The following is a 56203-nucleotide window of genomic DNA, read 5'->3' as shown; positions in this document are numbered from 1 at the left end:
AGGAAAATCCCGAGGATGCTGTAAGATAAATCCTGAGTGGGATATGAAAAAAGATATACGGAGGAAAACAAATGCGTATAGTATTTATGGGAACACCGGATTTCGCAGTCGGTAGCCTGCAGGCGCTGTGCGAAAGCGGTAAGCATGAAATTCTGGCGGTAGTAACTCAACCGGACCGTCCGAAGGGACGCGGCAACAAGCTGCTGCAGACACCTGTTAAGGAATATGCGCTGGAGCAGGGATTGACTGTTTACCAGCCGCAAAAGGTAAAAACCCCTGAATTTGTTGAGCTGCTGCACGAGCTGCAGCCGGAGCTGATTGTCGTAGCTGCCTTCGGCCAGTTCTTGAGCAAGGAAATTCTGGAGCTGCCGAAATACGGCTGCATCAACGTACACGCTTCGCTGCTGCCGAAGTATCGCGGTGCGGCGCCGATTCAGTATACCATCATCAAGGGCGAAAAGGAATCGGGCGTAACAATTATGCAGATGGATATCGGTATGGATACCGGCGCTATGCTGGACAAGGTAGTAGTGCCTATTGCAGAAAATACCACGATGGGCGAGCTGCATGACGCTCTGCGTGAGCAAGGTGCGGCGCTGCTGCTGCAGGTTATCGACAAGATTGCGGCAGGTACTGCCGTTGCGGAACCGCAGGATAACGAGCAGGCTACCTATGCAACGCTTTTGGACCGCAGCATGGAGCATATTGACTGGAGCAAAACGGCGCAGGAGGTACACAACCTTATCCGCGGCTTTAACCCTGCACCTAGCACCTTTACCAAGCTGCCGAACGGCAAGAGCCTGAAAATCTGGGGCAGCAAAATGACCGGCAAAAGCAGCACTGCTGCTGCCGGTACCGTTATCGAAACTGGCAAGCACAGCTTCTTTGTTGCTTGCGGTGAGGGCGTACTGGAAATCACCGAGGTACAGCCCGAATCCAAAAAACGTATGCCGGCGCAGGTTTTCCTGAACGGCCGCGGCGTACAGGAGGGCGACCTGCTTGCCTGAAGCAGGCTGTGATTTGAAGGAGTAATCTTTTAATGAACGAAGATAGTGTATTTAAGCCCAAAAAACGTATATTTATGGCTCTGACCTCCATCAGCGCCGTATTAGGTGCGTTGATGTTTTATGTTGTCTGGAAGGTAACCTTTCCGGGACTTTATGAAATCAGCCGGTTTCTGCCGATAATTTTCGGCTTTTTCGGCGTACTTATAGTGTTGGCGATGCTCAGCGGCGTTCTGGGAATTGTTATGGCGCTGTTGGGAATACCGGTACTTAAGATTTTGTATTTTTGGGCGTGGAAGGCAATTAATATTCTTTTCCCCTTTGCGGTAGTACTGGGACGCTTGTTCAACATTCCCCGTGACCGCATCGAGCAGTCCTTTATCGAGGTCAGCAATAATCTGGTACTGCAGCATAAGGTGAAGGTGCCTGCCAATCGAATTATGATTTTAACACCGCATTGTATCCAGCTGGATACCTGCGTACATAAGATAACCCGTAACGTAGAAAACTGCCGTCAGTGCGGACGCTGCAGTGTAGGCGCTATGCTGGGGTTGGCGCACAAATATGGCTGCCATTTTGCCGTAGCTACCGGCGGTACCCTGGCAAGGCAGATGGTTAAGCAGGCAAGGCCAAAGGCTATTGTGGCCGTAGCCTGCGAGCGTGATCTGACCAGCGGCATTCAGGACGTGTTCCCGCTGCCGGTGTTGGGCGTTTTAAACGAGCGTCCCTTTGGTCCCTGCTTTAATACGCGGGTAGATATTGATAAGCTGGAAGCAGCAATTTTAGCATTTATGGAAGATGATGAGGAAGAAACAAAGCATGCGGAAGGAACAAAAAGCAAATTATCCTGAGAGCGCTCGCGGAGCAGCGGCGCTTTTGGTGCGTATGGTGCTGGAGGACGGCGCTTATACGAATATCGCGCTGAACCAGTATCTGCGTGGCAGCAGACTTAGCGACCTTGACAGAAGGCTGGCAACGGAGCTGGTCTACGGCACTGTAAAGGCCAGCGGTACGCTGGACTGGTATCTGGCGCAGTGCGTCAGCCGTCCGCTGGATAAGGTGGCCGGTGATATTTTAGCGATACTGCGCATCAGCACCTATCAGCTGCTGTATATGACGCGCATTCCTGCGTCGGCGGCAGTAAACGAGGCTGTGAAGCTGGCACGCTCGGTGAGCCATGAGGGCAGCGCCAAGTTTGTCAACGGCGTTCTGCGTGGTCTGCTGCGCAAGCAGGAGGCAGGTGCGTTCGTCCTGCCCGATGCCGAAAAGCAGGATGCCGATTATCTGTCGCTGAAATATTACCATCCGCGCTGGCTGGTGAAACGCTGGCTGGGACCGTGGGGACGCGGCGGCACCGAACGCCTGCTGGCATTTGATAACACGGCTGCGCCGGTGTGCCTGCGTGCCAATACGCTGGTGACTACGCGCGACAAGCTGGTGGCGGATTTGACGGAAATGGGTGCGCAGGTGCGTGCTTCCGAATGGAGTCTCTACGGAATTGTGGCAGAGCATCTGCCGTCGCTGCATACACTTTTGGCGGCACTGCCGCAGCATTTTTACATTCAGGACGAAAGCTCTATGCTGGTAGCGCCGGTGCTGGCGCCGCAGCCCGGAATGCGCGTGCTGGATATGTGCAGCGCTCCCGGCGGCAAGGCAACACACGTGGCACAGCTTATGCAGGATAAGGGCGAGGTTATCGCCTGCGATATCCACGAGCACAAGCTGGAGCTGATTGCCGAAAACGCTGCCCGTCTGGGTATGAAGAGCGTCAAAGCACTGCAGAACGATGCTCTGCAGCTGCGCAGCGAATGGCTGGGCGCGTTTGACAGAGTTTTGGTTGATGCACCCTGCTCCGGTTTGGGTGTACTGCGCCGCCGTGCGGAAGCACGCTGGCGCAAGCAGCGCAAGGATTTGAAGCTGTTCCCGCCGCTGCAGCTGGCAATTTTAAAGAATGCCGCACAGTACGTGAAGGATGGCGGTACCATGGTTTACAGCACCTGCACGATTGAGCAGAGTGAAAACCATTATCTGGTAGAAGAGTTTTTAACGCAGCATCCCGAATGGCAGCGTGTGGAATTTACGCATCCGCTGACGGGTGAGCAGGTACAGGAGCTGCAGCTTCTGCCGCAGAATGACGGCATCGACGGCTTTTATATCTGTAAGCTGATGAAAAAGCAGTAATATAGAGGTAAGAGAATGCAAGATATTTTTGCTTTACCAATAGAAGAATTACAAGAATTATTTGTGGCGGCAGGTCTGAAAAAGTTCCGTGCCAAGCAGGTGTTTCAATGGCTGTACCAAAAGTCGGTCTTTGATTTTGCCTCTATGCACAACCTGAGCAAGGCTGATATTGCCGTGCTGCAGGAAAAATTTACCGTGCTGCCGCGCAGTCTGAAAATTTTGCGTGAGCAGAATTCCTCCGACGGCATGACGAGCAAGCTGCTTTTGGGCTTGCCGGACGGAAATTCGGTAGAAACGGTTCTGATGCACCATGATTACGGCTACAGCGTGTGCGTTTCCAGCCAGGTCGGCTGCGATATGCACTGCGCCTTCTGCGCCAGCGGCCTGAAGGGCGCTGTACGCAACCTGACGGCAGCAGAAATCGTGGCTCAGGTTTATCTGTTCAACGAGCGCCTGCGTGAGCAGGGCGCGATGGTGAGCAGAGTGGTGGTTATGGGCAGCGGTGAGCCGATGCTGAACTTTGACAGCGTTTTGCAGGCGCTGGACTTTTTGCACCGCGAGGACACCTGCAACATGAGCTACCGCAACATGACGCTTTCCACCTGCGGCATTATTCCGGGCATCAAACGCCTGGAGGAGCAGGGCAAGCCGATAAATCTGGCAATTTCACTGCACGCGGTAAAAAACGAGCTGCGTACGGCGCTGATGCCTGTCAACAAGGGCTATCCCTTTGTAGATGTGCTGACTGCTGCCGAAAGCTACAGCAAGGCCAGCGGCAGGCAGATAACATATGAATATATTCTTTTGAAGGGAAAAAATGACAGTCCGCAGGACGCGGAGCTTTTGAGCAATTACCTGCGCTATAAGCAGGCATCCGTTAATCTGATACCGGCTAACCCGGTACCGGAGCAAGGCTTTGAGCGTCCGTCCAAGGCGGCAGTAGAACGCTTTTTGCGTATCCTGCAGAAAAACAGGATTAACGCTACCGTTCGTAAGGAGATGGGGAAGGATATTGATGCAGCCTGCGGTCAGCTGCGGGCTAAATTTGCCAAGGAACAGGAGCAAAAATAATGCAGGTAATCAGCAGAACCCATGTGGGCCTGGTCAGAGAGAATAATGAAGATGCGCTGCTGGTGCGCGAGCCGTATCTTTTTGCCGTTGCCGACGGCATGGGAGGCTATGCGGCAGGCGAAATCGCCAGCAGGTCTACTATCAAAGCCTTTGAGGCTGCAACACACAGCCTGCGCCATGAGCAGGAGGAACAGAATATCCGTAAGGTTATGTTGGAGGCCTTTGATAAGGCTAATATACATGTCTTTAAAATGGCAGTAAGCAACGAAAGCTATTCCGGTATGGGAACAACGATGACGGCGCTTTATCTGCCGGGCGATGGCCACGGCTACTGCTGCCATGTAGGCGACAGCAGACTGTATCTGTTCCGCGACGGCAAGCTGGAGCAGCTGACACATGACCATACTCTGGTAGCAGATTTGCTTGAGCAGGGAAAAATCACGGAGGAGGAAGCCTTTGTACATCCGCAGCGCCATATTTTGCTGCAAGCCCTGGGGGTAGAGGAAACAGTGCAGGCTGACTTCTTCAGCTTTAGCCTGCAGGAGTGTGACAGACTGCTGCTTTGCAGCGACGGTCTGTCGGATATGCTGCGTGCAGCTGAAATCAGTCAGCTTATAGGCTGCAGTGATTTGGAGCAGGCTGCTGACAAACTGCTGGAGCAAAGCCTGGACAACGGCGGACGCGATAATGTGTCCCTGATTCTGATTGATTTAACTACGCAGGGGGAGGAAAGCTGTAATGGATAAAAATGGCAAGACCATCTTGAACGGACGCTATGAGATTATTCGTCCGATTGGCTATGGCGGTATGGCCGAAGTCTTTTTGGCCCACGACCAGCTTTTAGACCGTAATGTGGCTGTAAAAATGCTGCGCGACCAGTTCTTGGAGGATAACGAGCTGCTGGAGCAGTTCCGTAGAGAAGCAAAATCCGCAGCCAGGCTGGTGCATCCGTATATCATCAATATTTATGATGTTGTGTCGGAAGGCAACAATCAGTATATAGTTATGGAATATGTTGACGGTGTGACGCTGAAGGAATACATGCAGGAGCACAAGCTGAGCCTGAACACGGTATTGGAAATTGCTGTGCGACTTGCCGATGCACTGCAGCATGCTCACAGCCATAACATTATTCACTGTGACATCAAGCCGCAGAATATTTTGATTGATAAAAATATGAATCCTAAAATCGCTGATTTCGGTATCGCCAAAATGGTCACAAACCAGACAATGGTTTATTCCAAATCGGTGATGGGTTCAGTGCATTATATTTCGCCGGAGCAGGCTTGTGGTGGCAAGATTACTGCCAGCAGCGATGTCTATTCCTTGGGCATAGTGCTCTTCGAAATGCTTACGGGTGAGGTTCCTTACGTTGGTACTACGGCTGTTTCTGTTGCTATGATGCATGTAGAAAAGCCTGTGCCGCAACTGAAGGACTACATGGATAATGTTCCCGAGGGCATGCAGGAGATTATGAACAAGGCGCTGGCGAAGCGCTGTGAGGACAGATACGCTAACGCCGGACAGATGCGACGTGATCTGCTGAACCTGAAGATGAAGCTCTTTCCGTTCAGCAGCGAGGACTATCATCAGGAGCTGGGCGCGGTGAAGTCCAACGGCAATGTTGTCGATAGCCCTGATGACGGTGCTACGGTGATTATGAAGCCGGTGCGCAGTGAGCTGCCGCTGAAGCAGGTAACTCCGGCTGTAACACAAGAGCCGGAAAAAATTCAGGAAAAGCAGGAGGCAATGCCTTCCGAAAAAACAGGGGATGAAAAACCGGTGGTTAAGAAAAAGCTGAATTATACCAAACTGATAGTAATGATTACTGCTGCGGTAGTAGCAATTTCGCTGGTAGCGCACTTTATCTTCAACCGCAATCTGGCGGAGATCGAGGTGCCTAACGTTACCAATATGACGGTAGTTGAAGCACAGAAGCTGCTGGAGGAAAAACAGTTTAAGGTTGAGCTGGAGGAAAAATACGGCGATCCTGATAAGTTTAAGCCCGGTACTGTTATGGAGCAGTCTCCAAAGGCCGGCGAAAAACGTAAGCAGGGCAGCCTTATTATCCTGACCATCTGCAAGGGTGCGGAGCTGAAGGCTGTGCCTGATGTTACAGGCATGTCGCTCTCAAAGGCGGAGCAGCAGCTGGCGGATGCAGGCTTTAAGGTCGGCAAGGTGACGCGCAAGCATGTGGACGGCGGCAAAATCGGCGCTGTTCTCAGCCAGTCTCCTAAGGGCTTGGACAAGGCTCCTAAGGGAACTGGCATCGACCTGGTAATTAACGAAGGCGATAAGCCGGTACCGGATATTATCGGCAAATCCATTGATGAAGCTAAGGGCATGCTGGAGCAGGCAGGCCTGAAGCTGGGCGAAATCAAAAAGGTTCAGGATGCCAGTGCCAAGAAGAATGTTGTTTTGGCCTGCAACCCGGGTGTAGGCAGTAACCTTAACGATGGCGCGGCCGTAGCGATTACGGTGGCTGCCGGTGGCGAGAAGAAGAGCGCCTACGTTGACTTTGTCGTACCGAGCGGCAAGCCTGCCAACGTGCGTATTGTACTGACGGATGATAACGGCACGGCAACACTGTACAGCGGTACACAAAACGGCAGCGTGCGTCTGCGTCAGAAGGTGGAATATGCTGGCAATGCCAAGGTTCAGTTCATCTGTGACGGCAAGCTCATATCTGAAAGGAATCTGTAAACATGGCAGAGCTGCAGGGAAGAGTCCTAAAAAATTATAACGGCTATTATTACCTTAAGGTTGAGGGCGAAAGCGAGCCATATACCTGCAAGGTAAAGGGAAAAATGAAGAAAAACCGTTTTTCGCTGGCAACAGGCGATATTGCCGGCTTTGAGGTAAGTAGCAGCGAAAAGCGCGAGGGGATGATTACCGGCGTGCTGCCGCGCAGAAATTTTCTGCCGCGTCCTACGCTGGCTAATCTGGATTTGTTTGTGGCAGCCTTTGCCTGTGCTGCGCCGGACTTCAGCTTCCTGCTGGCAGATAAGCTGCTGGCGTTGGCAGAGCTGGCGAAAATTCCTGCAATCTTGGTGCTCAATAAAGAGGATAACGCTCCTGCGGGCCTGATTGAGCAGGTGAAGGCAGTTTATGAGCCTATCGGCTACGAGGTTTATACTCTGTCGGCGCAGAACGGCACCGGCGTGGAGGCTTTGCGAGAGCGACTGCGTGGTAAAATCTGCGCCTTTGGCGGACCTTCGGGCGTAGGCAAATCTTCTACAATTAATGCTATCGACAGCAGCGTGGACCTGCGCACGGGCGAGGTTAGCGTAAAAATCGGCCGCGGCAAGCATACTACACGCTATGCACAGCTGCTGCCATTCGACGAAGGCTATATTGCGGACACTCCGGGCTTCGGCAATCTGCTGCTGGAGGGACTGACATCTGAAATGGTGCTGGCCTCCTTCCGTGAGTTTGCCGATTATGAGGCAGGCTGCAGGTTCTGTCCCTGCACGCATACGCACGAGCCTGTCTGCGGTGTAAAGGATGCTGTGGCTGCAGGAAGGATTTCTGCCAGCCGTTATGAATCATATTTGACAATGTTAGCAGAGGTAAAACTCCTGCAAGAGAAAGAGGGAAGAAAATGATGATTAAAGTTGCTCCATCAATTTTATCTGCCGATTTTGCATATCTGGCGGACGAAATCAAAAAAATTGAAGCTGCCGGTGCCGACTGGGTACACATCGATGTAATGGACGGCCAGTTTGTACCTAACCTGACCTTTGGTGCTCCTGTAGTGAAAAAAATCCGTAAGGTAACCGACCTGTTTTTCGACTGCCATCTGATGGTAGAAAATCCGGAAAAATACATTGCCGACTTTAAGGCTGCCGGTGCAGACCAGATTGTTGTACACGTTGAAACCACCAAGCACCTGCACCGCTGCATCCAGCAGATCAAGGCTGAGGGCATGAAGGCTGGCGTTGCACTGAACCCTGTTACCAGCCTGAGTACGGTAGAAGAAATTCTGCCTTACGTTGACATGGTACTGCTGATGACCGTAAACCCCGGCTTTGGCGGCCAAAGCTTTATTGAAGGCGTAGTGCCGAAGATTGAGCGCCTGCATGCGATGATTACCGAGCGTGGCCTGAACGTAGATATTCAGGTTGACGGCGGCGTTAATGCCGAAACCTCCAAGCTGGTGAAGGCTGCCGGTGCCAACGTATTGGTAGCAGGCTCCTATGTTTATGGCGCTGAGGATACTGCTGCTGCTATTGCCAGCCTGAAATAGTATTCAGTGATTAGTGAACAGTAAATAGTGTTCGGAGAATAAGAAAAACCGTCCTTTCCCGTTGTCTGCGGATGCAGACAGGGAAGGACGGTTTTGTTTTTAGCGTTATTTTTTTTCGGAATCGTTGGCTTTTTGCCAAATGTACCACACTGCGAGCGAGCGCCAGGGACGCCAGCTTTCTGTTAGTGTATTGATTTTGCCGCGTTTAGGAATTTCGCTAAGATTGAGCATTTTTTGCAGCTCCTTTTTGAAGATGAAGTCAGCGCTGGGAACAACGTCCGTGCGGCACAGAGCCAGCAGCAGAAACATTTCAATGGTCCATTGACCGAGACCGCGGATTTGCATCAGCTGTTTGGTAATCTGGCTGTCGGTCATATCATCGAACTTATCCATGGTTACGCTGCCATTGATGACTGCTTCAGCAAAGCTGCGCACGTAATCTATTTTTTGCTTTACAAGACCGATTTCGAGCAGAGCATCAATCGGGGTTGCCAGTACTGCCTGCGGTGTAATGGGATTGCCGGTGAGGGCTTCCAGCTTTTTCATCAGCTCCTGACTGACATTTGGCGGCAGCTGTTGGGCAATTATACCGGTTAATAATGTAGTAAAATAAACCTCTTTAGATTTTGGGGTTAACGGACATGGCGAATAACGTGTAACTAATGGGGCGAGCTCTGGAACGTTTTCACGCAGATAGCGGTCACCAATAGACCAATCTGGGGCTTGGCACATAAGCATCCTCCTTTATGTTTACTTTATTACAATATTATAATACGAAATTAACGGTTAGACAAACGAAAAAAATGCGAAATAATAGCAATAAAAGACGTTTTCTATGAACGAAGCCGTTCAGAAATGTTTTTTCTTTGAATCATGAAGAAAAATAAAAGCAGACGACAAGACAGATTAATATTTGCACTTTTTTCAGTAAAGCTGTATAATTAATCTGGTTGACAATCTATATTTGTAATTAAAATGTAAGGAGACGATGAAATGTCTGAAGTCAGAGTAAGATTTGCTCCCAGTCCTACTGGGTATTTACATATTGGTGGTGCGCGTACTGCGCTGTTTAACTGGCTGTTTGCCCGCAAAATGGGCGGCAAGCTGATTCTGCGTATCGAGGATACCGATATTGAACGTCTGAAAGAGGATTCCGTGAGCCAAATCCTTACCAGCCTGAAATGGTTGGGCATCAACTGGGATGAAGGCCCGGAGGCCGGCGGCGAATACGGTCCTTACTATCAGTCCGAGCGCTTTGATATTTACAAAAAATATGCTCAGCAGCTGCTGGACGAAGGCAAAGCATACTACTGCTTCTGCACTACCGAGGATCTGGCTGCACAACGTGAAAAACAACGCGCTGCTAAGCAACCGTTCCGCTATGCACGTACCTGCCGCGATATTCCGGCAGAAGAGGCTAAAGCACGTATCGCTGCAGGCGAACCGTATTCTATCCGTATCAAGATTCCTGCCGAGGGCAGCATCACCGTGCATGACCTGATTCATGGCGAAGTTACCTTTAACATGGACCAGTTCGACGATTTCGTAATTGTAAAATCTAACGGTATTCCTACCTATAACTTTGCTGTTTGTGTCGATGACCATCTGATGGGCATGACTCACGTACTGCGCGCTGAGGAGCATCTTTCCAACACTCCGAAGCAGCTGCTGGTTTACGAAGCACTGGGCTGGGAGCCGCCTAAGTTCGGTCATATGCCGATGATTCTGGCTATGGACCGTTCCAAGCTGAGCAAACGCCACGGTGCAACCTCCGTTGAAGAATTCCGCAGCCAAGGCTACCTGCCGGAAGCTATCATCAACTATCTGACTCTGCTTGGCTGGGGCCCTGGCGATGAGCGCGAAATCTTCACTCTGGAAGAAACCGTTAAGCTGTTTGAGCTGGAGCAGATGAGCAAAAAGGCTGCTATTTACGACACCAAAAAGCTCACCTGGATGAACGGCCAATATCTGTCCGAGCTGCCGCTGGCAAAAATTCTGCCGGATGCTAAGCCTTTCTTCGTGAAAGATGGCCTGGTAACCGAAGAATGGTTCAACGATGCTGCCAACGAAGCATACTTTGAAAAGCTCGTAGACGTTGTACGTGTACGTGTTAAAACTCTGCAGGAGGTTGCTGATGCCTCCACCTACTTCTTCAAGGATGTTGAAGAGTATGATGAAAAGGGTGTGGCTAAGCACTTCAAGGCAGAAAATATTCCTGTACTGGAGCAATGTATTGCAGCAATTAAGGCTGATGATGTTTATGACCTGGCTTCTACCGAAGCAGCTTATAACAAGATTGCTGCTGATAATGGCCTGGCTCTGGGCAAGGTTATCCATCCAACTCGTCTGGCTCTGACCGGACGCACTGTAAGCCCCGGTATGTTTGATGTTATGGTGCTGCTGGGCAAGGAAAGAACCCTGGCGCGTCTGGAAAAGGCTGTTGAATACATTAAAAGTTTATGATTGTAAAATAGCGATTAGCGGCTAATTTTAGCGCGATTGCTTTGATTAAGCAGGAGGGCATTCTTCCTGCTTAATTTTTACAGGGCATATTGCAGCTTAATATGTCCCGGGAAATGTTTTTTGGAAAGGAGCTGCAGGCTATGAAAATCCTGTTGACAACATTATTATGCTTGTGCTTATCGCTGCCGGTATTGGCAGACCAGCAGACCACGGTGCTGACTGAACAGACCTCTGTCGGCAAGGCTACGGCAACGCTGCCCTATATTGACGGCAGTAATTCAGCAGAGCTGGAAAAACAGGCCAACGCTTTGGTGCGTGACGCTGCAGCTAAGCTGGTAAAAGAGGTTGGCGGTCAGGGAAGCGTGACCTATAAGGTGATGCTGAACCGTCCGAGCCTGGTGAGCCTTTTGCTGGAAGCAGATAATGGCGGACGCAAGGCGTGCACCGGTTTAAATCTTGATTTGACCACCGGCAAGGAGTTCGAGGTTACGGATTTCTTTGTTGATAATGATAACGTAAAGGCTGCTTTGGGCAATTATGATAATGTGCTCTTCGGCGAAGAGGGCTTGTTTGTGCGCAGCAAGAAGAACGCAGCCTACAGCAGCTTTGTGCCCTACAGGGATGTAGTTACCTCTCTGCGCATCGGCGAAGCGGGACGCTTGCTGCAGCTGGCGAAAATTACCGATAAGGCTGCAGGCAAAACACTGCGTCTGCCTGCAAGCGGACTGATGGCGCTGAAGCTGGACAGCAATCCTTCCACCGGCTACGGCTGGCAATTTGCCTGCAGCTCACCGGCAGTAAGCAGGGTAGGCAGTTCGTTTACTATTCCGCGCAGTGAAGAGGAAAGAGTTGGCGCACCCGGCATTGAAATTCTGGTGCTGGCGGTTACCAAGCCAGGCACCTATAATATCCGCATGGATTACAAGCGCTCTTGGGAAAAGCTGAGCCTGCAAAGCTTTAACTTTACCGTTATCGCAGAATAAGCTAGAGGATGTGTTTATGGAAAAAGCATCAGTTTCTGTAAAAATATATAATAGTACCTATGCATTAACGACCTCTGCCTCCGAAGAGCAGGTACTGAAAATAGCAGCAGAGGTAGACAGAAGAATGCAGGAGCTGGCAGAAAGCAAAAAGCTGCTGCAGACGGATAAGCTGGCTATTTGGACTGCGCTTGACCTGGCGGCTGAAAGATTGGAGCTGCAGGAAAAATGTGCTGCCTTGAAGCAGGAGATGCAGGAAAAGTGTACTGCGATGGAGCAGGAGCTGCAGCAAAAGTGCGTAGCAGCAGAGCAGCAATTGCAGGAGCAATATACTGCAATGGAACAGCAGATGCAGCAAAGAAATGCTGCCCTGGTACAGGAGCTGCAAGAGCTGCAGGCCAGATATGAAAGACTGCAGGCAGCAGTGCGTGAAAGGTAGATAACATATGGAGAAGAAAACAATAGAACTGCTTGCTCCCGCAGGCAGCTGGGAAGCCTTGGAGGCAGCGGTAAACGCCGGCGCCGATGCTGTATATATGGGCGGTAAAGCCTTTGGCGCACGTGCCTATGCTAGCAATTTTGATGAAGAGGAAATGGCGAAGGCGGTGTACTTTGCTCACATGCACCATGTACGCCTGTATATTACCGTCAATACTTTGGTTGATGACAGCGAGCTGGAGGCTTTATCCGCTTACCTGTTGTTCTTGAATAACGTAGGCGTAGACGGACTCATTGTGCAGGATTTGGGTGTCATCCGCCTGGCACAGAAAATTGTACCGGAGCTGCCGCTGCATGCCAGCACGCAGATGAGCATTACCAACAGCAGCGGTGTAGACTTCGCTATGGGCGCAGGCATGGAGCGCAGCGTATTGGCGCGTGAGCTGAGCCTGAAGGAAATCGGCGCAGCCTGCAGCCGCGGCAGTGAGATTGAAACCTTTATTCACGGTGCTTTGTGCGTATGCTACAGCGGTCAATGCCTGATGAGCAGCCTTATCGGCGGCCGCAGCGGCAACCGCGGACGCTGTGCCCAGCCTTGCCGTCTGCCGTATAAGCTGCTCAACGCGAAGGATGAGGATATGCTGCAGGGCAAGGATGCAGGTCAGTATCTGCTGAGCCCCAAGGATATGAATACCTTGAGCATTTTGCCGCAGCTGATTGACGCAGGAGTTGTGTCCTATAAAATCGAAGGACGCATGAAGCGCCCCGAATATGTTGCGGTAGTAGTAGATGCTTACCGCCGTGCGATTGACAGCTATCTTGCCGGTGACTACAATGTGCCGGAGGAGGATTTGGCGAATATAGAGCAAATCTTCAACCGTGACTTTACCACCGCTTATCTGGAGCGTCGTCCCGGACGCACGATGATGAGCGACCGCCGTCCCAACAACCGCGGCGTGCTTATCGGTCGTGTAGCGAAGCTGGATAAAAACCGTAATAAGGCAGTTATCAAGCTGGATAAGGAGCTGCATCTGGGCGATGGCTTGGAGTTCTGGGTAAGCGTGGGTGGACGCGTGGGTACCACTGTTACGGATATGCTGTGCGGCGGCAACAGTGTGCAGAGCGCTGCTCCCGGCCAGCAGGTAACGATTGATGTGCCTAACGGCGTACGCTTGAATGACCGCGTTTTCCGTACGCTCGACAGCAGACTGATGAGCTATGCGCAGCAGTTCTTCGGACCGGACGCTAAAAAACGTATTCCGGTAGATGCTGTTGTTACTGCGCGCTTAGGCGAGCCTATGACCGTTACGCTGACGGATGATGAAGGCAATGTCGGCTACGGTGAAACCGATTTTATTGTCGAGGCAGCACGCAAGCGTGCGCTGGACGAGGCCGGTGTGCGCAAGCAGCTGGACCGCTTGGGTACGACAGAATATTTTCTGAACAGCCTGCTCTTTGAGCATGATGAAAATGTTATGGTGCCGATGAGCGAAATGAACGAAGCACGCCGTATGGCGTGCGAAGCACTGGACGCTGCGCGTTTGAGTGCTTTCGCTCCTGCGCGCACAGCGGTGCACAGCTTCAGCGAGCAATTAGTGCCGCAGGCACATAAGGCTAAACAGCATGAAACCGTTCTGGTAGTGCATTGCGACAGCGTTGAGAAGGTCAATGCTGCGCTGCAGGCAGGTGCGGAGCGTATTCTCTTCGGCGGTGACTGCTTCAACCATCAGCTGCCGTCCGAGGCTGATTATGCCAAGGCTGCCAAGCTGGTGCGCAAGGCAGGCCGTCAGCTGGCCTTTGCTACACCGCGTATCATCAAGGAAGCACAGCTGGCATATTTCGATAAGCTCTTCAAATTGTGGGAAGAGCTGCAGCCGGATTTTGTTTATATCAACAACAACGGTTTGTGGCCCTTGGCAAAGAAGTACGTCGGACTCAACCTGGTGGCAGACATGTCTTTGAACATCTTCAACAGCCAGACGCTGCAGTTCTGGCAAGAGCAGGGCGCTGCAGGTGCAGTGCTCAGCCCCGAGCTGACTATGGCGCAGGTTGAGCATCTTGTGAGCGTCAGCCCGCTGCCGTTGGAGTGCATGATTCAGGGACGTTTGGAAATGATGGTTTCCGAATACTGCGTAGGTGGCAGCTTCCTGGGTGCGTTGGATAAGGGTGCCTGCCAGTTTAACTGTGCAGAGCCTTTGTTCCTGGGCGACCGTAAGGATGCACGCTTCCCGATTGTTACGGACCAGTTCTGCCGCATGCATATTCTGAATGCACATGAGCTTTCGATGACTGCCAATGTGCAGCATATGGCGGAAGCAGGCGTAGCGGCGCTGAGAATTGACGGCCGTGATTACGATGCAGCACGCTTGGGCGAGCTTGTGGCGCTGTACCGTAAGATTATCGGCGGAGCGGTGGAGGCACCGGAAAATCTGCCGGGTACTACAAGAGGCCACTATTTCAGAGGCGTAATGTAAAAGTAAATATAAGCTGAATCCCCTGTCGGCAGTTGTCGACAGGGGATTTTTGACGCTTGTAAGCTTTAATAGTGATATGTGTGCGATATAGTTGTTTTCAAAGGCTTCGTTATAAGAGCTATGGATAATTTTCAGGCTGGTGCAATTATTTTGGCCAGAAAAAACTTTGCAGCATCTTTTCGTTTATGCCTGATTTATGATATAATACTAAAGTTATAGAGAAAAAAGACCATAAGGTCAGAAGATAAATTTTAGAGGAAAAGAGGAATGTGAAATGACAAATGGATTTGCAGCCTTAAAGGTTTGTGCGCACACTGTAGAGCAGCTCCAGAAAATGGGCATCAAAAAGCCGATGCCGGTACAGGAGCAGGCTATCCCGGCGCTGTTTGCCGGACGTGACGTAATTGCCCGTGCGCAGACGGGTACAGGCAAGACACTGGCTTTCCTGGTGCCGTTGGCAGAAAAAATCGATACTGCCAAAAGCTATGTGCAGGCTCTGGTAATTACGCCGACACGCGAGCTGGCACAGCAGATTGCCACCGAAATGAAAAAAATTCTTGGCGAGAGCGATATTAAGGTGCTGGCTGTTACCGGCGGACGTGATTTCGAAACGCAAAAATATAAGCTGGAGGGACGCAGCCATGTGCTGATCGGTACTCCCGGACGCCTGCTGGACCATATCCGCAAGGGTAATACCGATCTTGGCGGTGTACGCTACCTGGTACTGGATGAGGTAGACGAAATGCTGCAGCAGGGCTTTATGGATGAAGCGCTGGAGCTGATTGCTATGACAGCGCCGGAGCATCAGACGATGCTTTGCTCCGCAACTCTGTCGGAAGAGGTGCGCAAGCTGGGACGCAAGCTGACGAAGAACTGCGCGCTGATTGATATCAATCCTGACCAGGCTACCGTTGAAAAAATCAAGCAAATTTGCCTGAAAACAACCGACGAATATAAGAACAAGGCTGTGGCAGCACTCATTGACCGCCTGAACCCGTATCTGATGATTGTTTTCTGCATGAGCAAGGAGCGCACCAAGGAGCTGGGCGACTGGCTAGGCATGCAGGGCTATAATGTTGACGTCCTGCATGGCGAAATGTCTCCTGCCAAACGCAAAACTGTTATGAAGGCCTTTCGTGATGCCAAAATCCAGATTCTGGTTGCCAGTGACCTGGCTGCCCGCGGATTGGACGTTGAAGGCGTAACCCATGTTGTGAACTATGATATTCCGCATGATGTTGATTGGTATGTTCACCGCATCGGCCGTACCGGACGCGCAGGCAATGAGGGCGAAGCAATTACGCTTTATACTGCCGACGAGGTTAAATGGCTGCGCAATATTGAAAATAAACTGGGTATTATGATGGAGCGCCAAAACCTGGAGGGCGGAGTTGTGGCACGCCGCGTTGCTGTGGCTGCCAAAAAGAAAAAGCCCGCAGGACCTAAGCGCGGACGCAATGCTGTCGCTGATAAGCGCAAGGCTCCTAAAACAGGCAGCAACCGCCGTCAAGGTGTGAAAAAAAAGTAAGTTCGTTCTGTGCTGCTTGCAAAAGCTAGTCTTTTGTGATATATTGAACATAGAAAGACAACCGCCCACAGAGGTGGGTTGCCTGAAGTAACTGGTTTAGAAAAATCCGCTCCGCTACTGGGCAAAGTTTTGGGGGCGGTTTTTCTATGCACGCATTATTTACAAAATTATCTCCAACTCTTGACAAACAGCGCTGTATTTTATATACTAACAGTTAAGCTAAGAAGAAGAGTAGTAATCTGCAAACTCAGCGAGCCGTGACAGTGCAAGGCGGCAAATGCAGATGAAGGCGCTTTGGAGCTGTAATAGTATATTGATTGAGGCGGGCTGCAGATAATTGCAGTCAAGCAGGGTGGAACCGCGGAGTCCGAGCTGTATGCACTCCGTCCCTGTAACATTTAAGTTACGGGGACGCGGGTGCTTTTTTGTTTTTTCGGACAAAGCTGCTGCCATTGCCGTCTTTGTAACAAATATAGGAGGTAAAACATGGATTTTCAGACAATTATTTTGAAGCTGCAAAAATTCTGGGCAGGCCAAAACTGCATTATGGCACAGCCCTATGACATCGAAAAAGGCGCAGGCACAATGAACCCGTCTACCTTTTTACGCGTACTCGGACCTGAGCCCTGGCGTGTGGCTTACGTAGAGCCTTCCCGTCGTCCGGCAGACGGCCGTTACGGTGATAACCCGAACCGTCTGTTCCAGCATCATCAGTTCCAGGTTATCGTAAAGCCCTCTCCGGAAAACATTCAGGAGCTGTACCTGCAGAGCTTGGCTGAGCTTGGCATTCATCAGGAGGAGCATGATATCCGCTTTGTAGAGGATAACTGGGAATCCCCGACTCTGGGCGCTTGGGGCCTTGGCTGGGAGGTTTGGCTGGATGGTATGGAAATCACCCAGTTCACCTACTTCCAACAGGTAGGCAGCATTGACGTTAAGCCTGTAACTGTTGAAATCACGTACGGCCTGGAGCGTCTGGCTATGTACATCCAGGGCGTAGAAAACGTATTCGATATCCAATGGGTTGGCGACATCACCTACGGTGACGTTTTCCATACCAACGAGGTAGAGCAATCCTTCTACAACTTCCAGGTAGCAGACACCGCGCTGCTGTTTGACCTGTTCGACAAATATGAAGCAGAAGCTAAGCGCGTTATCGAGCTTGGTTACATCCGTCCTGCTTATGATTACGTTCTGAAATGCTCCCATGCCTTCAACCTGCTGGATTCCCGCGGAGCAATCAGCGTAAGTGAACGTACTGCCTACATCGGCCGTGTACGTGCGATGGCCCGCCTGTGTGCAAAGGCTTATGTAGCACAACGTGAAGAAATGGGCTTCCCGCTGCTCAAGAAAGGGGAGAATAAATAATGGAAAAATTACTTTTTGAAATCGGTACAGAAGAGATTCCTGCGAAATTTATGCCTGCCATTCTGGCACAATTAAAGGATTTGGCAGAAAAGAAAATGACTGAGCTGCGCATTCCCTTCGAAGCAGTTAAAACCTATGGCACTCCCCGTCGTATGACCTTCATTGCCAGCGGTGTTGCCGAGGCTCAGGAGGACAGCACTGTTGAGGCTAAAGGTCCTTCCGCAAAAATCGCTTTCGTAAGCGGCGCACCTTCCAAGGCTGCTATCGGCTTTGCCCGCGGTCAGGGCGTAGACGTAAAAGAGCTCGTTGTCCGCGATGATTATGTATATGCTGTTAAGCATCTGGCAGGCCAACCGGTTAAGGATTTGCTGCCGGGCCTGCTGAGTGATATTCTCACCAGCCTGAACTTCCCGAAAAACATGCGTTGGGCAGATCATGAATTCAAATTCGTCCGTCCGATTCGTTGGCTGGTTGCACTGTTCGGCGATGAAGTTATCCCTGTTGAAATCACCGGCGTAAAATCCGGCAAATTCAGCCGCGGTCACCGCTTCCTGCGTCCTTCCGCTCTGGATAACGCTAAAGCTCATGAGTCCATCGGCGATGCTGCCAAGGCTCTGTTCGACACCGTAAAGAGCAAGGCTAAGAACGCTGTAGCTTCCGCTGCTATCGGCACCATCGGCGCTGTAGAAATCCCCGATGCTGATTCCTATGAAAAGGTTATGTATGACAACTATGTAATGGTTGATCAGGATGCTCGCCGTGAGCTGATTCGTCAACAGGTTACTGACCTGGCAATTGCCGAAGGCGGTCATGCCGAAATCAACGAGGACCTGCTGGAGGAAGTAAACTATCTGGTAGAATGGCCGACTGCTCTGTGCGGCAAATTCGAAGAAAAATTCCTTGCTCTGCCGAAGGAATGCATCATCACCCCGATGCGCGAGCATCAGCGTTACTTCCCGGTACTGGCAGAGGACGGCTCCCTGCTGAACAAGTTCATCACCGTCCGCAACGGCGGCAAGGAGCATCTGGAAATTGTTGCTCACGGTAACGAGCGCGTACTGCGTGCACGTCTGAGCGATGCTGAATTCTTCTTCAATGAAGATAGAAAACAAACTTTGGCTGACCGTCTGGAAAAACTCAAAACTGTTTCCTTCCAGGAAGGCCTGGGCAATATGAACGATAAGAGCAAACGTCTGGTACAGGCTGTTGATATGCTTGCTATGGCTATCAATGCCAAGGTTGATAAAGAAAAGCTGGAGCGTACTGCGCTGCTGTGCAAATGCGACCTGGTAACCGGCATGGTTATCGAATTCACTGAGCTGCAGGGCGTTATGGGCCGCGAATATGCTAAGCTCGACGGTGAAGCACCTGAGGTTGCACTGGGTATTTACGAGCATTATCTGCCGCGCTTTGCCGGTGACGAGCTGCCGACTACCGATATCGGCCGTCTGACTGGTATTGCCGACAAGCTGGACAACATCTGCGCTACCTTCAGCCGCGGTCTGGCTCCGACCGGCTCTCAGGATCCGTACGCACTGCGCCGTCAGGCTTTGGGCATCATCAACATTTTGCTGGACGGAAACTACCATGTATCTCTGTACAAGGTTATCGCCGGTGCTCTGTACCTGCTGAATATCCCGGCAGAGGACACCAAAAAGCTCGTACCGCAGATTGCTGAGTTCATGAAACAGCGCCTGCGCAACATGCTGATGGATCAGGGCATCCGTTATGACGTAGTTGACGCAGTTCTGGCTGACCAGATGAACGACGATTTCACCGATCTTGTTGCCCGTGCTAAGGCTCTGAACAGCTTTGTTGCTTCCGCAGAGGCTCCGGCATTGATTCAGGCTGCAACCCGTGTTGCTAACCTGTGCAAGAAGATTGAAGAGGAATCCGCTATCAACCCGCAGCTCTTCGCTGTAGAGGCTGAAGGCGCTCTGCACAATGCTGCTATGGCAGCCAGCAAGGAAGTGCTGGTTGCAGCAACCAAGTATGACTATGCTGCAGTTCTGGCTGAAGCAGTTAAGCTGGTTGACCCGATCAACAAATTCTTCGAAAACGTTATGGTTATGGACGAGGACGTTCGCGTGAAGAACAACCGTCTGGCACTCTTGGCAGCAGTTAAGGATATTACCCATGCTGTAGGTGACCTGAGCGTTATTGTACAATAATAAAAACTAAGGAGATTAGTCTAATGGAACAATTTAATGCAGAAGCAAAAGCACTTGTAGAAATGCAGAACGAATACGTTTTGCTCACCGGCAAAAACCCCAGCGAAATGTGCCACGATGATTTCATCCGCGCAGAAGAGCTGAACGTACAGATTAAGGACGCAACCAAGGTTATGGCTGCGCTGGCAATCGAATTTGCCGGCTACAAAAAAGACGAAAAGGGCCTGTGGGTAGAAAAATAATTCTCCCGCTGTGCTTTTTAACAGCCTTTGGGGCTTAAGACCATAAGCCTCGCGTGATTGTTTTTGTAATTTAACCGGTCTCGGATATGCTATTACGTATAGCTGTCTGAGGCCGGTTTTATTTTTAGCTTTTTGAGTAATAAAAAAGTATCGGAGCCCCTGACCGTTATCGGTCGGGACTCCGACACTGAGAAAAGAAGTGTTTTATGAATGTAAGGCGACAGATGTTACAGCTTTGCCGTCCACAATCCGTGCAGGTTGCAATAAGCATAAGCGGCGAGCGGAGCTGCATCACCGGCAAGAGCGAAAACAGCCTCCGGCTTGTCACCGGGCTTTAAGATATAGCGCTGACCGCCATGAGTTGTCTGCAGATAAATCCATTGGATGTAGTGCTTTTCAATCATGGGATGCTCCACGCTGCCTACAGTTACACGCACCGTGCTGCCGTCAACTGTGATAACCGGCACATGCTTTTCCTGCGCTGCGTCCTCGGTGTTGGCAACAAGCTCCTGCATCGGCTTACCGCAGCAGACAAGCTCACCGCCGCCGTCCTGAATCAGGCCGACGATATTACCGCAAATACTGCATTTCAAAAATTTTACTGCCATTGTGCATCGCTCCTTTCGCAAAATAAAACCTTTATAGACCCGGAAACTCAATGTCCCTAACTTAATTATAGCTTATGTTATATGCAAAGTATATAGCTTTGCGAAAAATGTTGCACACTTATCACAATTACAGGAAAAGGAAAAATACAGTGTTGGGAGACGTAAGCCGGTTGTTGCGTCTGTATAAAGCATTATCTTGCCGCGCTGCTGTTCCTTTGCAGGCCATGTTTGTGATATAATTATAGATATATATAATAAACGGTAAAGGTTGGGTGGATTTGTATGAAGCAGATAATTCCTGTAAAACAGGGTGATAATATTACATTAACGATTAATGGTCTCGGCAGCAGCGGCGAGGGCGTAGGCAAGTACGAGGGCTTTACGGTTTTCGTTAAGGGCGCGCTGCCGGAGGAAGAGGTACGCGTAACTATTACGCTGGTGAAGAAAAGCTACGCTGTAGGTGCGCTGGAGGAGATTGTCAAAGCATCTGCCGAGCGTGTGGAGCCTGCGTGCCCGGTGTATAAGGAATGCGGCGGCTGCCAGCTGCAGCATTTGAGCTACAAGGGACAGCTGGCGTGCAAGCGTCAGCAGGTGCAGGATGCACTCACCCGCATCGGACATCTGGACTTAGAGGCATTGCCGGTGTTGGGGGCGGCGGAGCCGTGGAGCTACCGCAACAAGATGCAGTTCCCGGCGGCAGCGGACGCCGAAGGCGTGCTGCAGATAGGCTGTTATGCGACGGCAACACACAGCGTTGTAGATACGGATGCCTGCATGATTTCCAAGGAAGCGAACAATGCGATTATGAAAACGGTACGCACCTGGATGCAGCATTATAACATCAGCGCTTATGACGAAAAGACAGGCAAGGGACTCGTGCGCCATATTATGGGACGCGTGGGCGTGCACAGCGGCGAGGTGATGGCGGTTATCATTACCTCCGGCTATGACATTCCGCATCGCGGCGTGCTGATTGAATGGCTGAAGCGTCATGTTCCGGGACTGGTGAGCGTGGTGCAGAACATCAACAAAAAACAGACGAACGTGGTCATGGGCAGCAAAACACGCGTGCTGTACGGAGCGGAATCGATTAAGGATAGCTTGGGCAGTCTGAGCTTTCATATTTCCGCGCAGGCCTTCTTTCAGGTGAACAGCGAGCAGGCCGAAAAGCTGTATAATAAGGCGCTGGAGTTTGCGGCGCTGAGCGGTAAGGAAACCGTGGTGGACGTTTACTGTGGTACCGGTACGATTTCCCTGTATCTGGCGCGCCATGCCAAGCAGGTTTATGGCATCGAGATTGTGGCGCCTGCGATTGAAAATGCCAAGAAAAATGCCGAAGAGAATAAATGCGCTAATGCGGAATTTATCTGCGGTGATGCGGCGATAGAGCTGCCAAAGCTGTTGGCCGGCGGTGTGCGTCCGGACGTGGTTGTGGTAGATCCTCCGCGTGCAGGCTGCGAACAGAAGGTGCTGGCGGCGATTGCTGAGGTGCAGCCTGAGCGCGTTGTGTATGTGTCCTGCAATCCGGCATCCTTGGCGCGTGATTTGGCGTTTATGGAGCAGCACGGGTATAAGGCGATTGTGGCACAGCCGGTGGATATGTTCCCGATGACGAGCCATGTTGAGTCAGTAGTATTGATGACTAAGGTACAGAAGTAAATATAAAAAAGGCTTAAAATAAAGCATTTTCGGGTATTCGATAACTTCATGCGAGTTGTACGGATGCCCGATTTTTACTTTGTAGGAACATAACAAGTGCAGAAATCAGAGGTTTGAGTTGACAGATGGCAATGTAGTCCATTACGGATACATTGAGAAATTCATCGAGTCCCTAGGTGAGAAATATAACATCCGTGAAATTGCCTATGACCGTTGGAATGCTGTGCAGATGGTACAAATTCCTGTGCATATTGAATTGGGGAACATTTCAATGCGATTTGTTAAGAAAATGTTCCCTAATTCATATTGAATGTTAGGGAGCATTATGCTATTATAATTATACGATTTGTTCCCCAAAGGAGGAAATGCTATGGCAGTACAATATCAAGATATACAGGAATTACTAAGAAGTCGAGCCGACCTTCATGTAAGACTGAATCTGATGCCTTATGATGGGACACCTGAAATCAAAGAGCGTGGAGATGGAAAATATCTCTATGTCAGAAAGCGTGTGGCAGGTAAACAGACATCGACTTATGTAGGCATATATACAGAAGAATTATATAATCTGCTTCTTCGTAACGCGAGAGAAGCCAGAGAAATCAGAAAAGAACTTCGTGGTATAGAAAAGCAACTTGCTGCCGCCGGATATTCGGAAGATGAACTTTCTGCTGATGTGATAAACAATATTGCATTTGCACGAGCAAATATGAAAATGAATATCTATGATCAGGCTGTTTTGGAGGGTGTTGCTACATCATTCCCACAGACAGAAGAAATCATAGAAAACGGAAAAGTATCTGGTATGACAGCTACTGATGTTCAAAAGATTTTGAACTTAAAACACGCATGGGAGTTTATCCTCGACCGTGATGTGGTTGCCAGTCTTTCCGACTACTATATGCTCAGTCACATTGCAAGGCTTGTTAATGAAGGTTTCTTTGCCGAGGGTGGCCGTATTCGTGGCGTGCCAGTCACGATTGGTGGTTCATCCTATGTTCCGCCGTTGCCTAATGAGTTGGAAGTAAAAGACAGGATCCGCGAGATTGCCGAAGAAAATAATGAGGCTATCAATGTTGCTATCAAACTGTGTTTGTATTGTATGAAAACACAAATATTCCTGGATGGTAATAAACGAGCATCTGTAATTTTCGCAAATCATTATCTGATTGCACACGGTGGCGGTTTTCTGGTAATTCCCGAAAAGGAAGTGCCGCAGTTCAAGCAGTTGCTTGTAAAATATTATGAGGGTGAAGATATTTCTGTTATCGCCACTTTCTTGAAAGAACGCTGTTGGAAAACAATGTAAATCAAATAAGAATCCTATCTTGGGGAGCATACTCTGTTATTTGTGATGAAATTTGCTCCCCATATTAGGCGGATTGAAAGAGGGTTTAATGCCTGTCACACCACACATTCTTATGACGCAAGGAAGATGTAGTGAAGATGCCGATAAGTATTTTCTTTCACATATTTCAGATGATGCGGTAATGAAATAATTAGAACCAATGCTAATGAGTTTGTAATTCATTTTGACACGGTTCAGTCAAGTGAAAGCACGTATATATATTCCCGCAAACGGCTCAAACACGAAAAAGGCTATGGAATTGTTCCCATAAACGGCAAAACAGCCAAGAAATTCAGCCTATCGTATCGTTTCATGTGGAAACTGTATGTTTATTGTCAAGAAAAGATAAATAAAAGCTGAAAAGTGGCGTATTTCTGGGCTTTTTATAAGGTTGGTATCATCGTAAGAAGCCTTGCGAAAAGCTCGGTTTTATTATATGGAAACATATCTACTTTTCGGTTTGGCTGGAGAAAAATTAGTAACCGGAGAATAGCGGTAGGGTTTAGGCTGTGGATTAGATGTCAGAGATTGTGGCACTAGAATTGTTGTCAGAGCCGACCGCAGTTTAAGCCACTCGATACTAAGGAGCAGACTTGACAGTGGAATAGATGACAGAAAAATTACTGTATAAGTGGAGGATAAAAGATGAGTAAGAATGCACAAATATTGTTAGAAAATTTAATTGAACAGGAATTTCAAAACAATGATAACTATAGCAGCATATCAGATTATTTTGAATTCTTTTCAGCTAGTCAAATATTGAAAAATCAAGGATTAAGTGACGATGAAGTAGATAATGGTATCGTGGGAAAAGGATTGGATGGAGGATGCGATTCGATTTATTTGTTTTTGAATAATTTACTTATTACTCCAGATGTTGTTGAGCATATATCTGCTCCAAAAGATTCTATTCTGGAAATGATAATTATCCAGTCAAAAAAAACTACTTCGTTTGGAGAAGATGCTGTGATGAAGTGGAAAACTATCTCCGGCAATCTTCTGGATTTATCCAAAACTATAACCGCTTTTACGACAAGATATAACACTGATGTTTTGGAAGCGTTTACTACGTTTAGAAATACATATACACGTTTGATAACTAGTAGGGTAAAATTGAAATTCAGATTTTATTACGCAACATTAGCCTCCGAATTACATCCTAATGTAATTCAGCAGGCAGAAGAATTGAAAGATAATATAAGAGGATTATTCCCGAATGCAGTTGTAGATGTAACATTTGTTGATTCTGATACTCTGTTTGATATGTACAATGCGGTGATAGAAAACAGGGTAAATCTTAGGTTTGCGGATATCCCAATTTCGCCAAATCAAAAAAATTATGTTGCATTGGTTGATTTGAAAAGTTATTTTAATTTTATAGTAGATAATGAAGGTAATGTGAGAAAGAGTTTTTTCGATTCTAATGTGCGTGATTATCAAGGAAAAAATAATGTAAATAGTAGTATATCTGAAACCCTGCATAGAACTGATAATAATGATTTTTGGTGGTTGAATAATGGAGTTACAGTACTGGCATCAGAAGCTACATTGGTAAATAACAGAGAGCTACAAATCGTTAATCCTGAAATTGTTAATGGATTGCAAACGTCAATGGAGATATATAATTATTTTTCCGAAAATAGAGAAGCATTAGAGTCTGAAAAACGTTCCGTATTGCTAAGAATAATTGTTCCTGATAATGAAGAATCAAGAGATCAAATTATTTTTGCAACAAATAATCAGACCAATATTCCAAAAGCAACCTTACGGGTTACTGATCCTATACATCTTCAAATTGAAATGTATTTTAAGAGTAGAGGATTATTTTACGATAGAAGAAAAAATTACTATAAAAATCAAGGACGTAAGCCAGCAGAGATGGTTGGTGTATCTTTTCTTGCACAGTGCCTAATAACGATTTTCTTGAAAAAGCCAGATTATGCAAGAGCAAGGCCATCAACATTGCTGAATGATGAAAAAACATATAACGAGTTATACAAGAAGAATAATGATTTAGAGGTATTTTATAGGGTTGCTGTGCTCGGCAAAAAAATCCAGAAAAATGTAAGAAGCGTTTCTGATTATTCCCCGGCAGAAAAAAGCGATATTTTATATTATGTGCTATATGCGGTTATTGCAGATGTATTGAATAAGAAAAATATTACTCCGTCTGATATTAAGGACTTGGATATGGACTCTGTAACGGATGCAATAATTGAAAATATTAGAAATAGAGTATATGAAATATATAAGCAGCACGGAGGAAATGGACGTGTGGCTAAAAGTGCAGAATTTATACAGTATATAGATAATATGTTAAACGAATAAAATCAAATAACCATCCCGGACATCACGGTCAGGATGGGTTCGTGCGTCTATAGAGTTATGCACCCACATCAATGCTGACGGTCATATGCGTCGGTAATATCTTTGCCGGCGATGAGGGCGAAGCGATTCTGAAAGAGGGTTTGGTTGACATGATTGCCGTTGGACGGGGATTTCTGCTAGTCCCGGCGTGAGCAAGAAAAGCACTCGCAGGAGAAACGCCCAATCAATGTCTGCGCTGCAAAAGCTTATGTGGTATATGGATGGAGCGCTATGCCCTGCAGGAAAATTGTAAGGAACATATTTCTGTTTGCAGATCCTTGTTGTTTTATATAAGTTAATATCAACAATTCAAGTAAATGGCCTTAGTTAGATGGAACTTGAAAATAACTAATGTAGTAAATAAATCTATCGTATGCGCTCAAGCCATGTGGAGTGCGTTATCCTGCTCACTAGGAGCTGAGCGACGCGGTGAGCAGCTGGTGCGCACCATGTGATAGCCGTCCAAGAATGCGCATTGAAACATTTTGGAATGATTTGACTTCAACATAAGGAAAACCCGAAGCAGCACGGTATACTGCTTCGGGTTTTTTTACTGTTTGGCCTTATATGCTTCACCCCATGCCCACATGGAGTCCAGAATGGGTTTCAGGCTTTTACCAAGCTCTGTCAGCGAATACTCCACTCTCGGCGGTACTTCTGCGTAAACCTCACGGTGAATAAGCCCATTTTCCTCCATTGCCCGGAGTTGGGCGGTCAAGACCTTCTGAGACACATTGCCTACGGACTTTTTCAGTTCGCCGAACCGCTTTGTTCCCGGCATCAGGTCACGCAGGATCAGCACCTTCCACTTGTCCCCGATCAGGGTTAATGTAGTTTCAACTGGGCAGGCGGGCAAAGGCTTTGCTTTTGCTTCAATCATTTCAATCCCTCCAAAAAAAATTTTTGGAAGCGCCGAAACGCTGGAAAACCCAGTGACGGCGCAATCGTTTCTTTCTGGTAACTACCTGTTAGTTTCTATTTGGTAACTACGGCACAATATTGTGCTTACTTTACAAATTGGGGCTACGGTATTATTATAACGCCAGAGGCAAACGAAAGCAAGCCCAATCACCAAGGAGGTAACTACTATGAACAAAGTCGTTGAATTTCTGAATGCCAACCCTGTGCAGTATCTTGCTACCGTCGGTCGTGACGGAAAAGCCAAGTGCCGTCCATTCATGTTCTGTTTCGAGCAGGATGGCAAGCTCTGGTTCTGCACTAACAACACCAAGGATGTCTATCAGGATATGCAGGCCAACCCCTATGTGGAAGTGTCCGTCTCCAGCCCCAGCTACGCCTGGATTCGGCTGCATGGCAAGGCGGTGTTTGAGAACAATATGGAAGTTAAGGAAGGCTGCATGAACAATCCGATTGTCAAGGGCCAGTACCAGACTGCCGACAATCCTATCTTTGAGGTGTTCTATCTGGCGGATGCCCACGGCGTGATCGCCGACTTCTCCGGCAACCCTCCCTACGAGTTCTAAGGAAATAGGACAAATCCTGTGGGGCTGTTTCAAATCCAAGCATATCCTCAAGATAGGAGCATTATGAACCGCACCATGCTTACCTATAAACAGCTCACGCCGGTTCTGAAAGGATGTTGATGTTATGACAAAGCAAGATTACTTAAAACTGCTGGTGGAAAATATCCATTCCACTATCATTGCCACTATCGGAGCAGACGGGCATCCGCAGACTCGTGTAATCGACATGATGCTGTATGACAAGCAGGGCGTGTATTTTCTTACTGCAAGGGGCAAGGCATTCTATGCCCAGCTCATGGAGCAAGGATACATCGCTCTGTCTGCCACCAAGGACAAAACCTCGATTTCCCTGCGGGGTAAGATTAAAAACATCGGCAGCGAGAAGCTGGATGAGATTTTCAAGAAAAACACTTATATGCAGTCCATCTATCCTGGTGATACCCGCAGTGCGTTAGAGGTGTTCTGCCTGTACGAAGTGGACGGCGAGTATTTTGACATTAGCGATCCGGCGCACATCGTTCGGGACAGCTTCACCATTGGCAAAGCGGCACACGAAGCACCGGGTTACTATGTGGGCGAAGGCTGCATCGGCTGCAAGCTGTGCTATGCCCTCTGCCCGCAGAAGTGCATCGACATCACAAAGAAACCGGTGGTTATTGACCAGCACCATTGCTTGCACTGCGGGCGATGTGAGGAAACCTGCCCTAAGCAGGTTATCGAAAAGAGGGTTTGACTATGAACTGGAGCGAAAAAAGGCTGTTTCTCATACAATCTCTGCTGAACGAACGCCCCTTCTGCCAGAAGCAGATGATTCCGACCGACTCGGAACGGCAGAAGATTTTACTGCGCGGTCTGATGAATGTCCGCAGAGCTTATCCGATTGGTGCGGAGTTCCTGCAGGTGCAGGACGCCTATCTGCAAGACGAAACCGCAGCAAAGGGTATCACCGATGCTGCAGACTTGACACCAGTGCAGCCAGAGCTGTATCTCTGGCAGGGTGATATTACCACTCTCAAGTGCGATGCCATCGTCAATGCGGCAAACTCCGGCATGACCGGCTGCTATATTCCGAACCACCGCTGCATCGACAACGCCATTCACACCTATGCGGGTGTAGAGCTGCGCCTAGCCTGCGCGGAACTGATGGAACAGCAGGGCTATCCTGAACCCACCGGTCAAGCAAAAATCACGCCTGCGTTCAATCTGCCCTGCCGCTATGTGCTGCATACGGTCGGTCCGCTCATCAGCGGTCGAGTAACTAAAGAGGACAAAGAACGGTTGGCTTCCTGCTATCGCTCCTGTCTGGAGCTGGCGGCAGAGAATGGCTTGGAAAGCGTAGCGTTTTGCTGCATTTCCACAGGGGAGTTTCATTTTCCAAACGATCTGGCGGCAGAAATTGCAGTCCGGACGGTCAAAGAATTTATCAAAAAGCAAACCAGTGTCAAGAAGGTGATCTTCAATGTTTTCAAGGATTTGGACAAAGCCATCTACGAAAAGCTGCTCCGAGCAGATTCAGCGGCTGAAAGCTGTATTGCAGGACTGTGACGTCGTGGTTATCGGTGCCGGAGCCGGTCTTTCTGCCTCTGCCGGATTTGTTTACACCGGCGAACGGTTGGAAAAATACTTTTCCGACTTTGCGGCAAAGTACGGTATCCAAGATATGTATTCCGGCGGCTTTTATCCGTTTGCCACGCCGGAGGAGCATTGGGCGTATTGGAGCCGATACATCTACATCAACCGCTATATGGATGCCCCCAAACCGGTCTACGATGACCTTTTGAAGCTGGTGCAGGACAAAGATTATTTTGTCATCACCACGAACGTTGACCACTGCTTTCAGAAGGCTGGATTCGACAAGAAGCGGCTGTTTTACACGCAGGGCGATTATGGCCTGTTCCAGTGCAGTAAGCCGTGCTGTCAGGAAACCTTTGAGAACGAAGCCGTGATCCTCGAAATGGTCAAACGGCAGGAGGACATGAAAATCCCGACAGAGCTACTGCCAGTCTGCCTATACTGCGGAAAGCCGATGACCATGAACCTGCGGTCAGACAATAAGTTTATTGAGGATGAAGGCTGGCACAGAGCAGCGGAGCGGTATAAGAATTTTCTCCGTACCCGTGAAGGCGGAAAAATCCTCTTTCTGGAGTTGGGCGTTGGCTACAACACCCCCGTCATCATCAAGTATCCCTTCTGGCAGATGACAATGAAGAATACAGGCGCTACTTACGCCTGTATCAACCAAGGTCAGGCAGTTTGCCCGCAGGGACTCAATCGGCAGGCAATCTGTATCAATGCAGATATTGGACAGGTTTTACAGAGCCTGTCCGATGCTGTAATTCAATAAAAGGAAGCAGTTCTACCACGCGCGTATCGTGTGATAGAGCTGCTTCATTTTATGTGGCTTTAGCCAGTGAAGAGCTATCGAGGTTCTTTTCAAAAAAATGAGATAGTGCTTCACAAAGAACTACCCGCTATGCAGGTGCGCATTGATTATGTGCTTCACCAGAAGCAGACGGAACAGATTCTGTTGAGTATAATAAACACGTAACCTCGAATGACTACATGGTTTCATCAGTACACAGGGATGCCAGTGTCGGAAGGTCTGTAACGGTCAATTTGCCGCGGGCGGTGGATAGAATTCCTCTGTTTCTCAAGTCGGTCAGCTCTCGCGTGATCTGCACACGGCTCATACCGAGAATATCTGCAATGTATTCCTGTGTCATCTCAATAACCGGTCCGGAATTGGATGGTTGATTCATGGTCAGCAAATACAGGAGATTGCAGAGCTTTACCTGAGAGGAATTAAACTCTTGGTGGATAGTTTCAAAGAGAAAGCGGTTGACATACATCGAATACCAGTTGACAACACTCTCAGCCAGTGATGTATTTTCTTCAAACATCGCTTTGAACTGCGGCACAGTAAACTCCAGTACCTTAATTTCAGAGAGTGCAACGGTTGTCAGAGACTGCTCAATGCGAAAGTCATTTGTGTGATATCCTGGAAAAAGCGTCCCCGGTCCATGAAAGCTGATGATTTTCCGTCTGCCGCTTTCGTGTTCAGAAAAATGAACGGAGGCACCGGATGCATAGTATTGGACACGATCATACGGCTGTCCGGGATTCCAGAGGTAATCACCTTTCTGAAATGTTCGCTCTGTATGAGGTTGGGAAAGAAAGTATTCATAAAAGATGCGGAAGTCATCTGCAAAATAATATCGTGGTTTCAACATGGAAATCACCTCGCACTCGGAAAAGTTTGAAGATATTATACCACGAGATGATGAACATTTCCATGCGAGGTTGTTAAGAACAGGAGGATGAAGGTAGTCCGCATAGGCATGGAATATCTGCATTGCTGGCAGATTAATTTATCCGTGGGGTAACGGAAAGTGGGCACACTGGTTTTCGTTTCGATGCTGTTTTTGAATGTGTGCATCCCTGCTTTAGGTTATGCTGCGGGCAATGAGCCGAAAGCGGTAAAGCGAAAAGACAGCGTCTGCTATTTAAAATAAATACGTTTTGGAAATGAGGAAAAGAGAATGCAGTATAAAGTAAAGGTCACAGTTTTGGACAAAAAATTATACCCGGAATTACAGCAGGAATACTGTGCTGTCCCGGACAGCGGGAAATGTCCTTGTTACTATGTGGGTGATGAGTTTCTGTTTTACCGCAACGATGAGAGGGACGACTTCTGGCACATGGGTGCGGGAACGCTTGTGAAATCCGGCCAACCGGATGATGGCTGTTTACAGTCACCGGGAACGATGCATTGCGGAACAAAAGGGGTTCCGTTCTGCTCTGAGGCGTGGGATGCTATCAGCCGTTACATTTATACGGCTCTGCAAGGTGGAAGCATTATGCATGGCTGGACAAAAGATGATAAGGTTATGATTGCTTGTTGCAACGATGGCACAAGGCCGGTCATCTTCAAAATAGAAAGAATGGATTGTGAATGATGCCAATGTAATTTGGGGGAATTTCAATAATCTATAAAAATCCGCTGCAATTTTCATCTTAATGTACGATGAAAGTTACAGCGGATTTTGTTTTCTGGGGGAGGGTACAATATACATGATATGTAGGTATCAGAAATAGAAATGAAACAGGTTTACGAAGCACCGGAAAAGTTGAGAACGGTGCTGACCTCATCGCTGCTATCAAGGGCGAAATTAACACCCTCAACAACGAAGCTAAGAAGCACCGCACGGCAGGAGAGCAGAGCGCGACAAAGCTGAAAAGCATCTTGGAGGCTGTTGGTTTGGACGATGGTGACGATGTGGTAGACAAAGCCAAGGGACTTAAGACTACATTAGACCAATTTGCCCAGGGCGGCAAAAAGCCTGATGAGGTCGCAAAGCAGATTACTGACTTAACCGCACAGGTTGGCAAGGTCACTAAGCAGCTGGCTGAGATGACCGAGACCGCCAAGGCTGAAAAGACCAAGCGTCTTGACGGCATGAAGATGGCTAAGGCTGTTGAACTGCTGACCAAGGGCAACGCTGCGAGCCCGCAGAACATGGCTAAGCTGCTGGAAGGCAGTATCGTTGTCAAAGACGATGAAAGCCTTGCCTATACCGGTACTGATGGTAAAGAAATCAGCCTGGAAGATGGTGTTAACGGCTGGCTGAAGGAGAACAGCTGGGCAGTTAAGGCCAACGGTGCAGGCGGTGGCGGCAGCAATGGCTGTGGCAGCGGTTCTGATGATCCGTTCCTCAGTGGCTTTAATTCTTAATGACGAAAGAGAGGATTGTTTATTATGACTATTAACTATGCAGATAAGTACAGCGCAAAAATTGACGAGCGCTTCAAGACCGGCGCGCTGACCGCTCCGGCAATTAACAACGATTATGATTTCACCGGTGTGCAGACTGTAAAGGTTTACTCTATCCCTACCGCCGGCATGAATGACTACACTTCTACCGGCGCAAACCGTTATGGTACCCCGGCAGAGCTGGAGGATTCCGTTCAGGAGCTGACCTTGACTAAGGACCGTTCCTTCACCTTCACCATCGACAAGAGCAACTATCAGGATACCGGCATGCTGAAAGAAGCTGGTGCAGCCTTACAGCGTCAGATTGATGAGGTAATTATTCCGGAGCTGGATATTTATCGTCTTGCACAAATCGCTGCAGGCGCTAAGAACAGCGCAACCGCTGCAGTCACCAAGGCCAACGCTTACAGCGCCTTCCTCGACGGCACCGAGAAGCTGACCGACGAGAAAGCGCCTTTAGGCAATCGTATTGCTTATGTGGCTGCGTCTTACTGCAAGCTGCTGAAGCAGGACGAATCCTTCATCAAGGCTTCTGACCTGGCACAAGATATGCTGGTAAAAGGTCAGGTTGGCATGGTAGACGGCATTCCTATTATCGTTGTTCCTGCATCTTATATGCCGGCGAAAACCGCGTTTATCATTACCAATCCTATCGCCTGCTGTGCTCCTGTTAAGCTGGCAGATTATAAGATTCATGACAACCCGCCCGGTATCAACGGCTGGTTGGTTGAAGGCCGTGTGCGCTATGATGCATTCGTTCTGGAAAATAAGAAAGGTGCTATCTACGTACATAAGACTGCTGCAGAATAATGAAAAGCGTAGAGATTACGCGCGAATTTGATAAGCTGGTGCGTGCTTTCGAGGCCGCACCGGTCCAAACGCGCGACATGGTACGCAGACAGGTGAAGATGGCTGTCAGAGATGTCAGGGAATATGCGCGCGATCATCATCGTTTCGTTACCCGAAGCGGTATGACTGAAAAAAGCATCATGAGCCTGGCTAAAGACAACCAAGGTACAGTTATGCTTACAAACAATATAGCGCGATGGCAGCATGAAGGTACTAAGCCCTATGTGATTGTACCACGCAGTAAAAAGGTGCTACGCTTTGCCATAAACAAGGAATTTGTCTTCAGCAAGCGTGTGCGTCACCCTGCTCACTAGGAGCTGAGCGACGCGGTGAGCAGTTGGTGCGCACTATGTGTTAGCCGTCCAGGAATGCGAGCGTGAGCGAAGTATGATTGGGGACGGCGAACCACTGAAACTGTGGTGCTGCTAAACCGCATGAATACGGCATTTTAAGGGTTTCAGAGGGGCGAAAAATGCGTGTACGTACACCATCCGTACACCAATATCTTTTGCAACTTTATAGAAGGAGCCTTGCGTAAGCTGGTAGCTTTAGGAAAGCTTAAGCGTGAGGGTTGTGGCAAAAGCACGTATTATCTGAGGATGAGGTGATTTTTTCCTTGTTACTTGTGTCTTTCCCTAAAAATAGCACTAAATTAATGGAAAGACTAATTAACCTACATCACTTTACGAGATAAAATAAAAGATTCCAGCATTTTACCCAGTTTGGGCAGTGCTGGAATCTTATTTTTATTTCCATACTTTTGCGTGTTATACGCTGAGAGTTATGCCAAGATGTATTGTCGCTTAGGATGGTTTTTGATATATGCGATTAGCTAAAACCAGTAATTCTTCATTTTCTTAAACATCGGTGTACAAGGGGTACAAACAAGATAAAATAGAAATGAGGGGCGATAGAGCAGAAATTTCAGATTTTCCACTCTATCTGAACACGGTCGCTGGTGGCCTTGATCGTAGAGATCAAACCATCGGCGGCTTTTCTTTTGTCGTCAAAATCTATGCTGTCCCAGTTGTCGAGATAATAGGATAACTTCTTTATCTGCTAGGGAGATATGATTTCAACGCTCAATTCAGCGATTGCCTTTGAAATGGTCTGGCGTCGGGTGTCCAGTTCTTCAATTTTTTTGTTAGCGTAGGCAAGCAAGGTCGCATTGGCTCCGGTCAGCGTATCAAGCAGCTTTTCAATTTCTGACTCCACCTGTGCCAGCTCCACTTGATAGGCGGTCAGTTTCGGATTGACTTTTTCCTCTCTGCCGTGGAGTATCTGAAAGTCTTTGAACTTTTCCTGCATGGCCGAGAAAATGAATTGCTCAAATTCTTCTTTGCGGATTTTCCCGCAGCCCGGACAGCCTTTGTTTTCCGTCCGTTTGGTACAGCGGAAATATCCGGTGCTGTTTGGTACATGGGTGGCTTTCAGAGCATACCCACAATGCCCGCATTTGATTTTTCCGGCCAGCCAAGTATTTTTCGGTTTCCGTCCCTGCTGGAAGGTGGGATTTGCCATAAGTTTTTTCCGGCATTTAAGCCATGTGTCAGAGGAAATGAGTGCTTCGTGGGGAGCGATAACAAGTATCTGGTCTTTTAAGCACCTGTCCTTGTCCTCCTTCACATCCCGCCCCTGATAGAGATAGCAGCCGTTTGTTTCGGCAAAGTCGGAAGCGTCATTGACAATCGCTGCGCCCTGGCTCTTGAAAAATTCGTACAGCTCCAAATCGGCCTGTGCGTAAACGGGGTTTCTTAAAAGCTGGGAAAGAAATGTACGGAACATGGATTTGCCATAAATTTTTATGTCATGTTCCTCGAAGTATCGGGTAATATCTCCGAAGGAGGTTTCCGGTTCAGCGTACATTTCAAACATCAGCCGAACATGGTCGGCGGCTACGGGGTCGGCAACCATTTTCTTTGTGCGGATACCCTCTACCACAGTAGGCTCTAACTGATAACCGTATGGTGCCTGTCCGCTCATGTGAAAGCCTTTCAGGCATCGTGAATAGTAGGCGTCTGTGACACGCTTCTGAATTGTCTCACGTTCAAGCTGGGCGAATACAATGCAGATATTCAGCATGGCCCGGCCCATCGGGGTCGAAGTATCAAACTTTTCTGTGGATGATACAAACTCCACATCATACTCTTGAAACAGCTCCATCATCGTTGCAAAGTCCAGAATAGAGCGGCTTATACGGTCCAGTTTATACACGATGACCCGCCTGACATTTCCCTTGCGGATCTCGCCCAGCAGCTTTTGAAACTCCGGCCTGTCCGTATTTTTACCGGAATAGCCTTTGTCCTTGAATACCCGGCAGCTCCCACCTTTCAATTCATACTTGCAAAAGTCGATCTGACTTTCAATGCTGATACTGTCCTTGCGGTCTACTGACTGTCTTGCGTAAATACAATCTTCTCTGATAAATTCCATATTGGGCTCCTTTCCTTGTTGGAATGGAGCTACCAACCTTACAACTATATTATACCATCAGCAGCCCCGGACAACAATGTTGCGAATGATTAGGGAAATCTGTCTCCATATTTGCGGAACACCTCATAAAGACAACGCTCAATTTCTTTTTTGCGCTGTGCTTTCTCCTTCGGGGGAAGTACCGGCGTGAGGCTTTCCAGCACAATGATCTTCCCTTGAAATGCGACAGACTTTGTTTCTCGTTCATAAGTGACAGCTTGCGTCATTGAAAACCTCCTTTGCGAAAGTGCGTGTATATGCCTGCCTTTCCCACTTGTCCCGTGGGGAAATGTCAAAAGACGGCACCCAGCAGGTGCCGCCCTTTGAGCTTTCTCCACTTCGGGTCGATGTGACCTGAGGTCAGTAAGGACTGGAATGGTACTTTTCTTTGGCGTCCTCCACGCTGTTGAGGTCAAATACTTCATAAAGCTGCCCCAAAACATGCCGTATATCTTTCTTTGAAAATCCGCAGTCCTCCATTGCCATAATGACATAACCACGGCAGGCGTCATTGCTCCATTCGTCCGGTTCCAAGCCGGGGATCATTCCAAACGCATTTCCCATAAAGTGCTCCTTTTTTGAAAAGATGGGGAGCCACGCCGGATCGGTTGGCCTATCATCAGACAGCATTGCCGGGGACTCCCCATAGGTTTTCACTTCATTTCAGACACATCGGACGGACATAGGCTTCATGCCCCATAGTATTTCAACTCTCCCCATTCTGATGGCAAGGCGTTCTCATTGCCTGCGACGGCTCACGGCTTGCAAGGCCGCTTCAACGCTCGGACTGTGACTAAACGCAAGTATCCGGGTTCTGCGCCTGTTCCGGTGGAGCCAGCCTTGCCCCACCTATGGCATGAACCTGTTCGCTCGCTCAGTTTTACAAAGACTGCATTCTCTGAAATCCGAGGTCATGGCGGGTCTGTCACACAGCGCGTTCCCCTTCGTATCCGGGTGTCTTTTTATTCAATTTTCAATCTGCATGAGGCTTGTCTGAACCTCGGGCCATTGTGACCCGAGGTGTTTTACCTCTCATAAGCCATTTCATTTTCCGGTCTAAATCGGTACGCCTTACAAAAAAATTTTCAAAATTTTTTCTAAGCGTCGCAGACCTCGCTCGATTGCAACACGAACCACTTTTTCATGGACGCCCTCTGCCCGGGCAATGTCCTGTTTGGTCATGCCGAGAATGAAATGAGCATAAATCCGTTTTGCCTGTTTGTCCGGCAGATTGGCAATCGCTGCGTGAAGTTCCTGCATGGTCACTTTCCGCTCATACAGTTCATGGGGAGATAAGGCAACAAAGACAGCTTCATGCTCCAGCCCGTCATCCCGATCAAGGGAATAGTAGGCTTTGTGGCGGTATGTACGCAGCCGGTAGGCAGCCTCTTTACAATCAAACTCTTTGAACATTTCTGCAACTTCTTCCGATACTTCCATGAAGCAATCCGATGTATAGAATGGGTAATAGTCCCGCAAATTGATAATAGCCATATTGACCTCCGTTTCGATTGTTGGTTGACGAGTGACCGAAACGAAGGCGGCGGGGAGCGGCACCGGGGAATGACTTCGGGCCAACATGACCCGAAGCAGCCCCATAAGAACACAAAAGCGCCCGGGCGGCATGAAGCCACACGAACGCATGAAGTTACATATTCATTTAAGTACCGCCTGATTTCACATTCATAACCAGAATGTCCCGGAGGGGGAGCTACGCTTTTTTTAGCTGGTGCAGGTCATGGGTACTGTGAAAAAAAGCAAAAATGGACACGGCAATACCTCCTGGACACCGCTGTATCCTTAAAAAAGGGCGACTTTAACACACCCTTCGTATTCTCATTTTTCAAAAAGAAAACGGCGGCTTGAAATATGTTATTTCAAAACCGCCGTAAGGCTACTGTATTTTGTTTTGGCGCATGAATATCCAGCCGCCGAAACAACGGTTTTTTTAATTCCGTTGCGGTGGCTACTCTTTCATCGTTCTCTACCCATTTTGGAATTAGAAGTAATTAAGCGTTTCCGTTCTTTTACTTTCACGACAGTTTCTAATTCCTTTATGACATCTTTGGCAATCCAAATTTGAACTTTGTTTCCGCTGGCTAATAAATCGTAAGCAGTCAAAAGAACTTTTTCGGCATATTCAAAGTCTGTTTTTCCTATTTCTCTTAGCGCCCATGAAACAGCTTTCTTTATATGGTCATGTTCATAACAAGAATTTTCGTATACCAATTTCAAATAGATGTCAAGAGTTTCCTTTGTCATGCTTTTATCATGTATAGTAGACGCAGCAATTAAAACAAACGAAGCCCGTTTCTTATAGATATGGTCAGCAGCTATCCAATTAAAAATAAAGTCCTCATAGTAATCTAATTTTATAATTAAATTCTTACATAAATGATCGCACAAGTCCCATGATAAAACTTCTGACATAAGTGTGTCAATTTGGTCGTAAGATAAACATTTATAATCGAATATTAGCACTGCAAGCAAACGAGCCTCGTGGTAATGGGTATTCCATAATTCAAAGGCCAATTCATTAGATTTATCCAGCTTTTTTGCAAATTTCCGCAGTGTAGATGGTGATACACCAATGCAAAATTTTTCTGGTATCCCCATTTTTATAACATTTTCTTTATATTTTTCTGAAGCCTCAGATTTTAGATAATCAATAATTTCTTTGCTATTCATAATTACCTTTCAGTTTTCTCGCCAAATCTTTAACATATCTTGCCTGTTGCTTTTTCAAATAGGCCTTAACAAATGGTTTCATTAAAACTTTTTTTGCAGTTACATCCTCAGTAAAATCAATTTCTGTTTTTTCGCCCTTTTGAGTAAAAATTCCAATTCAATGACCTTTTATATTGCTATTTTCCACGTCAAACTCCCATCGCTTGTATGGTTCAAAAAGGGTAATTGTAAATGTAGTGGCGTAGCCATTTTTTGTATATTCTATAAACTGTTTGTCACTTATAATTTCAGTTTTACTTAAATCAGTACGCCATATATAATTTTTTACATCAGTTATAACATTCCAAACTGTCTGAACATCATTTTCAAAAACAGCTTTAATATTTGATCTTGCCATAAATTACTTCTTCTCGTTTCGGATAGATAACCAGTATTCATACTCAGCATTTTCCGGATCAGCCTGTATATAGCGTTCAATATCTGGAGCATTTCCATATTCAAATCCAGAGAATGGGAGCCACTCAGTAATGACACGGCGTTCTAAGTCTTGCAAAGATACATTTGTTCCTTTCCCCGAGAAAATTGCCCATTTTGACGCAGGAATAATTAACTTCTCAAATTCAAATTTTGCTGTTTCAGATGTTGCAACTGCAATATAGTATTTCCATGTCTCATAATCCCCGCAAACACTTATCCACAGCAAATCACAAACTCCGCCTTTGTCTAAGGAATTAAGTTTTGCAAGAGTACCATCCTGTACAGTGTTATCCCAAAACTGTGGAACAGTACAAAAATTTTTTTCCAGAGATTTATCCAATAACATAGAGACACCTGCTACTTCAAAAGCAGATCGTTCCTCAATCCGATAAGTTAGTTCTTCTGTTCCTGTGATAGTCAGCTTGAAACTAATTGGAGGGTATGTTTTTAATAATGTTCCCTTTTTTCTTGCCTCAGAGGGGGTAATCCCGTGGAGACATTGAAATGCTCGGCTAAATGCCGTTGGGGAAGAATAGCCATATTTCAAAGCAACATCTATGACTCGCTCTCCTTTTTGAATATCCGCCACAGCTAACGACAATTTTCTTCTGCGTATGTATTCGGATAAAGGAACATTATTCATAAAGGCAAACATTCTCTGAAATTGATAAGTAGAGCAACAAAGCATTTTTGCCAGTTCGTCATACTCTATGGTTCCTGTCAGATGATCTTCGATATATCTAATCGCAATATTAAGCTGTTTTACCCAATCCAAATTTATTTCCTCCCTTATCATAGCGAATATAATTGCTATTTTCCTCTCAATGTTTGCACAAAAATGAGAGATGAATTGCTATAAGAAAATTATAATTCACTTATTTGGTCCGGGCAAGTCAATCTGAACGAATAGATGAAATTAAATACTACTAGATGTAAAATTTCATTACATTCTCATAATCTAACACGAAATGTAGAATGATATAGGATGATATGAGAATGAACCAAAATGAAAGAAGGTTTGACTTTCACGGCCTCGGGCTGGCACTCAAAAGAGCCAGAGAAGAAAAGGGCTGGACACAAGCCTATGTTGCGGAATTAGTAGACCGTGACTCCCGTACCATTATGAATATTGAGAACAAAGGCCAATATCCCAGCTTCGACCTTTTTGTTAAACTCATTACTATGTTTGACATTTCAGTTGACCAGTTTATTCATGCGGACGGAGGGGCGCAGACAAGTTCTTGCAGAAAACACATTGATGTGCTCCTAAACTCTATGAATGAAAAAGAGCTTGTCGTGATAGAAGCCACAGCCGAGGGAATTAAGAAAGCCAGAGAAACGGAGGTTCCAGAATAAGGGCCTCTGTTTTTTTGCGCCATTTTTGGGGCTGCCGCTAAGTGGCAAGCAATGCCTCTGTGGCCACAAGTGGCACAAAGGCGGCTTGTTGGGGATCGCCCCAAACCCGTATCTTCGGGACAACATGGCCCGAAGTGTCAGCGTCGCTTTGCTCCTTATTTTCATAACTTTAACGCTCCTTTTCCTGCTTTCGTCCCGGCCCGGTGTAGCCCATCAGAGTGTCAATGTTCGCCTTGATCGTGACGATCTCCTGCATATCCCGTCGTGCCTTCTGGTATTCTCCATAGAGCTGTTTTTTCTTTGCTGTGAGCTTGCGGCCTTCCTCCTTCAGCACATCCATTTTAGGGAGCTTCGCCCCGCCCAGCAGAGAGCGCATTTCCGCTTGTGCAGCCCGGTACAGTTCAAGGTCGGCCTCATGCTCCGCAAGGAATTTTCGGCTGTACTTCGTCGCCTTATACTGCTCAAAGACTGGACGGGTTTTGGCATACTGAACCGTTGCGGCCTTTAGCCCGGCATTGGTTTTCATGGCCTGTTCCGTCTGCTTGATCTGCTCGGAAATGGCATGAAAACGGTCTGCTGCCTCGGTGGCTTTCTGTGCCAACTGCTCATAATCGGTCAGGCCATTGTCCTGTATATAGGCGAGGGCGGCGGCCATCTGCTTGATGTTGAACACCTTCGCCCACCGCTCATAGCCCGGCCCCTTACCGGCAGCCAGCTTCGCTTGAATATCCACCGCCAGACTGATTTTCCGTTCCGAGTGCCCGGGGCGTTTTTCTTTGCCCTCAATGGCGGCCAGAACATCTTGCAAGTCGTAGCTGTCCCCCAGCGTGGAGGCACGCAGACGGGTGAAGCGTTCCTGCCCTTGCCCGGTCAGCCGGAAACTGATACCGCCGCCCCGAACCGTCTTGACCTCATACCCGGCCCGCTTCATCAAATTGAGAAATTCGTCCAGATCAGCGGGGCGTTCCGCCAGCGCAGTATCAATAGCAAGGCGCAGTCGGTCCTGATAGGAAAGCGGCCCTTTCCGGTCTTTCTGCCACTCCCCATAGTTCCGATACTTGCTCTTGCTCCGGGGCTTCGGGTTCTCCACGATGGACAGCCCGTTTTCAAGGCACAGCCTGTCAGAGAGCCGCCGAAGGGCGAAGCTGGAGCCCCAAAAATTTCGGAATTTCCGGGTGCAGTCAAGGGTGGTGGAGTTGTAATAAATGTGACAATGGATGTGCTGCTTATCGGTGTGCGTGGTAACGATAAAAGCGTGCCGCCCCTTTGTCCAGCACATAGCCAGCTCATAGCCGATACGGTTCGCCTCCTTCGGGGTGATCTCGCCCGGATAGAAGGATTGTCGTATCTGATAGCACAGCACATTATTTTCTTTCTTCTGTTCCCGGCCCGTCATAGCGGCATAGCTGGCCTTTGCCAAAAGGAACTCGTCCGCCACGGTGGCCGGATCACATTCATAAGCGGAGATATACTTTCCGCTTTCTGTTTTCTCCGGGTCCTTGCCATAGTCCAGACAATCCCGGATAGCCTCAGCAATCGTTTCGCCTTCGCCCGCATGGCGCTGTAACAAAGTTGTGGTAGCCAAAAATCATTCCTCCTTTCTATGAGAAAGGGGCGGCCCATTCAGACCGCCCCGACTTCGGGCCAACATGGCCCGAACATAAGATATTTGCCAAAAACACGATAGACTCCAACTTGATTTTGATGTAAAATATATACAATAAAGGATTGTTAAACGGGGGTTATACATATGGGGACGATATTTGTTGCCGGGACTTACGGTTTAGGGAAAAGCACATTATGTAATAAATTGTCAACTGCATTAAAAATCCCAGATTTTTCTGCCGGTGATCTCATTAGTGCGGTCAACGGTGAAACTTATGGAGCAAATAAAGTGGTTAGAGACAAAGATGCTAATCAGAATATTTTGGCCTCACAAGTCAAGCAACTTCTGAAATCGACCCCTAGTATTATTCTTGCCGGACATTTTTGCATATTTGACATAAATGGTAATGTTGATACTTTGCCGAGTAGGGTGTTCTATGATCTGGAAATAGAAACCATACTTTTGCTAGAGGCCTCGTCCTCACAAATTATAAAAAATTTGTCGATGCGAGATAAAAAAGAGTATTCCGAAAGTCAAATTTTACTTTTACAAAAAGCAGAACACGAAAAGGCACATGAGATTGCTACAAGCATAAATTGTAATCTCTATGTTCATCATATGCTTTTTGATGAAACTGATATTACGAGTTGCTTATCTTATATAGAAAGGGGCCCAAAATTATGAGAGCTTTGCTTGACACAAATATAATCATCCATAGAGAAAACAAGCGTGTTTCCAATTATAGTATTGGCCACCTTTTTCGATGGTTGGATAAGTTAAAATATGATAAAGTAATCCATCCATACTCTATATCCGAAATAAAAAAATATCGAGATCCAGAAACGCAAGAGGCTATTTCGGTAAAGCTGGAATCATATGAGGTAATCAAAACCATTAAGGAACCAGACGATTCTTTTTTAGAATTGATCGGAATTCCGGAAAAATCGCAAAATGACATGATTGATGATTGCCTATTGTTTGAAGTATATTCAAACAGAGTTGACATACTAATCACGGAGGATCGGAGACTAAGAAATAAAGCTATAAAGCTAGGTTTGAGTGACAGAGTTTTTTCAATAAATGCATTTATCAGTGCAGCGACGGCTGAAAACCCAAGTCTCATTGAATATAAAATGCTTGCCGTTGAAAAAACCTATTTCGGAAATGTTGATTTAACCGATTCTTTCTTTGACAGTTTCCGTATCGCTTATCCAGGATTTGATAAGTGGTTTGCTCGCAAGTGCGATGAAGAAGCTTACATATGTAATACGGATGCTGGAAAAGTACTGGGATTCCTCTACTTAAAAACAGAAGGTGTCGATGAGAATTACTCAGATATTGTTCCGCCCTTTAAACCGATGCGCAGATTAAAAGTAGGAACATTTAAAGTTGAATCTACCGGATTTAGGTTGGGTGAGCGTTTTGTTAAAATTATTTTTGACAATGCCTTACAACGCAATGTTGACGAAATTTATGTAACACTCTATACAGATAGAGAAGAACTGTCCGCTTTGGCTGCATTACTGAAAAGGTGGGGCTTCACTGAATATGGAGTAAAAATTGGAAACGGGAAAGAAGAACAAGTTTTAGTAAAAAGGATGAAAGATTTTGATCATAATATTTCTTTTCGCAAAAACTTTCCCAACATTCAGTATAATTGCAATAAGTATATTTTGCCGATTTTCCCACAATATCACACCACACTACTCCCGGATTCCAAACTGAACAACGAGAATAAAATTGATTTTCTCGGAAGAGAACCTCATAGGTATGCATTACAAAAGGTCTATATCTCGTGGGCTCCCGGAAATGGTGTAAAGCCCGGTGATTTAATTCTGTTTTATCGAACAGGCCCCGAAGGTTCAAATAAAAAATATACTTCGGTTGTTACAACAGTCGCTATGGTGGATGAAATTATTAGCAATATTCATTCTCAGGAGGAACTGCTTAGTATCTGTCAGAATCGAAGTGTCTTTTCTACCGAAGAATTGAAAGGCTTTTGGCGTGATCATAGGCGTAATTTAAAAGTGTTAAAATTTATATTTGTCAAAAGCCTGAGCAAAAGATTAACATTGGGCTACCTTTGGGACCATGACATTGTGTGTGCTCCAAGGGGGCCTAGATCGTTTATGAAATTGAGTGATGAACAATATAATCAGATTATGCACGATTCTGAGACGGAAATTAAGTATGTAGAATGATGAGGATTTAATTTTGAAGGCGATTCTATTATCAATAAAACCAGAATATGTTGATAGGATATTGGCTGGTACAAAAAAATATGAATATCGTAAACGGCTAGCACGCAGTAACAGTTCTGTTCTACTTGTATATAGCACATCTCCGGTAATGAAAGTAGTTGCAAAAGTTGAAATACTGGGGACTATTTGTGCAGCTCCCTCCACCTTATGGGAACAGACTAAAAGTAACGCGGGCATTAGCAGAAAAAAATATCGGGAATATTTTCATGGGTGCAAAACAGCATACGCCTATGAATTAGGAAAAGTGGAAATATTTGATCCTCCACGAGATTTATTAGATTACAATATCACACTTGCCCCGCAATCTTTTTCGTATGTAGATATAGAATAAAGCAGGAAAGGGTGGCCTCAAGCCACCCTTTCCCGCTTCGGGCCATGCTGACCCGAAGTTAACTTGTCAGAAACCGATACAGAGCGAATTTTCCTCCGTCCAGTGCCCAAAGCAGAGAGCACGCCGCCGTTTGCAGCCCATACGGCGAAAGGAGGAAGGCGAGGAACAGAAATACAATCCCGCCGATGGGTGTCGGCGTGAAAAAGAGGGCGATACCCAGCACCGCCAGAATCACGGAGGCAATCGTCAACAGGAAGGCACAAATATCAAACAGAAACACCACCAGAACCGCCAGAAGGGACAGCGCCAGAACGAAGGGCGCAACCAATATTTTCAGCAGTATCTTCATCATCAAAACCTCCTTTATTCTTTCTATCTCTATTTTACCATGCCTGCCTGGGGACATAAATGTCGCAAAAGATTAGTGAATCCTGTCCCCAGTGTATTACTACACCCAGTCTTTAGTTGACGAACAGGCACGCAAGAGATAGAATTATTAAAAAGCGGGCAACGGAGGAATACCAATGAGCGGAAAATATTTGAAATATATTCCTAAGACATTACAAGAAGATTTTATTGATAATAGAGTTATTCCGTTTGTTGGGGCAGGCTTTTCAAAAAATGCTATTGCCCCAGAGGGTGCGAGCATTTTAGATTGGGAAGGGCTCGGGAAAAAAGTGGCAACATACATTCCCAATTACACTTATACGAATGCCATTGACGCATTATCGTTGTTTGAAAGTGAGTTTTCAAGGACTAAGCTCATTGAACTTTTGGCAAGAGAACTCTATGTTAATGATCTAAAGCCGGGAAAAACACATCGGACATTTTGCGATCTTTATTTTGATACTATTTGCACGACAAATTTTGATTTCCTCATTGAACAAACATTAAATGAGAAACACATTCCTTTTTCGATGGTAGTTTCAGAGGAGCGCCTTCCAATAAGCACACATGAAAGAACTAAACTTATTAAACTGCATGGAGATTTTAATCATCCTGAAAGAATGGTAATAACCGAATACGATTATGATATATATGTTGATAAAAACAAAATTTTATCAACATACATATCCAACCTATTTATTACTAAAACGCTATTACTTATAGGATATAGTTTTGACGACAGCGATATTAGAACACTGTGGCAAATTATTGGTTCCCGCCTCGGGAAACTAAGCACTCCTGCTTATGTAGTTTTAGTAGATGCCAGCCCCATAGAAATAGCACGTTTTGAGAGAAGAAATATTAAAGTTATAAATCTTCCGGGTGACAAAGCCGACTATCCTGATATTTTGGATGAGTTTTTTTCTGAGATTAAGCAAGTTATTGATGAAAAGCTCCCCGAACAAATGGTGTTCACAAACGAGAAGGCTTCCGAAGAATTAAAAATGCCAGAGACGGATAATAGACTTTGTTATATTTCAGCACCATATCAAAGATTATCCTTTCTTAAAGATTTGCTATATCCTGTATTATACAATAACGGTATTTCTCCCATATCATTAGACGAAACTATAATGCCAGGCGAAATTATAACACGAAAGACTGACGCTCTGATTTCAAAAGCTTCAATGACCATTGTTGATCTCTCTGGTAACAACGCAAATATTATGTGGGAATTAGGAAACATAATGAGCAAGAACAAGCTATCTATATTGATTGTAGATGAAAATCAATCGGATAGTTTGCCATTTGATTTACAAAGTCTACATCTTTTCAAATATAATTTATATGGTGATAACAAGCATTTTGTGGACACATTAAATGATTTTTTACAAGCGCACAATAACGGCAAGAAAAACGAACCGGAAGCCGAAAAGGATTATTTGAGGCTGTTTGACAAGGGTGAATACAATGCTGCCGTTATTGCGGCATTTAGGTTTTTAGAAATAACTTTATCCAGAAAGTACGACTTTGTAAGGATCTCTCTGATGGAATCCCTAAATTTGTTAAACACGAATAATGCTGAAGATGAAGAAGCTCTTTACAAAGTAAAGAAGTATAGAAAAATACGCAATAACATCGTACACAATAATGTTAATGTAGGAAAAAGAGAAGCCAAAGATATTATTTCCTGCATTGAAAAACTCTGTGCATCCATAAATAGCGGAAATATAATCATATTATGATGTTTCTCATTAGTGTCACTTGGGGCCATAATGGTCCTAAGTGAAAAAGGGCGGCAAGCTCCAATTAAGGAGTTTGCCGCCCTCGTCTTACTTTGCCACCAGCTCGGAAAGCTCCCGTAGCACCTTTGACACCTCGCCCCACAGCTTTTCATAGTCCCGCTTCAATCCGTCGATTTCCTCCGGGTACACGCCATAGGTATGTGCGTGTATGGCAACCTGATTGAGATTGTTAGAACAGCGCCGTTGCAGAGAGATCAGCTCTTTTACGGGCGCAAGGTCGATGTGCAGGATATACCCATTCAGAGCCATTTTCCGTACATAAGCCCCGGCGTTGGAAATGCCCGCCTCGGCCATCCGCTCATGGATGGCCGCCAGCTCGTCCGGTGTTACCATGACGTGCAGATGGACATTCCGCTTGCGGTTCTCCATCAGCGTTCCAGCTCCCGGCCTTTCCGGCGTTCTTTGGGCTCCTTTACCTTATCCAGCGGTTTTGCGTCCAACTCCGGGGGCGTGGGCGGGATGGGCGTGTTGTTGGGTACGCCGTCGATCATGTTGCAGTTCTGCTCTGTGGAGAGCTCGGCGGTTTTCAGATAGTTGTCTTTTTCGTGCATGGCGATCCTCCTTTATCGTTCCTCATGGTTTTTATGGTTTCGCTTCTGGCCGGGTTCCTTCGGGGGTTCCTGCCCTCTGGTTTCATCTTTGAGCCGGGCAGTAATGGATGGGCGCACCCGGTCAGGATTGCCCGGTGCTGGTTTCAGCTCATAATCCTCCATCTGCTTTTCGGTCAGCGGCTTTGCGTAGGTCAGTTCGCTCCATGCCATCAGCCTGCCGTCTGCCACAGGACGCCGCCTGTCGTCATCGTAGTTGACGATGGAAAGAGGCTGGTTATCCGGCGGCTTCGGGTAAGTTCCTATGTCCACGGGCCGCTGGGTGGAATAATAGCGGTAAACGCCCTCCGGTCCCAGCTCGGTATGCTTGACCGCCGCATGGTAAAACTGCTGATAGTCGTCCACCCGGCGGTCAAAGTCCCGCTGCGCCCACGCCTGACTGGTTCCATAGCGGCCCCAGTAGTAATCCCGATGGCCGTTTTCCCCCTCGGTAAACTGCCAGGTCACAAAGGGGCTCGGCGCTCCCGGATTATGCCCCAGCGCAAAGCCGTGTCCGGTTTCAAAGGTGGCAGCTTTCAAAATCACATATCCTTGTACTGTCTCCAAGAAATCCCTCCTTTCTGTGCCTCGGGCCAACATGACCCGAAGTGCTGGATGTTACGAAATAAGAGGGCAGACCGGGGAGGAATGTAATAAGATATTCCCACCCCGGAAACACCCTCAAAAAAGCCCGGAATGTCAAGCCTTTGGAGGCGGCAAATCGTAACAGCCGCCCGGCCTTTTCTCCCGCATTTTCCTCATGCGTTCCCGGCTTTTCCGTCGGTTCCCTTTGGCCTTGCAGGCGTCGGAGCAGTAGGCTTGACGCCCCTCGGGCAAAAATGCCTTTCCGCAGACTGCACAGGCCCGAAGCTCCGGGGAACTGCCTTCCACGGTCAGCGCCGCAAGAAGCTCCGGGGCGAGGGGCAGGACGGCCTCCCGGAAATAGCGGCAGTACGCCCCTGTCCAGCATTTGTGCAGCATATAGCAGGCACAGTCCAGCGGCAGGCACAGGCCCGTTTTCCGGTCATAGTTGGCGCACATTCCCGTGACAAGGGAACGGATTTTCTTCTTCTCGTCACGGGTCAGCTCCCGGGAGTCCATTCAGGACTTCGGGCCACGATGGCCCGAAGGGCAGGGCTCCACAATCAGCGCCCGGAACTTCTTCCGGCACTGTTTTTTCTTTCCTTTGCACTCCTTGTAGTAACGGCATCCCTTACAAGGGTTGTCATTGTCCCAGCCGGGGTGCGGTACTTCCTTCATCATTCGTTCAAAAGGGCTGCTTGTAAAATTCATTCTCATTCCTCCGTATCTTCCTCCCACGGCGGGGTATCTTCGTCCTCGGGTTCCTCTGCGATCTCCTCCAGCTCCCCGTCCTCATATTCGCAGTAATCATCTTCCAAATCCGGGGCCTCATGCTTCGGCTTGTAAATCTTGAAATAGTAACCAATCCCACCGCCGGCCAGCACCACCGCACCGATCAGGAGCAGAGAGAGAAGGGGGCTGTCCTTTTTCTCCGGCTCGGGTTCCGGTACTTCCTCCACCGGTTCGGTGGGCTTTGGCTCTGGCTCAGGGGTCACTTCTTTGGGCGGTTCCTTACCCTGTTCAGCAAGAGGCAGAAGGTCGTCTGTGGTAACGGTATTGAGGAAATAGACGTTCTCGCTGGTTTTCTGTTTGTCGATCACCAGATAAAACACGCTCTCCTCTGCTGTGGTGATGGTGTAGAACTCCTTTCCATCCTCGTCGGTGGCGTTGTCCACCACGGTTCCCGTCCCGTCCGGGGTAAAGGGGTTCTGGGTTTCCGGCTCTGCTTCGGTTTCTGCCGGGGAGGGGGCTGTCTCCGGCTGCGGCTCGCTGCTCTGTGCATAAGCCGGGACTGTAAAGATTAGGCAACACAAAAGGCTGGCAGCCATCGCCGCCAGCCTGCGGTATTTAATTTTCTTCATGGGCTGTGTCCTCCTTTTCGGGTGCCTCCGGCTTCGGGTCAGTATGACCCGAAGCGGTAAGGCTGTTTTTGGGGTCATTCAAAAAAGCCATAAGCTGGGCGGGCGTCAGTTTGAGGGAGCGCACCGCCTGCACAATCTGGCTGTTTTCTTCCTCCTGTTTCTGCTTTTCCAGCTCCCGGATTTTGGCCTGCCACTCGGCAGCCTTCTCCCGGGCTTTTTCCAGTTCCTTATCGAGCTTGTCAATCTTGTTCATGCAAGAACTCCTTTCCTCTGGCTCACAAACGCCCGAAGGCATAGAAATGTGTCTGCCAGTAGCTTGAATTGATGTTTGCGTATTGGATGGGCGAACCACAATGGAGCATCATCCCGTCGCCCACATAAATCCCCACATGGGACACAGGGCCGGGGCTGTCATAGGTTCCCGTGAAAAAGATAATGTCGCCGGGCTTTGCCTCGGAGGGGGAAATGATAGCGCACTGGTTATAAATGCCTTGCGCTGTGGTACGGGGCAGGTTGTGGACGCCGCTGGCCGTGTACACCCAGCAGACAAAGCCCGAACAGTCAAAGGAGGTGGACGGGATGGAGCCGCCCCACACATAGGGCCAGCCGATGTACTTTGTGGCTTCTTCCATGAGCGCCGCAAAAGCCGGGTCATCCAGCGCCTCGCCGGGTATCTCATAGTTGGGGCCGGTATCTTCGCCGCCGTTGTAAATCCCGTCCCACAGATAGGGTTTGTTGCCCTTGAGCTGCTGCATAACGGTGTAGATTTCCCACTGCTGTTCGTTAAGCCTCGGCAGGATCACGGCAGGCAGCGTTTTGTTTGTGAGGGTCACATTTAAGATGTAATACTCATAGGAGACTTCCTCGGTGGTGGTTTCCCCGGTCTCCGGGTCGGTGCTGGTTTCGGTGCGGTAGCGTATTTCGACTTCCTCCGTCAAGGTCAGCTCATACTGTGCCTCGAAAATCTCCCGCAGCTCGTCCTGCACCTGTTCCCGGAAATATACATGGTACTTTGCCGAGAAATAGGACGCCAGCTCATAGGGGTTATGGCCGATCTCGTCCACGGAATAGCGGTACTCGTCATAGCCGGGATGAGTGCTTTCGATGTTTGCCACCGTCTGCGCCAGCTCGTTTTCCAGCGCCGTGTAGTCCTCGTCCACCCCCAGCAGGTCCGTATCCTCCGAGGCGTAGGAGGTGCCGGATAACGCATTGGCAAGGCCGCTGCCAAGCGTGGGGAAGATGGAGCTTACCGCCGACACAAGAAAACAGAGCAGCAACAGCAGGAGCAGGACCAGCACCGCCACAGGATGACGGGTCACAAACTGCGCCGCCCGACGGGTCGCAGTTCCCGAAGCGGCAGCGGTTTTCTTTGCGGCCTTTGCGCCCTGTTTTGCAGCCGCCTTTGCTTCTTTGGAATACCGGCGTTTCAGTTTCCATTTCTGCTGCACACGGGAAAGCGGATTGCTGGCAAGTTCCGGGTGCTCGGAGGCCATCTTTTGAAAATCCACATTGGCCCGGGCTTTTATGTCCTTCCGTTCCCACTTTGCCACCTTCCGGGCCGGATGTTCCCGCCAGCGGCGTTTGGCATACCGGGTCAGTTTCCGGGCTCCGGCCTCGGCCACAAGTTCCGACTTATGGGCTCCTTCCACACCCACATTTTCATGCTCAACTTCGTGAATTTTGTTGTGGAGATAAAACCATGCTTCGGTGCGGGCTCCCCGGACAGCTTTTTTCGCAAGCCCCGGCGGTTTCTTCGCTGCCCGTTTTGCCTCGGTCTTGTCCAGTTTCTCCCGAGCCTTTCCCAGCTTTTCCCCGGCGTGTTCCGCTTTTGCCTGTGCTTTCTGGTACTTATCCTTTTTGCTCCCGGCCTTCTCGGCGGAGCCCTCCGGCTCCTGTGCCTTGCCGGTATCCTGCGGCCCGCCCGCTTCATCCTCCTGCCTCATGCGGTCAGAGGGACGGCTTTTCCGGCTGTCCTCTTGAAACTTGCCGCTTTTGGACTTCGGGCCATCATGGCCCGAAGGGCTGTCCTGTCCGGTATCCTCGTCCTCAAACCGCAAGCATCGGGACGGTGCGGGGGAAGACCCTTCCCGTTCAGCCGGTCCGGGGCGATTGCCCCCGGTATCCTCCGTCTCCGTCGGCCCCGGCCTTTGAAAATTCCGTTTGTCAGGTTTCTTTCCGATGATGTATCCCTCCTTTCCAAACCTCGGGCCAGCATGGCCCGAAGTGTGTTATGCCCGGTTCATTTCCTGTTTTTTGTCCTCCGGGCGGGTGGTCATAATGGCGTACAGCTCCGTGTTCTGCGGGAAGCGGTCAACAAACGGGATGGTGGTGTTCCCGAAGAACAGCAGCCCCTCGCCGGAATTGGTATGGGTCACATAGGAAAGCTGGTGGGGGCTGATCCCAAGCTGTTTGGCTAAAATCTGCCGGTCGCCCTGTGCCTGCGAGAGCAGCACAAGGAAGTCCGAGTTTTCAAAGATGTTCTCGATCTCCGGGCTTGCCAGAAAATCCTTCACGTTCTGCGTTAAAGCACTTGGAACGCACCCTTTTTTCCGCAGCATTTTCCAGATTGCCACACAATAGCTTGCCGTCAGACGGTCACGGAGCAGCACATGAAATTCGTCGAAGTAGCACCATGTAGCGATACCGCGCAGGAAATTCATGGACACCTGCGAGTTTACTAAGTCCTGCATAATGAGCATGGCAATCGTCCGAAGCCCGGCCCCCAGCTTTTTTAAGTCAAGGCATACCAGACGGCGGTTCAAGTCCACATTGGTTTCATGGATGTGGTGGGGGCTGTCCGGGGCGATCTCAATGACCTGTCCCCCCAGCCGCTTGATAAGGGGCGAGTATTCGCCCATCGGGTCAACCACAATGATCCGGTCACGGGTGGCAAGGAACACGTTCACAAGCTCCCGCTTTGCGGCAAAGGATTTGCCGGAGCCCGGCACGCCGAGGAACAGGCCGTTGGGGTTTTTGAGCTTTTTCCGGTTTGCCATGATGACGTTATGGGAAAGTGCGTTGAGCCCGTAATAGACGGCTTCGCCATCCATGCGGAGCTCCTGCGTCATAAAGGGAACGAAAATGGCCGTGGAGCTGGTCGTCATGCCGCGCTTAATCTCAATGCCGTTATGGCCCAGTGGAAGGCTGGAAAGAAAACCGTCCTCCTGCTGGAAGTCCAGCCGCTTCAAGGTGCAGTTGTATTTCTGGACGATACCCGACACCGTGAACAGGTCATTGTCCAGCTCCCGGCGGGTCGGGGCCATGTTTACCACAAGGAAGGTCAGCAGGAACATTCTTTCATTCCTGCTCTGTAAATCTTCCAAGAGAGTCTTTGCGTCGTTGCTGTACGTTACAAGGTCGGGTGGAAGTATGTCCATGTCGTACCCTGACCGAGCTGCCTTCTTTTGTTCCTCCACCTTCATCTTGTCAATGTCGGAGACTTTGGCCTTGATAGATTTTACGGCGGCCTGATCGACGGTTTGGATATGGAGAGTGATGGTCATTTCCGCATCCATTTCCAAAAGCTCCGCCAGCAGCTTGTCCGAGAGCTCCGAGGCCAAAATCTGCAAGTAGGAGGCGGCGCCCCAAGTCGTCCCCACCCGGAACAGTCGGCTGAAACGAAAATCGAAACTGTCCGGGGCGATAAAGTCTTTGGTGGAAAGCCCGGTTTTGGGGATCATATCCCATGAAAACCGGAAGGGGGAGCCGCTGCCGGGGTGGAGCTGTCCGTGAAGGAGTTCCAGCCGTTCCAGCCCCGAAAGGGAGCAGCACTTGACGCCCAGCTTTTTGAAGTTCCCGCAAATGTCCGCCTCTACACGTTCCAGCCTTGCCCTGGCGGTGGGCAGGTCGTCCACTTTCACGCCGAAGGTCAGGAGCTTTGTGCGGACAATGCCGTTGTTGCTTTTGGCGATCTGGTTTTCCAGCATTTCCACATACTCACACCGGACGCTGTTGTAATCATCGTCCTGCATGGGGATGTTCACGCTGTACCGGCTGCCCGGGCGGCTCCGGTGGTTGAGGAAGGAAAGCTGGAACGGAAGGCTGCTGTCAAAGTAGTTGAGGCAGGCGCTCCACCCGTCAAAGATGGCCGCCTGATCTTCGGACTGTGCGAGCTGGTAGTTGATGTCCTCGTATTCAATGGTTTTGGTGTAATAGCGGTCCGCTACCCGGCACACCCCGTCCCGGTACATTTCCCGGTAAGGGAGGGTCTGCTGGGCGGTGGTGGGAATGTTCTTTCCTTTCGTGAACAGGCCGGTAAGGCCCTGCTTTTCAGGCTTTCTGCCTGCGCGCTTTCCGGTCCTTCTGTTGTTTCGCAATCGGCTGCGCCTCATTTCTGGCGCTAAGCAGCGCATAGAAGTTTTCGGTTTTGTAAGGCCGCACCCGGGGATGGAGGAACCGGGTGCGGATGATGTTTTTCAGCACTTTTTCCAGCGGAAGGCCATCCCGTTCATACATAGCCAGAAAGAAGAACGGGAGCATGAGGCCGATCATCAGGAACATGGCGGCGCTGTTCCCGATACTGCCACGGGAAAACAGGTAAGCCGGGAGGCCCACCGCCGCCGCGCTGGAAAAACAAACAAGCTGGCGCTTCGTCAGATTGAAGGCCAGCTTTGTCTTGATTTTGGAAAGGTCTTTTGGTACTGGCACATAGGCCATTTTGGTACACCTCCTTTATTGCTTCGGGCCAGCATGGCCCGAGGTTATCTTGCGGCCTCTTTGGCCGGGGCTGTGCTGCGTGCAGCTTCGGCGGCCTCTCGTCCGCTCTGCCTTGCCCGCCAGTATTCGGGGTGATACTGCCGGATGGACTGATTGAGTTTTTCTTCAAACTGTCCTTTGTCCTTAATGCGGTCAGGGATTTTCCACAGCTTTTTGTCCAGCAGCTCCCGGAGCACTACGCTTTCCTGTGCGTCCTCCTCATAGCAGATATAGCCCTTGTGCTTGAAACCGCATTTTTTGGCCGCTGGGGAGAGAACGGCGGCTACCTCGTTTGCCCCATCGTTCCGCCGTGGCTGGCGGTAGATACCAGAAACACCCCCGGACAGAGGGTTTCACAATTCTGCACCTCGCCCCACGGGGAGCTTTTCGGCGCATGGAACATTCCGCCCGTCCGGCTCCGGTCCGCCTGCATGAGCGCCGCCTTTTCCAAGATGGCTTTCAGTTCTGGGGAAAAATAGGCATATTCCCGAAGAACACGGGCGGCCTCCCCGCCGCAGGCGTTCATCAACAGGGTATAGGCGTCGCTGTCCGCTTTGGTACAGCGGCCCAGCAGTTTTCCGTCGTAATAGCAGGCCGCGTCATAGCCCGTCCGTTTGCGTGGCATGGTTCCCGCATCCTTTCTGCTTCGTGCCAGCATGGCCCGAGGTCAACGCTCTGCACTGCGGCTGGGCTTTTCCTTCGGAGGCCGCTCTGCCTTTGCCTGTTCGGCAGCCGCTTTTCCGGCTTTGAGTTGGTCGCTAATGGACGCACGCCCCACAGAGCCGCGCTCCGCCATCTGTTCCAGCTTTGCCTCATAGGCTTGCAGAACAGCAGTATTGAGCTGTTCCCGGAACTCCTTTGTGACAGGGTAGGCCATATCCCGATAGCCGCCTTTGCCGTCCGGCTGGCTGGGCATCCCAAGAAAGAGGCCCTTGCTGCCCTGTACGATTTTCAGATTTTCCACCACAAAACAGTCATTGAATTTCACGCTGGCAAAGCCCATGAGATTTTTCACAGGTTCGATGACCCGCACGCTTACATCCAGCTTTATAGGGGCGGCTGGTGTTCCGCCCGCAGTTTTTTCCTGCATGGATTTCTCCTTTCCGCTTCGGGTCAGCATGGCCCGAAGTCTCTTAATGGCAGCCGAAGATGGATTTTGCAAGACTGCCTGTTTTGAATAAGGTAAAACACAGCAACACCGTATATCCCACGCATCCCCAGATCGCCCCGATGGGGTCGCCGTCGGTGGCGATACTCTGGATCAGCACCGCATAGATGGCGACACAGACTAAGATCAATAGACCTTGAAAGCCCACCGCAAAGAGGGAGCGGAAATAGTTCTGCCCCATGTGTCCGGTTTCCCTGTTGGGGACTGTGGCAAACGGGATAGGCGCTAAACTTGTGAGTAAATAAATTTCAATCATACGGCCATATACGATGACGAAAATCACGATGTTTAAGGCAATCATGGTAAGCTGGATCAGGAAGGACTGGAGCCAGCGTCCGAACAGAGGGCCTAACTCCATCGCCTCAAGCTCTGTCCGCAGACTGTCCAGCACATCCGGCGTGATTTCTGTCCCGTTCTGGATAATGCCCGCTGACTGCTGGATCACATGCTGGCTCACATCAAAGACCGCCAGCACGATATTGAAGGTATTCGTCAGGATCATCACAGCCACAAAGGTTTTGAACACCCACTTAAAAAACATCCATGTGTCAACTTCATGGAGGTTGTTGCGTTCTATGAGCATCTGTATCAGTTCATAGGTCATAACAAAAGTGAGGATGACCCCGGCGATTGGCAGGATGGCAGTTTCGGAGATCTGTCGTATCATGGAAAAGACACCGGCGTTCCAGTCCGCCGGGGTCGTGCCTACCTGTGTGGCGATCTCGCCAACGCTTTGATTGACGTTATCGAAAAGGCCGTCCAGATTCCCCATGATACCATCGACGAGCAGACCTTTCAGCCATTCAACGATTGCGTCGATGATAAAGTCCATTTTTCTGGAAAAAGGGACAACGGGTGACATTTAGCTGAACAGGCCGGACAGCAGAGGGATAAGCTGAAGGCCGATCAGAACGACACCGCCGCCAGCCATGAGCTGCTTAATACCCTGGCTTTTTGCCGCAGGGTTGTCCGACCCGTAACCTTCCAGAAGGTTGATGACGCCCCATACCGCTAGACCAGCGCCAAGAGCCATGACCAGAATTTTAAGAATGTCGATTGCCTGATTGAAAAATTCCATATACGTTCCTCCATTTTGTTTGTTTGATGGTTTTGGGTACAAAAAAACCTGCTAACAAAAGTCAAGTCTTTTTTTATTTTCCCCTGTAAAATTTTAT

General features: G+C 48.5%; 57 protein-coding genes and 3 pseudogenes (1 of these 60 cut by a window edge). 33 read left to right on the top strand and 27 right to left on the bottom strand.

The genetic code is table 11. The features are described 5' to 3' along the window. The 9 genes in view from def to rpe are tightly spaced (at most 42 nt apart) and all read left to right on the top strand, a layout consistent with a single transcriptional unit that may run on beyond the window. On the top strand, window positions 1–29 hold the 3' portion of the coding sequence (gene def, locus RDW05_RS01665; protein ID WP_021719674.1) for a peptide deformylase. The gene continues 454 nt to the left of window position 1, outside the view; 29 of the gene's 483 nt are visible here — the last part of the coding sequence; its start codon lies beyond the left edge, outside the window; the stop codon is at window positions 27–29. A gap of 42 nt (window positions 30–71) precedes the next feature. Beyond that, on the top strand, window positions 72–1007 hold the full coding sequence (fmt, locus tag RDW05_RS01660) for a methionyl-tRNA formyltransferase (RefSeq protein ID WP_307977606.1): 936 nt from the start codon (window positions 72–74) through the stop codon (window positions 1005–1007). A gap of 32 nt (window positions 1008–1039) precedes the next feature. Then, complete coding sequence (locus RDW05_RS01655) at window positions 1040–1855, top strand: DUF116 domain-containing protein (RefSeq protein ID WP_307977605.1); 816 nt, start codon at window positions 1040–1042, stop codon at window positions 1853–1855. Beyond that, window positions 1824–3185 carry a 16S rRNA (cytosine(967)-C(5))-methyltransferase RsmB gene (rsmB, locus tag RDW05_RS01650; protein WP_307977604.1) on the top strand — a complete coding sequence of 454 codons (1362 nt, stop codon included), beginning with the start codon at window positions 1824–1826 and terminating at the stop codon, window positions 3183–3185. Before RDW05_RS01655 ends, rsmB begins: the two co-directional genes overlap by 32 nt. A 15-nt stretch (window positions 3186–3200) precedes the next feature. Next, the gene (gene rlmN, locus RDW05_RS01645) at window positions 3201–4256 is read left to right on the top strand and encodes a 23S rRNA (adenine(2503)-C(2))-methyltransferase RlmN (protein ID WP_307977603.1); all 1056 of its coding nucleotides are present in this window, start codon (window positions 3201–3203) and stop codon (window positions 4254–4256) included. Continuing rightward, window positions 4256–5002: a Stp1/IreP family PP2C-type Ser/Thr phosphatase gene (locus RDW05_RS01640; protein WP_307977602.1), complete on the top strand. Its 747-nt coding sequence runs from the start codon at window positions 4256–4258 to the stop codon at window positions 5000–5002. Before rlmN ends, RDW05_RS01640 begins: the two co-directional genes overlap by 1 nt. Continuing rightward, the gene (gene pknB, locus RDW05_RS01635) at window positions 4995–6959 is read left to right on the top strand and encodes a Stk1 family PASTA domain-containing Ser/Thr kinase (protein WP_307977601.1); all 1965 of its coding nucleotides are present in this window, start codon (window positions 4995–4997) and stop codon (window positions 6957–6959) included. Before RDW05_RS01640 ends, pknB begins: the two co-directional genes overlap by 8 nt. A 2-nt stretch (window positions 6960–6961) precedes the next feature. Next, window positions 6962–7861, top strand: coding sequence for a ribosome small subunit-dependent GTPase A (rsgA, locus tag RDW05_RS01630; RefSeq protein WP_307977600.1), 900 nt, complete (start codon window positions 6962–6964; stop codon window positions 7859–7861). Further along, complete coding sequence (gene rpe / locus RDW05_RS01625; RefSeq protein ID WP_374111001.1) at window positions 7861–8502, top strand: ribulose-phosphate 3-epimerase; 642 nt, start codon at window positions 7861–7863, stop codon at window positions 8500–8502. The genes rsgA and rpe overlap by 1 nt, the downstream gene beginning before the upstream one ends. A gap of 105 nt (window positions 8503–8607) precedes the next feature. Here the strand turns inward: rpe and RDW05_RS01620 are convergent, their stop codons facing one another. After that, on the bottom strand, window positions 8608–9234 hold the full coding sequence (locus RDW05_RS01620; protein ID WP_298880064.1) for a DNA-3-methyladenine glycosylase: 627 nt from the start codon (window positions 9232–9234) through the stop codon (window positions 8608–8610). 261 nt (window positions 9235–9495) lie between these two features. On the opposite strand from RDW05_RS01620, the gene gltX reads away from it, so the two are divergent. The 8 genes from gltX (at window position 9496) to RDW05_RS01580 (ending at window position 20166) form a co-directional block, all read left to right on the top strand. Next, entirely contained in the window at window positions 9496–10965 is a 1470-nt protein-coding gene (gltX, locus tag RDW05_RS01615; RefSeq protein WP_021719664.1) for a glutamate--tRNA ligase, read from the top strand. 140 nt (window positions 10966–11105) lie between these two features. After that, a complete protein-coding gene (locus RDW05_RS01610) occupies window positions 11106–11948 on the top strand; it encodes a protease inhibitor I42 family protein (protein ID WP_307977598.1) in 843 nt (280 codons plus the stop codon). A gap of 16 nt (window positions 11949–11964) precedes the next feature. Next, on the top strand, window positions 11965–12384 hold the full coding sequence (locus tag RDW05_RS01605) for a cell division protein ZapA (RefSeq protein ID WP_307977597.1): 420 nt from the start codon (window positions 11965–11967) through the stop codon (window positions 12382–12384). Between the two features lie 7 nt (window positions 12385–12391). Then, window positions 12392–14857 (top strand): DUF3656 domain-containing protein, encoded by a 2466-nt coding sequence (locus RDW05_RS01600; protein ID WP_307977596.1) that lies wholly within the window; start codon window positions 12392–12394, stop codon window positions 14855–14857. Between the two features lie 274 nt (window positions 14858–15131). Next, window positions 15132–16385, top strand: a complete 1254-nt coding sequence (locus RDW05_RS01595) for a DEAD/DEAH box helicase (protein ID WP_307977595.1) — start codon at window positions 15132–15134, stop codon at window positions 16383–16385. Window positions 16386–16871: 486 nt separating this feature from the next. Further along, a complete protein-coding gene (glyQ, locus tag RDW05_RS01590; RefSeq protein WP_021719659.1) occupies window positions 16872–17753 on the top strand; it encodes a glycine--tRNA ligase subunit alpha in 882 nt (293 codons plus the stop codon). Next, window positions 17753–19924 carry a glycine--tRNA ligase subunit beta gene (glyS, locus tag RDW05_RS01585; protein WP_307977594.1) on the top strand — a complete coding sequence of 724 codons (2172 nt, stop codon included), beginning with the start codon at window positions 17753–17755 and terminating at the stop codon, window positions 19922–19924. Before glyQ ends, glyS begins: the two co-directional genes overlap by 1 nt. A gap of 23 nt (window positions 19925–19947) precedes the next feature. Further along, window positions 19948–20166, top strand: a complete 219-nt coding sequence (locus RDW05_RS01580) for a hypothetical protein (protein WP_021719657.1) — start codon at window positions 19948–19950, stop codon at window positions 20164–20166. A 227-nt stretch (window positions 20167–20393) separates the two neighbouring features. Here the strand turns inward: RDW05_RS01580 and RDW05_RS01575 are convergent, their stop codons facing one another. Next, entirely contained in the window at window positions 20394–20774 is a 381-nt protein-coding gene (locus tag RDW05_RS01575; RefSeq protein ID WP_307977593.1) for a desulfoferrodoxin, read from the bottom strand. Window positions 20775–21056: 282 nt separating this feature from the next. Here RDW05_RS01575 and rlmD point away from each other — a divergent pair, with 282 nt between their 5' ends. From rlmD to RDW05_RS01560, 3 genes are all read left to right on the top strand, one after another. Further along, window positions 21057–22433, top strand: a complete 1377-nt coding sequence (gene rlmD / locus RDW05_RS01570) for a 23S rRNA (uracil(1939)-C(5))-methyltransferase RlmD (RefSeq protein WP_307977592.1) — start codon at window positions 21057–21059, stop codon at window positions 22431–22433. Between the two features lie 370 nt (window positions 22434–22803). After that, window positions 22804–23742, top strand: a complete 939-nt coding sequence (locus RDW05_RS01565) for a Fic family protein (protein WP_307977591.1) — start codon at window positions 22804–22806, stop codon at window positions 23740–23742. Window positions 23743–24426: 684 nt separating this feature from the next. Next, window positions 24427–26109, top strand: a complete 1683-nt coding sequence (locus tag RDW05_RS01560; RefSeq protein ID WP_293823383.1) for an AIPR family protein — start codon at window positions 24427–24429, stop codon at window positions 26107–26109. A 589-nt stretch (window positions 26110–26698) separates the two neighbouring features. Here the strand turns inward: RDW05_RS01560 and RDW05_RS01555 are convergent. Continuing rightward, window positions 26699–27028 (bottom strand): helix-turn-helix domain-containing protein, encoded by a 330-nt coding sequence (locus RDW05_RS01555; RefSeq protein WP_307977590.1) that lies wholly within the window; start codon window positions 27026–27028, stop codon window positions 26699–26701. A gap of 208 nt (window positions 27029–27236) precedes the next feature. Between RDW05_RS01555 and RDW05_RS01550 the strand changes: the two genes are divergently transcribed. The 4 genes from RDW05_RS01550 to RDW05_RS01535 all read left to right on the top strand — a co-directional run bounded on the left by RDW05_RS01550 (window position 27237) and on the right by RDW05_RS01535 (window position 29976). After that, a complete protein-coding gene (locus RDW05_RS01550; RefSeq protein WP_293823385.1) occupies window positions 27237–27632 on the top strand; it encodes a pyridoxamine 5'-phosphate oxidase family protein in 396 nt (131 codons plus the stop codon). Window positions 27633–27756: 124 nt separating this feature from the next. Continuing rightward, window positions 27757–28365, top strand: coding sequence for a 4Fe-4S binding protein (locus tag RDW05_RS01545; protein WP_307977589.1), 609 nt, complete (start codon window positions 27757–27759; stop codon window positions 28363–28365). Between the two features lie 2 nt (window positions 28366–28367). Continuing rightward, window positions 28368–29177 carry a protein-ADP-ribose hydrolase gene (locus RDW05_RS01540; RefSeq protein ID WP_307977588.1) on the top strand — a complete coding sequence of 270 codons (810 nt, stop codon included), beginning with the start codon at window positions 28368–28370 and terminating at the stop codon, window positions 29175–29177. Beyond that, window positions 29092–29976: an NAD-dependent deacetylase gene (locus RDW05_RS01535; RefSeq protein WP_374110998.1), complete on the top strand. Its 885-nt coding sequence runs from the start codon at window positions 29092–29094 to the stop codon at window positions 29974–29976. Before RDW05_RS01540 ends, RDW05_RS01535 begins: the two co-directional genes overlap by 86 nt. Window positions 29977–30190: 214 nt before the next feature. Here RDW05_RS01535 and RDW05_RS01530 read toward each other — a convergent pair whose 3' ends face one another. Next, window positions 30191–30862, bottom strand: a complete 672-nt coding sequence (locus tag RDW05_RS01530; protein WP_307977586.1) for a Crp/Fnr family transcriptional regulator — start codon at window positions 30860–30862, stop codon at window positions 30191–30193. Window positions 30863–31171: 309 nt separating this feature from the next. On the opposite strand from RDW05_RS01530, the gene RDW05_RS01525 reads away from it, so the two are divergent. The 4 genes from RDW05_RS01525 (at window position 31172) to RDW05_RS01510 (ending at window position 33566) form a co-directional block, all read left to right on the top strand. Further along, entirely contained in the window at window positions 31172–31588 is a 417-nt protein-coding gene (locus RDW05_RS01525; RefSeq protein ID WP_307977585.1) for a TIGR04076 family protein, read from the top strand. A gap of 302 nt (window positions 31589–31890) precedes the next feature. Beyond that, window positions 31891–32364: a hypothetical protein gene (locus tag RDW05_RS01520; protein ID WP_307977584.1), complete on the top strand. Its 474-nt coding sequence runs from the start codon at window positions 31891–31893 to the stop codon at window positions 32362–32364. 24 nt (window positions 32365–32388) lie between these two features. Then, window positions 32389–33213: a N4-gp56 family major capsid protein gene (locus RDW05_RS01515; RefSeq protein ID WP_307977583.1), complete on the top strand. Its 825-nt coding sequence runs from the start codon at window positions 32389–32391 to the stop codon at window positions 33211–33213. Beyond that, window positions 33213–33566: a hypothetical protein gene (locus RDW05_RS01510; protein ID WP_307977582.1), complete on the top strand. Its 354-nt coding sequence runs from the start codon at window positions 33213–33215 to the stop codon at window positions 33564–33566. Before RDW05_RS01515 ends, RDW05_RS01510 begins: the two co-directional genes overlap by 1 nt. 610 nt (window positions 33567–34176) lie before the next feature. On the opposite strand, the pseudogene RDW05_RS01505 reads toward RDW05_RS01510, so the two are convergent. The 7 genes and pseudogenes from RDW05_RS01505 to RDW05_RS01475 all read right to left on the bottom strand — a co-directional run bounded on the left by RDW05_RS01505 (window position 34177) and on the right by RDW05_RS01475 (window position 39664). Next, window positions 34177–35685: pseudogene (locus RDW05_RS01505) on the bottom strand (recombinase family protein). Between the two features lie 89 nt (window positions 35686–35774). Continuing rightward, window positions 35775–35951: a hypothetical protein gene (locus RDW05_RS01500; RefSeq protein WP_165483719.1), complete on the bottom strand. Its 177-nt coding sequence runs from the start codon at window positions 35949–35951 to the stop codon at window positions 35775–35777. 133 nt (window positions 35952–36084) lie between these two features. Then, a complete protein-coding gene (locus tag RDW05_RS01495) occupies window positions 36085–36354 on the bottom strand; it encodes a hypothetical protein (RefSeq protein ID WP_307977581.1) in 270 nt (89 codons plus the stop codon). A 441-nt stretch (window positions 36355–36795) separates the two neighbouring features. Further along, on the bottom strand, window positions 36796–37218 hold the full coding sequence (locus RDW05_RS01490; protein WP_307977580.1) for a sigma factor-like helix-turn-helix DNA-binding protein: 423 nt from the start codon (window positions 37216–37218) through the stop codon (window positions 36796–36798). A 480-nt stretch (window positions 37219–37698) separates the two neighbouring features. Beyond that, window positions 37699–38412 carry a DNA alkylation repair protein gene (locus RDW05_RS01485; protein WP_307977579.1) on the bottom strand — a complete coding sequence of 238 codons (714 nt, stop codon included), beginning with the start codon at window positions 38410–38412 and terminating at the stop codon, window positions 37699–37701. Beyond that, window positions 38405–38809, bottom strand: a pseudogene (locus RDW05_RS11640) (SRPBCC family protein). The gene RDW05_RS01485 and the pseudogene RDW05_RS11640 overlap by 8 nt, the downstream one beginning before the upstream one ends. A gap of 3 nt (window positions 38810–38812) precedes the next feature. Next, complete coding sequence (locus tag RDW05_RS01475) at window positions 38813–39664, bottom strand: GyrI-like domain-containing protein (protein ID WP_307977577.1); 852 nt, start codon at window positions 39662–39664, stop codon at window positions 38813–38815. A 215-nt stretch (window positions 39665–39879) separates the two neighbouring features. Between RDW05_RS01475 and RDW05_RS01470 the strand changes: the two genes are divergently transcribed. After that, window positions 39880–40245 carry a helix-turn-helix transcriptional regulator gene (locus tag RDW05_RS01470; protein WP_181967578.1) on the top strand — a complete coding sequence of 122 codons (366 nt, stop codon included), beginning with the start codon at window positions 39880–39882 and terminating at the stop codon, window positions 40243–40245. A 169-nt stretch (window positions 40246–40414) separates the two neighbouring features. Here RDW05_RS01470 and RDW05_RS01465 read toward each other — a convergent pair whose 3' ends face one another. Then, window positions 40415–41830 (bottom strand): relaxase/mobilization nuclease domain-containing protein, encoded by a 1416-nt coding sequence (locus tag RDW05_RS01465; protein ID WP_307977576.1) that lies wholly within the window; start codon window positions 41828–41830, stop codon window positions 40415–40417. A 165-nt stretch (window positions 41831–41995) separates the two neighbouring features. On the opposite strand from RDW05_RS01465, the gene RDW05_RS01460 reads away from it, so the two are divergent. The 3 genes from RDW05_RS01460 to RDW05_RS01450 are packed head-to-tail and all read left to right on the top strand — an operon-like array spanning window position 41996 to window position 44443. Continuing rightward, complete coding sequence (locus RDW05_RS01460) at window positions 41996–42535, top strand: ATP-binding protein (protein WP_307977575.1); 540 nt, start codon at window positions 41996–41998, stop codon at window positions 42533–42535. Further along, window positions 42532–44052 (top strand): hypothetical protein, encoded by a 1521-nt coding sequence (locus tag RDW05_RS01455; protein ID WP_307977574.1) that lies wholly within the window; start codon window positions 42532–42534, stop codon window positions 44050–44052. Before RDW05_RS01460 ends, RDW05_RS01455 begins: the two co-directional genes overlap by 4 nt. A gap of 13 nt (window positions 44053–44065) precedes the next feature. Beyond that, window positions 44066–44443, top strand: coding sequence for an ASCH domain-containing protein (locus RDW05_RS01450; RefSeq protein WP_158096690.1), 378 nt, complete (start codon window positions 44066–44068; stop codon window positions 44441–44443). 58 nt (window positions 44444–44501) lie between these two features. Here the strand turns inward: RDW05_RS01450 and RDW05_RS01445 are convergent, their stop codons facing one another. After that, entirely contained in the window at window positions 44502–44792 is a 291-nt protein-coding gene (locus tag RDW05_RS01445) for a CD1845 family protein (RefSeq protein WP_374111000.1), read from the bottom strand. A gap of 175 nt (window positions 44793–44967) precedes the next feature. On the opposite strand from RDW05_RS01445, the gene RDW05_RS01440 reads away from it, so the two are divergent. Further along, a complete protein-coding gene (locus tag RDW05_RS01440) occupies window positions 44968–46575 on the top strand; it encodes an SIR2 family protein (RefSeq protein ID WP_307977572.1) in 1608 nt (535 codons plus the stop codon). Window positions 46576–46662: 87 nt separating this feature from the next. Here the strand turns inward: RDW05_RS01440 and mobC are convergent, their stop codons facing one another. The 14 genes and pseudogenes from mobC to RDW05_RS01375 all read right to left on the bottom strand — a co-directional run bounded on the left by mobC (window position 46663) and on the right by RDW05_RS01375 (window position 56106). Further along, complete coding sequence (gene mobC / locus RDW05_RS01435) at window positions 46663–47004, bottom strand: plasmid mobilization relaxosome protein MobC (protein ID WP_012741672.1); 342 nt, start codon at window positions 47002–47004, stop codon at window positions 46663–46665. Continuing rightward, window positions 47004–47186, bottom strand: a complete 183-nt coding sequence (locus RDW05_RS01430; protein ID WP_003500078.1) for a DUF4316 domain-containing protein — start codon at window positions 47184–47186, stop codon at window positions 47004–47006. Before RDW05_RS01430 ends, mobC begins: the two co-directional genes overlap by 1 nt. Window positions 47187–47198: 12 nt before the next feature. Continuing rightward, window positions 47199–47822 (bottom strand): hypothetical protein, encoded by a 624-nt coding sequence (locus tag RDW05_RS01425; RefSeq protein WP_374110996.1) that lies wholly within the window; start codon window positions 47820–47822, stop codon window positions 47199–47201. A 99-nt stretch (window positions 47823–47921) separates the two neighbouring features. Continuing rightward, a complete protein-coding gene (locus RDW05_RS01420; RefSeq protein WP_307977570.1) occupies window positions 47922–48323 on the bottom strand; it encodes a cysteine-rich VLP protein in 402 nt (133 codons plus the stop codon). Further along, window positions 48324–48521 carry a hypothetical protein gene (locus tag RDW05_RS11635; RefSeq protein ID WP_173785161.1) on the bottom strand — a complete coding sequence of 66 codons (198 nt, stop codon included), beginning with the start codon at window positions 48519–48521 and terminating at the stop codon, window positions 48324–48326. It abuts the gene before it with no gap. Then, entirely contained in the window at window positions 48518–49165 is a 648-nt protein-coding gene (locus RDW05_RS01415; RefSeq protein ID WP_307977569.1) for a DUF4366 domain-containing protein, read from the bottom strand. Before RDW05_RS01415 ends, RDW05_RS11635 begins: the two co-directional genes overlap by 4 nt. Further along, window positions 49152–49418, bottom strand: coding sequence for a DUF4315 family protein (locus RDW05_RS01410; RefSeq protein ID WP_005927622.1), 267 nt, complete (start codon window positions 49416–49418; stop codon window positions 49152–49154). Before RDW05_RS01410 ends, RDW05_RS01415 begins: the two co-directional genes overlap by 14 nt. A 22-nt stretch (window positions 49419–49440) precedes the next feature. Further along, complete coding sequence (locus RDW05_RS01405; protein WP_374110999.1) at window positions 49441–51108, bottom strand: CD1108 family mobile element protein; 1668 nt, start codon at window positions 51106–51108, stop codon at window positions 49441–49443. 285 nt (window positions 51109–51393) lie between these two features. Beyond that, window positions 51394–53517 (bottom strand): VirB4-like conjugal transfer ATPase, CD1110 family, encoded by a 2124-nt coding sequence (locus RDW05_RS01400; RefSeq protein ID WP_374110995.1) that lies wholly within the window; start codon window positions 53515–53517, stop codon window positions 51394–51396. Beyond that, the gene (locus tag RDW05_RS01395; protein ID WP_307977566.1) at window positions 53435–53821 is read right to left on the bottom strand and encodes a PrgI family protein; all 387 of its coding nucleotides are present in this window, start codon (window positions 53819–53821) and stop codon (window positions 53435–53437) included. Before RDW05_RS01395 ends, RDW05_RS01400 begins: the two co-directional genes overlap by 83 nt. Window positions 53822–53865: 44 nt before the next feature. Next, window positions 53866–54518: pseudogene (locus RDW05_RS11630) on the bottom strand (hypothetical protein). A gap of 9 nt (window positions 54519–54527) precedes the next feature. Continuing rightward, window positions 54528–54950, bottom strand: a complete 423-nt coding sequence (locus RDW05_RS01385; protein WP_117613993.1) for a SpoVG family protein — start codon at window positions 54948–54950, stop codon at window positions 54528–54530. Window positions 54951–54993: 43 nt separating this feature from the next. Beyond that, window positions 54994–55860, bottom strand: a complete 867-nt coding sequence (locus RDW05_RS01380) for a VirB6/TrbL-like conjugal transfer protein, CD1112 family (RefSeq protein WP_307977564.1) — start codon at window positions 55858–55860, stop codon at window positions 54994–54996. Between the two features lie 30 nt (window positions 55861–55890). After that, window positions 55891–56106 carry a Maff2 family mobile element protein gene (locus tag RDW05_RS01375; RefSeq protein WP_016306504.1) on the bottom strand — a complete coding sequence of 72 codons (216 nt, stop codon included), beginning with the start codon at window positions 56104–56106 and terminating at the stop codon, window positions 55891–55893. Between the last annotated feature and the right edge of the window lie 97 nt (window positions 56107–56203).

The sequence above is a fragment of the uncultured Phascolarctobacterium sp. genome (assembly GCF_902463975.1).
Taxonomy (GTDB): Bacteria; Bacillota; Negativicutes; order Acidaminococcales; family Acidaminococcaceae; genus Phascolarctobacterium_A.
This window is presented reverse-complemented; position numbering and strand designations above follow the sequence as displayed.

Excerpts from the sequence above, each read along its gene's own strand:
- fmt (WP_307977606.1), top strand. The coding sequence starts at position 72 with ATGCGTATAGTATTTATGGGAACACCGGATTTCGCAGTCGGTAGCCTG.
- RDW05_RS01655 (WP_307977605.1), top strand. The coding sequence starts at position 1,040 with ATGAACGAAGATAGTGTATTTAAGCCCAAAAAACGTATATTTATGGCT.
- rsmB (WP_307977604.1), top strand. The coding sequence starts at position 1,824 with ATGCGGAAGGAACAAAAAGCAAATTATCCTGAGAGCGCTCGCGGAGCA.
- rlmN (WP_307977603.1), top strand. The coding sequence starts at position 3,201 with ATGCAAGATATTTTTGCTTTACCAATAGAAGAATTACAAGAATTATTT.
- RDW05_RS01640 (WP_307977602.1), top strand. The coding sequence starts at position 4,256 with ATGCAGGTAATCAGCAGAACCCATGTGGGCCTGGTCAGAGAGAATAAT.
- pknB (WP_307977601.1), top strand. The coding sequence starts at position 4,995 with ATGGATAAAAATGGCAAGACCATCTTGAACGGACGCTATGAGATTATT.
- rsgA (WP_307977600.1), top strand. The coding sequence starts at position 6,962 with ATGGCAGAGCTGCAGGGAAGAGTCCTAAAAAATTATAACGGCTATTAT.
- rpe (WP_374111001.1), top strand. The coding sequence starts at position 7,861 with ATGATTAAAGTTGCTCCATCAATTTTATCTGCCGATTTTGCATATCTG.
- RDW05_RS01620 (WP_298880064.1), bottom strand. The coding sequence starts at position 9,234 with ATGTGCCAAGCCCCAGATTGGTCTATTGGTGACCGCTATCTGCGTGAA.
- gltX (WP_021719664.1), top strand. The coding sequence starts at position 9,496 with ATGTCTGAAGTCAGAGTAAGATTTGCTCCCAGTCCTACTGGGTATTTA.
- RDW05_RS01610 (WP_307977598.1), top strand. The coding sequence starts at position 11,106 with ATGAAAATCCTGTTGACAACATTATTATGCTTGTGCTTATCGCTGCCG.
- RDW05_RS01605 (WP_307977597.1), top strand. The coding sequence starts at position 11,965 with ATGGAAAAAGCATCAGTTTCTGTAAAAATATATAATAGTACCTATGCA.
- RDW05_RS01600 (WP_307977596.1), top strand. The coding sequence starts at position 12,392 with ATGGAGAAGAAAACAATAGAACTGCTTGCTCCCGCAGGCAGCTGGGAA.
- RDW05_RS01595 (WP_307977595.1), top strand. The coding sequence starts at position 15,132 with ATGACAAATGGATTTGCAGCCTTAAAGGTTTGTGCGCACACTGTAGAG.
- glyQ (WP_021719659.1), top strand. The coding sequence starts at position 16,872 with ATGGATTTTCAGACAATTATTTTGAAGCTGCAAAAATTCTGGGCAGGC.
- glyS (WP_307977594.1), top strand. The coding sequence starts at position 17,753 with ATGGAAAAATTACTTTTTGAAATCGGTACAGAAGAGATTCCTGCGAAA.
- RDW05_RS01580 (WP_021719657.1), top strand. The coding sequence starts at position 19,948 with ATGGAACAATTTAATGCAGAAGCAAAAGCACTTGTAGAAATGCAGAAC.
- RDW05_RS01575 (WP_307977593.1), bottom strand. The coding sequence starts at position 20,774 with ATGGCAGTAAAATTTTTGAAATGCAGTATTTGCGGTAATATCGTCGGC.
- rlmD (WP_307977592.1), top strand. The coding sequence starts at position 21,057 with ATGAAGCAGATAATTCCTGTAAAACAGGGTGATAATATTACATTAACG.
- RDW05_RS01565 (WP_307977591.1), top strand. The coding sequence starts at position 22,804 with ATGGCAGTACAATATCAAGATATACAGGAATTACTAAGAAGTCGAGCC.
- RDW05_RS01560 (WP_293823383.1), top strand. The coding sequence starts at position 24,427 with ATGAGTAAGAATGCACAAATATTGTTAGAAAATTTAATTGAACAGGAA.
- RDW05_RS01555 (WP_307977590.1), bottom strand. The coding sequence starts at position 27,028 with ATGATTGAAGCAAAAGCAAAGCCTTTGCCCGCCTGCCCAGTTGAAACT.
- RDW05_RS01550 (WP_293823385.1), top strand. The coding sequence starts at position 27,237 with ATGAACAAAGTCGTTGAATTTCTGAATGCCAACCCTGTGCAGTATCTT.
- RDW05_RS01545 (WP_307977589.1), top strand. The coding sequence starts at position 27,757 with ATGACAAAGCAAGATTACTTAAAACTGCTGGTGGAAAATATCCATTCC.
- RDW05_RS01540 (WP_307977588.1), top strand. The coding sequence starts at position 28,368 with ATGAACTGGAGCGAAAAAAGGCTGTTTCTCATACAATCTCTGCTGAAC.
- RDW05_RS01535 (WP_374110998.1), top strand. The coding sequence starts at position 29,092 with ATGTTTTCAAGGATTTGGACAAAGCCATCTACGAAAAGCTGCTCCGAG.
- RDW05_RS01530 (WP_307977586.1), bottom strand. The coding sequence starts at position 30,862 with ATGTTGAAACCACGATATTATTTTGCAGATGACTTCCGCATCTTTTAT.
- RDW05_RS01525 (WP_307977585.1), top strand. The coding sequence starts at position 31,172 with ATGCAGTATAAAGTAAAGGTCACAGTTTTGGACAAAAAATTATACCCG.
- RDW05_RS01515 (WP_307977583.1), top strand. The coding sequence starts at position 32,389 with ATGACTATTAACTATGCAGATAAGTACAGCGCAAAAATTGACGAGCGC.
- RDW05_RS01510 (WP_307977582.1), top strand. The coding sequence starts at position 33,213 with ATGAAAAGCGTAGAGATTACGCGCGAATTTGATAAGCTGGTGCGTGCT.
- RDW05_RS01500 (WP_165483719.1), bottom strand. The coding sequence starts at position 35,951 with ATGACGCAAGCTGTCACTTATGAACGAGAAACAAAGTCTGTCGCATTT.
- RDW05_RS01495 (WP_307977581.1), bottom strand. The coding sequence starts at position 36,354 with ATGCTGTCTGATGATAGGCCAACCGATCCGGCGTGGCTCCCCATCTTT.
- RDW05_RS01490 (WP_307977580.1), bottom strand. The coding sequence starts at position 37,218 with ATGGCTATTATCAATTTGCGGGACTATTACCCATTCTATACATCGGAT.
- RDW05_RS01485 (WP_307977579.1), bottom strand. The coding sequence starts at position 38,412 with ATGAATAGCAAAGAAATTATTGATTATCTAAAATCTGAGGCTTCAGAA.
- RDW05_RS01470 (WP_181967578.1), top strand. The coding sequence starts at position 39,880 with ATGAGAATGAACCAAAATGAAAGAAGGTTTGACTTTCACGGCCTCGGG.
- RDW05_RS01460 (WP_307977575.1), top strand. The coding sequence starts at position 41,996 with ATGGGGACGATATTTGTTGCCGGGACTTACGGTTTAGGGAAAAGCACA.
- RDW05_RS01455 (WP_307977574.1), top strand. The coding sequence starts at position 42,532 with ATGAGAGCTTTGCTTGACACAAATATAATCATCCATAGAGAAAACAAG.
- RDW05_RS01445 (WP_374111000.1), bottom strand. The coding sequence starts at position 44,792 with ATGAAGATACTGCTGAAAATATTGGTTGCGCCCTTCGTTCTGGCGCTG.
- RDW05_RS01440 (WP_307977572.1), top strand. The coding sequence starts at position 44,968 with ATGAGCGGAAAATATTTGAAATATATTCCTAAGACATTACAAGAAGAT.
- mobC (WP_012741672.1), bottom strand. The coding sequence starts at position 47,004 with ATGGAGAACCGCAAGCGGAATGTCCATCTGCACGTCATGGTAACACCG.
- RDW05_RS01430 (WP_003500078.1), bottom strand. The coding sequence starts at position 47,186 with ATGCACGAAAAAGACAACTATCTGAAAACCGCCGAGCTCTCCACAGAG.
- RDW05_RS01425 (WP_374110996.1), bottom strand. The coding sequence starts at position 47,822 with ATGTTGGCCCGAGGCACAGAAAGGAGGGATTTCTTGGAGACAGTACAA.
- RDW05_RS01420 (WP_307977570.1), bottom strand. The coding sequence starts at position 48,323 with ATGGACTCCCGGGAGCTGACCCGTGACGAGAAGAAGAAAATCCGTTCC.
- RDW05_RS11635 (WP_173785161.1), bottom strand. The coding sequence starts at position 48,521 with ATGAGAATGAATTTTACAAGCAGCCCTTTTGAACGAATGATGAAGGAA.
- RDW05_RS01415 (WP_307977569.1), bottom strand. The coding sequence starts at position 49,165 with ATGAAGAAAATTAAATACCGCAGGCTGGCGGCGATGGCTGCCAGCCTT.
- RDW05_RS01410 (WP_005927622.1), bottom strand. The coding sequence starts at position 49,418 with ATGAACAAGATTGACAAGCTCGATAAGGAACTGGAAAAAGCCCGGGAG.
- RDW05_RS01405 (WP_374110999.1), bottom strand. The coding sequence starts at position 51,108 with ATGAGGCAGGAGGATGAAGCGGGCGGGCCGCAGGATACCGGCAAGGCA.
- RDW05_RS01400 (WP_374110995.1), bottom strand. The coding sequence starts at position 53,517 with ATGCGCTGCTTAGCGCCAGAAATGAGGCGCAGCCGATTGCGAAACAAC.
- RDW05_RS01395 (WP_307977566.1), bottom strand. The coding sequence starts at position 53,821 with ATGGCCTATGTGCCAGTACCAAAAGACCTTTCCAAAATCAAGACAAAG.
- RDW05_RS01385 (WP_117613993.1), bottom strand. The coding sequence starts at position 54,950 with ATGCAGGAAAAAACTGCGGGCGGAACACCAGCCGCCCCTATAAAGCTG.
- RDW05_RS01380 (WP_307977564.1), bottom strand. The coding sequence starts at position 55,860 with ATGGACTTTATCATCGACGCAATCGTTGAATGGCTGAAAGGTCTGCTC.
- RDW05_RS01375 (WP_016306504.1), bottom strand. The coding sequence starts at position 56,106 with ATGGAATTTTTCAATCAGGCAATCGACATTCTTAAAATTCTGGTCATG.